The sequence below is a fragment of the Sulfurimonas sp. genome, assembly GCF_018698455.1.
Taxonomy (GTDB): Bacteria; Campylobacterota; Campylobacteria; order Campylobacterales; family Sulfurimonadaceae; genus Sulfurimonas.
Map to the genome: position 1 here is coordinate 1 of NZ_JABIOQ010000041.1, position 45,709 is coordinate 45,709.

Consider the following 45,709-nt stretch of genomic DNA (forward strand, 5'->3'; position numbering starts at 1 on the left):
TCAGCAAGTGCTTTAGCCCAGTACTGAGCTACGAAGAAGTGAGACGCTTTATTGTCTGGTTGACCAACTTTACGACCTGGCTCTTTGTTGTTATCTAGGTAAGCAGCATTAGCAGAATCTAAACCAGCAGTTAAAGCAGTTAGTTTCGCATCAGAATGCTTTTGACCTAGGAAACGTAAAGACTCAGCAAGTGCTAAGATTTCACCAAGTGAATCCCAACGTAAGTGACCTTCTTTAACGAATTGCTCAACGTGTTTAGGAGCAGATCCACCAGCACCAGTCTCATAAAGACCACCACCAGCTAATAATGGAACGATTGAAAGCATCTTTGCAGATGTTCCAAGCTCTAGAATTGGGTACATATCTGTAAGGTGGTCACGAAGAACGTTACCAGTTACAGCGATAGTTACTTTACCTTCACGAACACGTGCATTTGTAAAACGAGTTGCGTCAGTAACATTCATGAATTGAATGTCTAAACCAGTAGTATCAAATTCTTTTAAGAATGCATCAACTTTGATTTTAACTTGAACATCGTGAGCTCTTTTGTTATCTAACCAGAAGATTGTTGGAACGTTTTCAAGCTTAGCTCTTTCAACAGTTAAACGAACCCAGTCTTTGATTGGAATATCTTTAGTACGAGACATTCTCCAAATATCACCAGCTTCACATTCAAAAGACATCATTTCACCGTCAATTGAACCAGTTACTGTAACAGTACCTGCTTCAGCAAGTTCGAATGTAGTTGGGTGAGAACCGTACTCTTCAGCTTTTTGAGCCATAAGACCGATATTTTGCATAGTACCCATAGTAGCTACGTCATACTGACCATTTTTAACACAGTCTGCTACCATTTCAGCATGGAACATACCGTAAGTAGAATCAGGAACAACAGCAACACATTCTACTGCAGCTCCAGTTCTATCCCATTGCTTACCACCTTCACGAACAACAACTGGCATAGAAGCATCAATAATTACATCATTTGATGCATTGAAGTTTGTAGTACCTTTGTCAGAGTCAACCATAGCGATTGCTGGAGAATCAGCTTCAACTACAGATAAGAAAGCAGCTTTAATTTCAGCTTCTTGAGCATGACCAGCGATTTTTTTCTCTAAATCTGACATACCTTGATTAGGATTAACATTTAATTCTGCAAATGTATCTGCATACTTAGCAAATACTTCTGGAAAAAATGCTTTAAAACCGTGACCAAACATAATTGGATCAGAGATTTTCATCATTGTTGCTTTAAGGTGTAAAGACCATAAAACACCATTTTTCTTAGCATCTTCAATAGTTTTCTTATAGAAAGTATTAAGTGCCGCAATTGACATAAAAGTACCATCAAGAATCTCACCATCAATAGCATCAATAGTAGTTAATTCCTTACCATTAAGTGCGATAGTAACTTTTTGAGCTTTTGCTACAGTAACTGATTTCTCGTTAGCAAAAAAGTCACCCTTACCTTCCATGTGAGCAACATATGCTTTAGGATTTTCTGGGAATGCACGTAATTTGTGTGGGTTGTTTTGAGCAAACTTCTTAACAGCTACTGCTGCACGTCTGTCTGAGTTACCTTCACGTAAAACTGGGTTAACAGCTGAACCTAAACAAGTAGAGTATTTAGCTTGTGTAGCTTTTTCAGCATCATTTGCTGGGTTTTCAGGGTACTTAGGAATATCAAAACCTTGACCTTGAAGTTCTGCAATACAGTCTTTAAGTTGGCCAACAGATGCAGAAATATTTGGAAGTTTGATAATGTTACCATCATCTTGTAAAACAACCTTACCTAATTCTGATAGTTCGTCTTTAGCAAGACCCATTGCTGCTAATACACGACCTGAAAGTGAAATATCACTAGTTACTACTTCAACGCCTGCTGCTTGAGTAAACGCATTAACGATTGGTAAAAGAGAGTAAGTTGCTAAAGCTGGAGCTTCATCAATAACTGACCAGATAATTTTTGACATTTTGATTCCTTAGTGAAAAATATTTTATTTCATGATAGCATAAGCTTCATGGAATTTACAAATCAAATAATACCACTAAGATATATAATATTTGATTAGCTTTAATGAATATTTAGCTTATACTTATTATTTGTTTCATTTAGTAGCACGTTTTATATTGCTTAAATGTGTAGAATAGTTACGTGTAAAATCGTGAACATTATTTTTATTCTTCATAAAATAAAGGTAGTCTGTAGATAAAGGAAAGATGGCGGCCTTAATTGCATCAAGACTAACATTACAGACTGCTTGCTTTGGAACACCTCTATGGAGATAGGTATTAAAAGAACTTTTATCCTCACGAATTCTTTTAGCAGTTACTTTTACATGTGAATACTTTCCGTAGTTCAGGGTTCCATCCATTTGAAGCCTCATGCCTTTTTTTATTCTATTATAGATTACAGAACTCACTATGGGCATTTCTTCCTTGTTTGCGGACTCTTTTTGTATCACGGAGGCTATTGAAACATAACGAAACCATTTTAATTCATCATAGACTCCAAAAATCTTAAGAGATAACTCTTTCATTTTAACAAGTGATACTTTTAGTAGCAGTTGAATAAGTTTATGTTCAGTAATGCCAACTGGTATACTGTATGTATCTGGTACAAACATACCTTCCCTAGCATTGACCTGCACTTTAAATTCCCTCTGAAGTAGAGTTCTATCTAGTTTTAAGTTATGAGCTAATTGATTTAAAAATATGTAACTCGTTTCACCTGGGACTAATGTTACATTTTGTAGTGCAGCTTTTTGTCTAGTTAGTTTATATAAAAAGTCTGCTTTTGTATTATCTGTTTCAAACATATCTATCCAGCCACTCTGTGGATAACCAATGAGCCTCAAAACAAAAGAGTCAAGTTTGTTTACATCATACCTTTCATTCTGCATTTGTGTTATAATTGTATTTATAGAACCTTTTTGTATATAAAGTACTCTTGGTGTTTTAATTGGCTTATTTAGGTAGTACATGAACGATAACATTATTATTAATATTATTTCAAAGACATACTTTATAATTATCAGTTTTTTTGTTTTCATTTTTTCTTTAGTCTTTATCTTTTTTATTATTTTACAAAATGGTCTACTAATAGACGAGTTCTCTTCTTCGAATGTTCACATCGAGCAATTATACATTAAATGGAATAAGAAACTAGACTTATCTATCAAAGAACTTAGTGTATCACAGAAAGAAGGTTCCTTTAACCTAAGTCGCAAAACAGTTGAAAATTACTTTACCATACTTTCACAAGTAACAAATTATTTTGACTCTATAATTATTGATAACCTTAATATTGCTAATTCAAATATTGCTTTTAAATATAAACAAGGTGAACTCGGCTTTATTAGAAGTAATTCTAACTCCTTAAATTTTGACTCTATTTTAAATATTACTAACAATGAATTGCACTTAAATATAAAGCAATTTAATTATGATGAAACTAAGATCTTAATAACTGGAAATATCGACTGTAATACTTCATCACTTACACTTTCTACTAATCTAAAAATAAATATTCATGAAGATGTAGAACTAGATTTTTCCTCAATAACTACACCTCTTAATACCACTTATGAAATAAAGAGTAAAAAGGACATAAGAGAACTTAAAAATTTAGTCAAAATGGCAAATGTTCCAAAAGAAGTTTATTATTGGATTTACGAGGCGATAGACATGTCTAGTGTTGAAGTTAAAAAATTATCTGGATTTATATTACATGATGAAATTATGAGTGCCTACAAGAATATTAATTTTTATGGGGTTATAAAAAATCTCAACTATACATATAATAAAAATCTTGATTCAATACATACAACAGAAACAATCTTAGAATTTAAAAATGGAATACTATTCATATACCCACAAAATTCTTATTCTAATAGTGTAGAACTTAAGAAAAGTTGGTTGAAAATAGATTTCACAAAACAAGAGGAACTATTAACTCTTAATCTTCTTTTTGATGGGATGCTTGATAAGGCTATGTTAAATGTTTTACATACCTATAAAATTGATTTACCATTTTTACAAAACAGTGGATCAGTAAAAACTGACTTGAAAATTACAGTTGGATTGAGAAATATTAATGTTAATGCCAATGGGAGTTTTTTTACACAAAAAGCAAATTTTAATTATCTTGGTTTAGATCTTGATTTGTCTAATGCACATATAAACCTTAGTAACTATGATGTAACCATTAATAATATGCAGGCTAAATACAAAGGTATTGCGGATGCTAATGTAAGTGTAATTTATAATGCACATTCATCAAAAGGCAAAATTAAATTTAAGTTAGACAAGCTTCAATTTAAGGATCAATTGTCATTAGATACTCAAAAGAAAAGTCTTTATGCTGTATACAGCATCGCTCCAGATGGTGATACTATTTCTGTTGAAAAATCATCTTGGAAATTTAAAAGTAAACTCATATCTCTAGAAAAAATTCTTGTAAATATTGACTTAGATAAACTTTTATTTGACTTTCCAACAGTATCTTTTTCTTATTCAGATATTGCCTCTGGATTTTTATCAGGGATGCTAAACTTAAAAGATACTAATTTAGACTTAAATATTGATCTTCTAAAGCTATCATATCATGGATTAAAGCTCACTCAGTCAAACACACCCCTTAAAGTGAACTATAAAGATACGCTCTCTATCAGCTCTACTGAAAACATTTACTTTAGCTTAAGTGGCACAGAATGTATAGCCGAAGCCTTCAAGATTAAAGCAGATGACAAAAGTGCTTCATTAAATGCCAAAACACTTCACATTGGAGAATATGCTTCGACTAATATTTTTGCAAAGTACAACTTTGACACAGAAACTTCTCATCTAAGTTTAAATAACTTTCTTCTTACTAATCCAAATACAAAAAAAATATTATATAAAAATAAAAAAATATATTTATCCCTTAAAGAAAACAACAACTCTCTTATAGTGAATTCAGTAGAATTAGACACTAAGTTTATATCAAATAAACTAGGATGGGAACTCTCTTTAAATTCGCTAGAAGATATTAAACATAATTCACCTATTTTACAAAAATTCAATATTTCTGATGGGAGAATAACTCTCTTTAAGCAAGTAAAAGATAAACATGTGAATTTTCTAGCGCACATAATCTATCCATATAAGGTTTTACTTCACAATAAGAAACCAACATCTAAATATACTATTAATGGTACTCTTTATAAAAAAAGACTAAAAGCAAAAATAAATAAGCAGGTAAAAGTAGACATAAATGATGACATAGATATAAAGATATATAATAGTGGCCTTAATATTAGTGAACTTTTGAGAGCTACTAAAGAGTTACACCTAAAAGATTCAAACAGTACAACTAGTATAACTGCTCATGCTGAAAATTCTTTTATTTATCTTAGTGATAACAGAAAGATACTCTCAGACACTATAGATGTCCAATATTATAATAATATTATAACAGCTCAACTAAAACATAAAAAAGCTCTTGCTGGATTTAGATTGGAAGAGAATAAATTTCATCTTTATGGTAAAGATTTTAATGACAATTTTATATCTAAACTCTTCTATCTTTCTAAGTTCAAAGGGGGAAGTTTAGACTTCTCTGCTAGTGGTAATATCGATGAATATCAAGGTACAATGTATCTTAAAGATACAGTAATAATAGACTATAAAATACTCAATAATATACTTGCTTTTATTAATACCGTTCCATCTCTCATTACATTTTCACTACCTGGATACAGTACGAATGGACTTTATACAGACACAGCCTATCTTCGTTTTAATACAAAAAATAATCTTATCCATCTTTCTGATATATATTTAGATTCTAAAGAAATAGACATAGTTGGTAAAGGAATCATTAATATAGAGAAAGAGACTTTAGATGTAGACTTAAATCTTCAAACAGACTTAGGGAGTAAACTTTCTCAGGTTCCTGTCGTAGGATACATTATATTTGATGAAAAAAGTATCTCAACCACATTAAATATAGATGGAAGTTTAAGTAATCCATCAGTAAAATCTCTTATTGCAAAAGAAATTATAGTGGCACCGATAAATATTATAAAAAGGACTTTACTTTTACCCTACAAAATTTTCCAGGATTTAAAGAGGTAATAGTAAATTACTCGTTTCTTAAAACAGTTAATATATCAACTTCACTAGCTTTTTTCGCTGGATAATATGAAGAAGCAAGTACTATTAAAAATGCTCCGGAAACTATTAATATAAAATCAAGAAAGCTTAAATCCAAAGGAAGTGTTGATGTTGGATAGACATCTTTTGGAAGAGATATTATATCAAATGTTCCCAAGATCCATATACCACTTAAACCAAGAGTCACACCACAAAGAATCCCGCCAATACCAATAATAGTTCCAAGATAAAGAAATATTTTTTTAATTTCAAGTGTTGAGGCACCAAGAGATAAGAGAAGTGCTATTTCCCCTCTTCTATTCATAACATTCATCAATAATGATGAAATAATATTTATAGATGCAATAAGAATAATAAGCATTAATACAATAAATAAAGAAGCTTTTTCCATCTCTAAGGCAGCAAAGAAGTTTAAATTGTCTTCCCACCAGCCTTTAACTGAAACACCAGATGGTAAGAACTTACTAATTGCTTCTATATCATTGTGGGGATCTGCAGAGTATATATGTATCCCGTCATACATGTTACTTGGCATATGAAGTAAAGTCTGAAGTGCCTCAAGTGTTGTATAACTATACACTTTATCATAAGTAGACAGACCTGAGTCAAAAACCGATTTTACTTTGAATCGCTTCAGCTTAGGTGTAATAGAAAGTCCGCCCGGTTCTGTACTTGTAAAGATATACATAAGTTTGTCATTTTGTGTAAGATGAAATTCATTCTTTAATGTTTTACCAATAAGTACATCAAATTTATTAAATTTTACATCTTTAATAGCCTTACTTAAAACACTATTTACAAAATACTCATCTTTAAAGTTTACACCAAAAAGATAAGCACCTTCTAGTTTAGAACCACTACGCACCATAACAGATGATTGAACATATGGACTGAATTTTAAGTCTGGAAATTTTTCTTCTAAGTCTATAAGTAAGGATTTGTTTACATTACCATAGAATACAGGCAGTATTGTCAATGGATAATTCATAATAGTTAGTTTCTTTTTAAACTCTTTGTCAAAACCATTCATTAAAGCCATAGCAATGAGTAAAACCATAACACCAAGGGTAATACCCAAGAATGCTAAAAGAGCAGAAAGAAAGATAAATGGCTGTTCTTTGTCAAATCTTAAAAATCTTTTGACTAAATAAGGAACTATTGATTTTTTCAAGAAGCAAAAGCACCTTTTTTAGGACCGCTTTTACCACAGCATTGCTTATACTTTTTACCACTACCACAAGGACAAGGATCATTTCTAGCTATTTTCTTGTCCGAAGTTGCTTCACTTGAAGAATGGTTAAGCTGTATGTTTTTTTCATGCATCTTTTGTTCTTCTGCGAGCTTGTCAGAAATTGCCTGAGCTTCTTCTTCTGCTGAATCCATCTTAAATTGGATAATTTGTAATGTTCTTATAGTATTAAATTTTATATCACTAATTAGCTCTCTAAAAAGATTAAAACTCTCTTTTTTATACTCGACTAGTGGATCTTTTTGATTGTAGGCACGGAGTCTGATACCTGTTTTCATACTATCCATCTCATAAAGATGATCTCTCCATAAATTATCAAGTTCTTTAAGATAAAACTCTTTTTCTATATCTTTACGAACATCATCCTCTAGAACACTCATCTTGTCATCGTATAATGATTTGAGATTAAATACTAGAGTATTTAAAAGCTCGGAGTATTCAAGAGATTCAAGCTCACTGGCCTCTGTTTGAAAATTAATTTTTTCTTGTAGAAGTTCTAGTAATTTTTTAATGTTAAAGTCTTCTCTAGCTCCACCATCATATATATCAGCTTGCTGAAGAATATAGGCGATATACTCTTCTCTAATTTCATCAATCTTAGATGAAATATCAAAGTCTTTACTTAAAAGTTGATTTCTGAATCTGTAAACAATTTTTCTCTGCTCATTTGCTACATCATCATATTCAACAACTTGTTTTCGTCCTTCATAGTGCATATTTTCGACTTTTTTCTGAGCTTTTTCAACTGCCCGAGTAACCATTTTTGACTCTATATATTCGCCATCTTCAACACCAAGTCTTTCCATTATAGACTTAATTTTATCACTTCCAAAAATACGTAAAAGATTGTCTTCTAAAGAGAGATAAAATTGAGTTGATCCTGCATCCCCTTGACGACCTGAACGACCACGGAGCTGATTATCTATACGACGATTTTCATGTCGCTCTGTTCCTACAATGTAAAGACCACCAAGAGAACGAACTTCATCATTCACTTTAATGTCAACACCACGACCTGCCATATTAGTAGCAATTGTCACAGCACCTTTAACACCGGCAGATTTAATGATTTCACCCTCTTGTTCGTGGTTTTTTGCATTAAGAACAGTATGTGCTATCTTTTCTTTTTTAAGTACTTCATGGAGTGCTTCAGACTTCTCTATAGATGCGGTACCAATAAGAACAGGCTGTCCAGTCTTACTTAGTGTCTTGATTGTCTCAATTACTGCATTAAATTTTTCTTCTTCAGTTTTATAGATTAAATCGTTTAAATCTTTTCTTGCTACAGGAATATTCGTAGGAATTGAAACTACATCTAGCTTATATATTTGAGCGAATTCTGTCGCTTCTGTTTCAGCTGTACCCGTCATACCAGCTAATTTACCATACATTCTAAAATAATTTTGAAATGTAATATCAGCAAGAGTTTGTGTTTCTTCTTTTATTGAAACTGACTCTTTAGCTTCTAATGCCTGATGTAAGCCTTCTGAAAAGCGTCTTCCTTCACTGATACGTCCAGTAAATTCATCAACAATCATAACCTCGCCATCACGAACAACATAATCAACATCAACTTCAAAAAGGTAGTTAGACTTAAGTGCTTGATCGAGAATATGTGACAATGAAGAGTTTTCAGCACTATAAAGGTTTTCTACTTCAAATAATTCTTCTGCTCTAGTTATCCCCTCTTCTGTGATAAGTACAACTTTGTCTTTTTCGTCTACTGTAAAATCCACATCTTTGTTTAGAGTTAAAGCAACACTATTTGCTTTTGCATAATCTTGCATGTTTCTATTTGTTGGACCAGAAATAATAAGAGGTGTTCTTGCTTCATCAATCAAAATTGAATCTACTTCATCTACAATAACAAAATGATGATTTTTTTGTGACATATCATCGCTCGAGTAGCTCATATTATCTCTTAAAAAGTCAAATCCAAATTCATTATTTGTTCCATAAGTAATATCTGCTTCATAAGCAGCTTGTTTTTCTTCTTGGGAATTAGAATCCTCAAGGATTGTTCCAACACTAAAACCTAAAAAGTTATACAACGGAGCCATTTCACTTGCATCTCTTGATGCTAGGTAATCATTTACAGTTACAAGATGAACACCTTTGCCTTTCATCGCGTTTAAGACAATAGCCAGTGTTGCGACAAGTGTTTTTCCCTCACCTGTTTTCATTTCAGCTATTCTACCCTCGTGAAGTACTATACCACCAATAAGTTGAACATCGAAATGGCGCATGTTTAAAACACGTTGACTCGCTTCTCTTGTTATTGCAAACGATTCTGCTAAAACATCATCAAGTGTATTAGTATCATCTAAAACACTATTTCTTAAATCATTAAATTCTGACTTTAGTTCATCATCACTGAGAGCTTTATATTTCTCTTCAAGTGCATTTATTTTACTGACTCTTTTTAAATATTTTTTTAATTCACGGTCATTTGATGTGCCAAAGACCTTCCCTATTAATGCTTCTAGCATTCTCAACCTTATATGTTATACTATATAATAAAATATAGTAAAATGAAATTACGATTATTTTATCACATTAAATATAACAAAGAGTATAAATGGTTAATTAGATATAATTTCAAGAACAAAGGATACACTTGAAACACATAATACTACTTCAGATCTTATTTTATATTTCTTATGCACAAGTACTCACTATTAATTCTTTTGAAGCTGACTTCAAACAAGAACTTACTGATGAAAAAGGAAAAGTAATTAGCTATAATGGACATATCAGTGCACTTAAGCCAAACTATGCACTTTGGAAGTATACTGAGCCACTTAACAAAGATATATATGTATCTAGAACAAGGGTCGTAATTATTGAGCCAGAAATTGAACAAGTGATTATACGAAATACTTATTTGGATTTTGATATTTTTGATCTCATTAAAAATGCAACTTTATTAGAAAAAAACATTTATAAAGCTCATTTTGGGGAGACTGATTTTAAAATTGTCTTCAGTAATTCATTTATAGCTTCTATTGCATACAAAGATGAACTAGATAATAGTATAAAAATATTTTTTACAAAACAAATACAAAATAAACAAATTTCTCTAGATCTATTTGTTCCATCTATCCCTGATGCATATGATATCATTAGAGACTAACTGATGGTTCACCTATAAAAAAACCCTGGGAATAGTCTACTCCTAGTTCTTTAACAATATCTAATATTTCTTGACTCTCAACATGCTCTGCAATAGTTTTAATACCGCGCTTCTTAGAGAAGTCAACGATATTTTTTACAATCAACTGATACTCTTTATTTTCATATAATTTTTTTATAAATGTCCCATCTATCTTAATAAACTCCGCTTTTAGGTCAAACATTCTACTATATGCTGCCTTGTCAGTCCCAAAGTCATCTAAAATCACATGATAACCCATATTTTTCAGACCTAGAATTTGCTTATCTAATTTTTGCGACTTACTAATAATAATATCCTCTACTAATTCCAAGTGTACTCTCGATGGTGCTATATTATACTTGTCACACTTATAATTTAAAAATGCAAATAGATAATCTTCATGTAAGTCATGCATGCTAATATTAATTGAGAAATTATAATCATTATCTTTAAATAATTTAAATGTTTTATCAATTACCAGTCTCGTTATCTGTGTTATTAATCCTACCTTTTTTGCACTTTTAATAAATTTATCAGCATCAACAAGTGCACCATTATCATCAATTAAACGGCACAGCACTTCATAGTGCTTCGTTTCTTCTTGTAAATTAGAAATAATAGGTTGGTAATAATTAAGAATTTTGTCTTCATTAAAGGCTTTTTTCAAGATTCCTATCCAGTAGAGACTATCCCTATGCTCTTTCATGTACGAGGAATCTAGGTTATATATTACAATCTGATTACCTCCATAATATCGAGCTTCCATAGATGCTGCTTTAGAATTTATAAAGAGCTTTTTTCCCTTTCCATTGGCTATTCCTATAGAAAAAATTATATTGTGAGAATACTCATCAAAATGAATAGGAGACTCTTTAAAAAATGCTTGAACCTGTTGTCCAAGTAAATTTGGCTGATCTAGTGTTGGCTCATTTAGTAATATAACAAACTCATCTGCTGTTATATGAAAAAGTTGTGCATTTGTTGTTAAAAATCGACTAAGCTGAATTGCAGATTCTTTAAGTAGTTTATTTGCTTTTCCCATACCATAGGTAGTATTTATAAAGTCAAAATGGTCAATATTAAGATACATTGCAGACTGTTCTCTTCCATCAAGCATATCTTGCAGTGCATACCGGCTTGGAAGTTTTGTGAGCTCATAAATATTTTTATTTATATGTATACTATTTTTATAGCTTTCAAGCTCATCTTGAAGTTTCTTTTCTTTAAGCATAGAACTACCTATGCGTTTTCTTTCATATTTTAGGTCTTCGTCTAATTTATCTATACCCTCTTGTAAAAAACTTCTTGTATATTTCAATTTCTTTGAAAGTATAAGTATAGAATCTAAGAAGTTTTCTGTATTAAATGGTTTTGTTAAAACGGAGAAAACCTGGTAATTATATAGACTTAAGAGATGCTCGACTGATGTATCTTTTGTAGTAAGAATAATCTCCTGAAAATTACTATGGAGTCTGATGTTTTTTATAAGATTTTCTACATCCATAATTACAGATGTGGCATCAACAACAACTATATCATAAGAATGAACTTTCAAATAACCTACTCCTAGTGTTGCATTATTTGCATCATCAACTCTTGAAAATACTTTTCTTAAAGCAGTTGTTACACTTGTTAAAAAACCTTGATTTTCATCTATGTATAAAAGGGATAGTTCTTTAGTGATGGGTAATAAATCTTTTAACTCAGCCATAGCTATACATCCTATATAATAAAATATTATAAATTATAACGCTTTATTATTAAATATATTTAATAATAAAGAAAAGATTTCATTCTAAACAACTTAGGATGAACATGAGAGTCCTATATTCTTATCTTCCTCTGGTGTATCACCTGAAAAGTGTTCATATTCTGGAAGTTCAGCATATGGATTTTCAGCGATATGTTTTAATGTTTCAACCATTGAGTAATCACCTGCTTCAGCAAGAACAATGGCTTTTTGAATCATGTAGTTCTTTAAAACATACTTCGGATTTGTACTTAACATCAGCTCTTGGCGTTTTTGTTGAGAGCCACTCTCTTCTAGGAGACGCTTGTCATAAAGCTTAAGCCAGTTATCTAGAACAACAGGATCCATAGCAATATCATACAAAGGTGACCTGTCACCATCATATCTACTAAGTATTCTAAAGAAAAGGGTATGGTCAACATAGGCTTCATGCAGTGCAACAACGATTTTTTCTACTAAATCTGCATCACTATCTAACTCTATATAAAGTCCCATCTTTTCACGCATAACACCTACATAAGCATTTGGAAATATAAAAGCACCATAATCCTCAAGCTTTTTCTCCATTCTATCTTTAGAAACTATCTTAGAAAAAGCGATTGAGAGCATAGTCAAATTCCAGTAAGAAATATTTGGCTGCTCACCATAACTATAACGACCAACACGGTCTGACTGGTTACAGACATAGTTATAGTTAAAATCATCCATCATGGCAAAAGGACCATAATCGATAGTAAGACCCTCAATGGACATATTATCAGTATTCATTACTCCATGGTTAAACCCTACTCCTTGCCACTTTGAAACCGTGGATGCTGTTCGATCAACTATTTCACAAAACATTTTAAAAAATCTATCCTCGTCATCTTTTAAATGTGGATATGATTCAGATATTACATACTCAGCAAGTGCTTCTAGCTTGGCATGTTCACCCATATGGAAAAAATATTCAAATGTACCAAAACGTACCCAACTAGTAGACATACGCATAACGATAGCTGCGTTTTCCATTTTACTACGAATTATTTTGCTCTTTGACCCTATGATTCCCAGTGCCCGTGTTGTAGGAATACCAAGATGGTGCATTGCCTCACTCATCAAGTACTCGCGGATAGATGAACGTACTGCCGCCCTTCCATCTGCAGAAGCAGAGTAATGGGTATCTCCACTCCCCTTGAGCTGTAGGTTCCATCCAGAAGTACTACCCAAATTAAGAGCTCTTCCATCACCCAACCATGGGTTATAATGACCAAACTGATGCCCTGCATAACACATGGCAAAAGGATGAGAACCTTTAGGACTAAAAGTACCATTGAGAAGTTCTACAAAGCGAGGGTCTTGTTCAGTGCTACTATCAAGATCTATTAACTTAGCTGCGTTTTTATTAAAACTAATTAAGTAAGGTTCATCAAGTGGTTGAGGGTCAGTTAATTTATAAAATTCTTCATCTAAAGAAAGGTAAGAGGTTTCAAGTGTCATATTATTTAAATTCATAATGGAATTTTACATGTGGAGTTCTAAATAGCATATGGTATTAGCAGAGTAGTTTATCACCCTTTGCTAATACTAAGAAAATAACTTTAATATTAGCTAATATTACTTAACTATTGCCCGTTAACTGCTCTTTTTTACCATTAAGAATTTGGAAGACAGTGATTTCTGAACCAACTTTTTTAATTGTAGCCTCTCCATAATCAGTTGGTGTGTATAACCTAAGATTTATAGTTCTAGACTCACCTTCTTCAGTATCACTCACTAGCTTAAAACCACTATCTATATAATAGCTAATACAATCATCTATATTAGAAAACTTTTTTATACCATCATCTGTTTCATCTTCTTCATTATCTATATTTATATCTTCAGAAGAAGAAATGGGTTGAACTTCTTCACTTAGCACCTTAATTTTAATAATGCCATAGTTGTCTTCATAAGATATTTTTTGACCTACAGCTGGTTCATTCTCGGTATCTATCCAAAAATGAGTGCCAAACTCTTTTGTTTCACCATCACTAAGCATTATGAGACCCATGCCCTGATCACTATTAAATTGAAAAATCATACCTGTAGAAATCATTTTAACCCTTTTGCTTGTAAATAATTAAGAAATTTTAGCTAATTAAGCTTTATCGGGCACCTGAAGACAGTTCTCTTTGAATTCTATTGTACTCCTTGTACATCTCCCACCAATATGAAAGCTCCCTGGATTCTAATAACTCTTTATTATTCACAATTATTTCAAATGTATCAGTATCTAGGCCTTTAATCTCTTTATAAAGATCCTCAGAGCAGTTTATAACATATTCATAATCATCTATACAATCTTGTATCTCTTGGGGAACTTCTTTGCCTTGTGATGTCAGGACATAAGCATAGAGCTGACAGTTTTTGTGTAGTTGCATTTCTTTGTTCGAGGGATTCATAGTTTATTATCCTTTGTTTGTGCAGGATTATAGCAAATGAATATAACCTATATCACATAATTTATATTTATAAAACTCAATTTTGTTATTTTTAAGTGTTAAAAAAAGTTCTCCATTTTTATAGCTTTATGATAAAATTTCATATTAATAAGAGGACAATGAATGCAAATTTTTGCTTTACAATCACCAACAGGTGGATTTTTGGATGAGGGTATGAAGAACTTCAATCAAATTTTTGATGATTGGTGCATGCAGTTTGAAAGCTTAGAAGACGCGCAACTTATTGCTGATACCTTCGAGAAACGCAGCAAGGTCAACATTGTAGAAATAACACCTCTTAGTTATCCAAAATACTTTTTTCATAAACTCACTGGAATTATCCACACAACTAGAAAATATGAAAACAAAATCATTTGTATTGTTGAACCCGTTATGGGTGCAAACTATAGACTTGCTATATGTGACTTAGAGACTAAAGATGTAAGACTACTTACTACCCGCTATAAAAGTGCTCAGAGTGCAGAGGGAGCTTTTACTCACTTATCTTTTGAAGTATGATGGCTTCAAAAATTTTTAAAACTTAAACTTAATTTTTTTGGTAATTATAATATTTAAATTCTTCCTTTGTCTTTTAAAGTTATAAATCTTATACAAAATACAGGAGTTAAGATGTTAATATCACAAGAGCAGCTACCTATTATAGAAATAGATAGCATGAATGAACTACATAATGAAGAAATAGCACGTATAGCCAAGCTTTATGATGTAGCCAAAGGCAAGGATGCAAAACTTGTATTTGAACTTTTAAATGAGCTTATTGAGCACTACAAGAAACACTTTGCTGATGAAGAAAAATTGATGCAAGAAGTAGAACATCCAGACTATCATGCACATAAGCATGAGCATATTAAGCAAATACTTGACTTAGAAGCTCTCCAGAGTTTTCTTGAAATGACGAATGATATTCAATCAATTCCCTCATATTTAGAGGGTTCATTAACTCCATGGATTATAGAGCATGTTGAAACATGGGATTCTATGATATCAAAGTTTATTGTACTAACTAAAAACTAATATCCTTTCATCTCACCTTCTATATAATTTAAAGCTTCCCTAATTGCTTCTAGGGGAGTAATTTTTCGCTCTTTAAGACGCTCATACGCAAGTTTTTCAAGCTTCTTTAAATAAATTTTTAAATTTTCTTCATCATGCATAGTTTTTCCTTTCTTTTCTTGTGTCATATTGAATAATATTAAATAAGGCTCTGTGCCCATAAAACGAGTTCTGATTGAGAAAGTTGTCTGCTTACACGGCTAATTTCTTCTCCTTTATTAAAAGCGATAATAGTTGGAAGAGCACCAACTCCATACTTTCCGGCTACCTTTTGGTATACATCCGCATTGACTTTAAGAAATTTTACCTTTAAACCAAAACCAAGAGCCGCATCTTCATAATCATCGTACATTGCCATACAGGGACCACAGGTAGTTGAGTAAAAATCAACAAGTATCGGTATCTCATTTTCAACTATGTGCGTTGTACAAGTCTCATCAGTTGCTTCAAGTGGAAAGGGATCATCTAGATCTGTTTTACATTGAGCACAAGGGATTACTTCTCCTTGTCCTTTTATTTTAACTGTGTTGACACTGTTGCACTCTGGACATACGATCCTTAAAGCTTCCATGTTTAACCTTTGTAAAAAATATTTAGGAAGTATACACTTTTCTTTTAGTAGAATAATTAGCTGAGCAAAATCTTAAAATTTTGTAAGCCACCTATAAAGTCGTAGGTATTAATCAAGAAAGATGTAAACTTCTAAAAAAAGGATATTTATGGACATGAGTATGCATATGGAAATGATAAATTTAGTGAAGTCACTCCGAGGTACATATAAACAATCAGACAGAGAGATGGTAGTAAGAGTAGTTAATGAGTACAAGCAAATGAATAACTGTAGTTTCAAACATGCTTATGATAAGACAGTTGAGGGAAATCCATCATATTCAACATACACTTCATGGAGACGCAAAGCGACAACTTAGGTTAGTTTTGTACTTTACTTCTTTTTTGTAAATTCGATTTGAGCACTACTGTAAGTCTTTCCAAAACTTGTTGCTAGGTTGTGAACCTGTTTTAATGCACTCATAAAGTCCTCGTTTGTTAGTGAAGATAAAGGATGAAGATAAGCTGCAAACAGTGTATCCTCAGAAACAGCATAGCGTGCGTCTAGAGCTAAATGAAAGTTTGAATTCATTAGAGAATCTTTGATTTTTGGAGCTAAACTTGAGTAATTCGTAATGGGGGAAATAATTCTCATCCGATTATGATGCTCATCAGAAAGAAGTGCCATCTTTGTGCCTAAGTATTTAAACCGGATATACCCTTTTTCTTCTTCAAGTATATCCGTCTCTACAGAGGTAGTTATAAAGTTTTCTAGCTTTTCTTGAGTCATTTGAGACTCGTTATGTTCAGATGAATGATCTTGCATTAAATTTTTAAGGGTATTTTTTTTCATTTAATTTATTATATCATAAGCTACTCTACTAAATTCAAAACAATAAAGCTTACTGCTAATAATATTCTTATCATATGTTTTTTCCAGTACTCATCATATCTCCAGACTGAGGTGTCATTCCCTGAGTAGCTGTACTTACCATTGAAGCTGATGAAAAAGTTGATAATACATTTACTAATGACGTAGAAATAGATGATGTATCTATTGTAGGCATTACTATTGGAGATGAGCCTCCTCCGCCTCCACTTGTTTGGGCGAAAGGTGCTGGGGTAGAAGAAGAAAGCATAGTTATATTACCTGCATTGGAATCATTTTGCATTGCTATTCCAGTATTTATTCCTGCTGTTGAAGAGAATGCTTTTTGTGCATGAGCAGGTGCAGGACTTTGACTACCTCCTGTTATCCCAAAAGCATCAGTTGCCATTTGTGCAAAACCACCAGCAACGGCTAATCCAGTTCCTAAACCAGGAACCGTAGAGGCTGCTGCAATTCCAGCACTCATTGAAGCTCCTAGATAATCTCCTTGACTTGTTCTATATGCTCCATCTGCTGCTCCGTACGCTAACCCTAATCCTGGAGTAATTCTTGCTCCGAATTTTGCTATCCCTGTAGCAACTGTTCCAATAACAGGTGCTCCTGTTGCCATAGATGCTCCTAGTGTTGTTAAGCCAACTCCCATTTCAGCAGCTCCAGTAATGTTTGAGCCTGCCAATAATGCCTCTTGACCACCAGTTAGTACTGGTTTATCATTAGGCATAGAAGATGCCTCAGCACTTGTTGCACTTAAAGCATATGTTGCTGCTGCTAAAGTTGTAAACGTTCCTAGACGGCTCTTTGCACCATTAGAGCCACCAAAAAAGTCATTTATTTTAGAAAACATACTTTGAGGTGATTTAGGTGATTTAAAAGATTCTATTCTTTTCAAATTAGAATCTTGTATGTTTGCCATATCACTAGCGTATCTTGATGCCATTTCTGGTGTTGCACTACCGTTAAGTCTTACTTGTTCTTTATATTGTGCTGTTTTAGCATCAGCTTCTCTTACATATCCAGCATCATTATTTAGAATACCCATTTTTTTATACTGTGCATCTATCTCGCTAGATATGGATGTCTTTACACTTCCATCATTTTTTGGTATACTAGTTTCAGATTTTACATCAGGAGGTGTACCTTGAGTCACATTATTCTTATTGCCTTGGCTACTTTCGTTGGCATTATTGTTGGTGGTGGTATTATCGCCTACCTTATTGGTGCTGTCAGGGGAACCATTAGAGGTCTTAGAAGGAGATTCTCCTCCAACTAAATCATCGTATTTATTTGTTGCAGTATTTAGAATATCATCCCATTTAGCTTTAACATACCCTTTCTTATAGTTAGGGTTGTCTTTCATTGCTACTTTTCCATCTCTAGTTACTTCACCTTGCCCATTAAGACTGAAGCCATTACCTTTTGAATCTACAAATCCACCTTTGCCGTCTGATTTAGCACCTTGCATATCTTCCATTTTCATAGGAATTTTTTCAGAAGCCATGTGTTTTGAATATTGGTTTGCGGCACCTACAGCTCCTACACCTATTGCCAAACCAACACCAACTGAACCAGCATAGCCTGACACAGAGTAGTCTAAACCTTCTCCTCTTTCCACGTTCTCTTTTGACGTTGCGGTTACTCTAGTCTGTCCATCCACTCCTCTGTCAATATTCATACTTGTGCCGTTAACTTGAACTTGCTTGTCCCTGCCCATGTCGCCTGCACCTAACGTCGCCATTGCGTTTGAAAAGTTTGTGCCAGTTGCTGCTTGAAAACTACCGTCCTTCTGCTTTTCAATTAACCCTACTTTCTCTAATGTGTCTTGAGCTGCTTGCATTTTTTGAGTTTGCTCTTCTCCAACATAGCCTTTACCCGCAGTTTCTATTATTTTATTTGACAGAATATTGTTATTGGCTTGGTTTTTATCTAAATCCATCTTAGCTTTATCAGTGCTTGCTTTTGTACTTGCTGTTTTAACCTGACTTTCTACAAATTCAGAATCATTATCGAATCTAGAAATTGAAGCGGTATCACTCGCAATTTTACCTCTAGCCATAGTTTTAGCTGTTTCTTCCATCACAGAAGCAGCACTCTTACCTATCTTCTCACCTATCTTATCTGCTTCACTCTGTAAACCTTCAACAGCACCTTTTTGGGCTGCTGCTTTTTGTCCTGCTTCGGTTACATCTGTACTAACAGCAGAATCTACTCCACCTTGAGTTGCTATCTTAGCTGCTGTACTTTGTTGTTGAGACATCTCGCCATACATTGCATTTACTGCATAGCTTACAGGGTTTGCTGTACTCATATTTGCTTTTATACCTAATGCTTGACCTTCTGCCGAGTCTAACTTGCTTTTATCTATTGTTTTAAGCACATTAGATAGTGAAAGTCCTTCATTTTCTGCTATTGCCTTTTTAGCAGCTACAGCATTTGCTTTGCTTTTTGTAAGGTCTATTTTTTGTTGTTCCTCTTCTTTAGTTAAAGCTGCTATTTTTTTCTTCTCCGCTAGTGCTTTTAGAGTACTGGTATACAATTCAGTCTATTGCCTATGGTGTTGTATTATCTACACTTTTTATGAAAGTCCCAAGTATTCGTCTTCTGATGAAGAAATTTCGTATATAACGGTGCTTTAATATATTCTTACACCTATTTAGATTTGAATAATTTACTGAAAGTTTTAGAAAGATTTGCTATCATCACCCACTTATAATTAAATGGATACTATCATGCAAAACTGGTACGAAAAAACAAGAGCTAAAACAGAGAAAATATTTCAAGAAATTACTACCCATAACTTCGTAACTGAACTTATGCAAGCCACTCTAGATAAAGACACTTTTGGTTTTTATGTAAACCAAGACTCTCTCTATTTAAGTGAGTATAAAAAAGCATTAGTCGCGGTAGGAAGTAAATGCCATAAGCCGGAAGATACTCAGTTCTTTTATGAGTCTGCTACAGGTATCATACAAGTTGAAGACGCCTTACATGAAGAGTTTTTAGAAAAAAAATACACTAACCCTGTACCCTCTCCTACTTGTGAACTGTATAACTCATACTTGGCGCGAATTGTCAACAGTGAGTCGGTAGAAGTTGGAGTGGCTGCCGTACTTCCTTGTTTTACTATTTACAAAGAAGTCGGTGACTTTATACTAAAAAACCAAAAGAACAAAGATTCAAATCCTTACCAAGCATGGATTGCTACTTATGCTAGTGATGAGTTTGCGTTAGCTGTACAACAGGCTATAGATATTGTAGATACATATGCACAGACAGCTTCTCCACAGAGTCTTGCTAAAATGGAAGAGGTGTTTATTAAAACATCGAAGCTCGAATGGATGTTTTGGGATTCTGCTTACAAACAAGAGGCATGGAAAATATGAGTAACTCATACTGCCCTATTCTTACAATAGCAGGTTCTGACTCTAGTGGTGGTGCTGGTATTCAAGCAGACATCAAAAGTATCTCGGCAAATGGTGGATATGCGGCCTCTGTTATAACAGCGAGTACTGCACAAAACACTCAAAGTGTTACAGACATTCATCCTATACCTGTAGAACACATTATCATGCAAATGAAAGCTGTCTTTGATGACATAAATATTTCGTGTGTTAAAATAGGTATGCTTCACTCACCCGAAGTTATTAAAGCGGTAAAAGAGACTTTAGCAGAGTACAAAATGACAAAAATTGTTTTTGATCCCGTGATGATAGCCACATCAGGGGATAAACTACTTAATGATGATGCAGTACAAAGTCTCAAAGATTTTTTGCCAAACGTTATGCTCATAACACCGAATATTCCAGAAGCTGAGTTACTAATAGGACACACTATAAACCTAAACAATATTCAAACTACTGCTGAAGAATTAGCAGAGATGTACCACACTTCTGTCTTACTAAAAGGTGGGCACCTAGAGCTTACTGACACTATGACTGACATACTGTATAACTATCAAACTAAAAAGGCTACTGTTATAAATAACAAGACAGTAGAAACTATAAACACCCATGGAACAGGATGTAGCTTGTCATCTAGTATTGCTACTTATATAGGACTTGGTTTTAGTTTAGAAGATGCTTGTATCAAAGGGTGTGAATACCTTAATATAGCCATACAAACAGGTAAAGACAAAGTACTGGGACATGGTCATGGACCTGTAAATCATTTTTACAAAATCACTTCTTAATCTCAGAAGGTAAGGTAACATAAATATTTTTTATCTAAGTTATAAGTTTAAGCAAGCAAAGATAATCGCTATGTTAAACTCTGCTCAAATAAAAAGGAAATATTATGGCATATATAAATTTAACTAAAGAAACTTTTAATGAGACTCTTGATAATAACGAAATAGTGATTATTGACTTTTGGGCTGAATGGTGTAGTCCATGTAAACAGTTTGCTCCTATTTTTGAGAAGGTAGCAGAAAACAACCCTGATATTACATTTGGTAAGGTCAACACTGAAGAGCAACAAGCTCTAGCAAGACAGCATAATATTAATTCGATACCAACACTTATGGTTGTTAGGGATGGCATTATCCTTCTTAATCAAGGTGGTATGTTACCTGAAGCAGGTATGGGTGATCTTATAGAGCACATTAAAGGGCTCGATATGGATAAAATACGTAAAGAGATGGCCGAGGATGAAGAGGACTAGTCGTCCCTACATCGTCTCATGAAGAGCTATAATACGAGACAGTTTATTTTCGCTGGCTACAAAATCAGATAATACAGTAACAGTATAATAATTCCCCATAGCCTTTGCTTGGTGCTCGCTGGCACCATTTTTTAGTTCGTAATCAATAGCTATTTGAATATGCTTACCAAAAAGGGTTGCATACTCAATAATTGTTAGTTTTTCTTTACTCTTAAGTTCCTCTAGAAACTCTTCTTGTAATTGTGTCATTCTTTTATCCTTGTTTTTTTAATATATGCTTAGCTCTCGCTATTTCTAATTGTTTCTTCGTATATATTTTTATGAAAATTGCCGCACTTGTTATAATAATAAGCATACTTATCCATAAATAAATAATGGATAAATCAAATACCTTCACCACTAAAGAGAAGAAAATAAGAGGCATAAATATCTGTCTATAAAAACTAATATAAGGTATCATAAATGGATTTTTAATACCTTGAAGTGTAGAGCTTGATATAAACAATGTTATAAATGAGAAAAATATAAAACTCTCAAATATTATATAGATATATGCAATATCTACAACCTCAGTATCTGTATCAAACACCATAATCATGTACTTACCAAACAATGCTATTAACACCACCCCTATTGTGCTCATTATATATCCGTATTTTAACGCTTTATCTATAACTTCATCTATTCTATCAAAGTTTTTAGCGCCAAAGTTGTTAGATACTATAGATATGACGGCTGTATTTAAGCCTAGCATTGGGAGTAAAATAATCTGTTCGACCCTATACCCTATTCCAAACGCAGCAACAGACTTAAATCCATAAGTAGAAACAAAGTACATAGTTATCATGCTTCCTAAAGACCCTAGAAACATATTTGCACTAGTCGGAATAGCCTGTCTGATTAAATGTTTATAGGCTTTTATATTTGGAATGGAGTTGAAAAATTTAGATATGTCAAAAAGCTTAGTTGCATAAAGTTTATAGAGCATGTACATAAGCGTTATGTACTGAATCAAGACTGTTGCCATTGCAACACCACTTATTCCCATAGCAGGGATGAAATAAAAACCATATATAAACAATGGGTCAAAAATTATATTTAAAATAAATCCAATTATCAGAATATTTCTATAACTTTTAGTATCTCCAAGGGCTATTAATACTGCATTTGAGCCTAATCCTATGAGCATGGGAAATATTCCAAGAAGTATTATATATGTGTATTGGAGTGCATATTCTAGTACTTTATCAGCGGCGCCCATGGAGACAAATATAAATTCTAAAAGTGAAAAGCTAACTATAGACAAAATAAAAGCAATAATAATAAAGAGGCTTATACCATTTGATGTATAAATTCGTGTCATATTCTTCTTGTGTTTACCCAAAGCACCACCTACATAGGCAGTAATTGCAGACGATAGTCCAAAACTCACAGATAAAAGCATGAAAAAAATCATAAAACTATAGGTAAGTGCAGAAATTGCTTCTGTAGATATTTTACCGACATAAAATGTATCTACTACATTATACATTGTGTTAAAAAACATCCCTATGCTCGAAGGTATTGCGATTTGAAAGATTAATTTTTTTATATCTTTAGTAATGAGTTCATTTGTGTTTTTCATAAGCGTGACTATACTGTAATACTCTTTATATGGCATTAGTTATTTAAATCAACACTTTATTTGTGATTTCATACTATAATGAATAAAAAAGGAATTCACTTGGCATTAATTTACATAGAGCAGGTAGAAGATATGAACGTCGAGGAGATGCAGAAAACCCATGAAAATGAGATTAAAATTCTTAATGCGATAGATAACCTTGCAATATCATATGATAGACGTGAAGCGACACTAGAGGAACTCGAAAAAAAAATAGATGAATATGTAAAACATGTCCATGTACACTTTGCAAATGAAGAGCGTTTAATGAAAGAGTATGATTTTCCATCGTACGACATGCATAAAACAGCTCATGACATGTTCTTAGAAGAGCTCCAACATGCAATAAAGTACTGGAAAAGATACGAAGACATCACTAAAATCACTAACTTTGTACGTAGAACACCTGAATGGATTGTTCTTCATGTAAATACAGTGGATCTTCCAACTTCAAATTATCTTGCTAAAAAAATGAATCAAAAATAAAGAGTTTATAAAATTCTCTGATCTAAAATATAGTCTACTAAAACATGTAGATAAGTCTGTATGCTTTGAGTAGCATCAATACTAAAGTGTGACAGATCTTTGTATACACCTATACGCTCGTTAAATAAAGCTCTTGCACTAGGTTCATCATTAAATAGAGGGCGTTTATTGCGTTCTTTGGCACTTAAACGGTTTAGAATAACATCAAATTCAGTCTCTACATAAACAATAAGAGACTTCTCTGCAATAGAGCTGTATATAGGGAGTCCACCACCGGTAGAAATAATTTGACCAGTATTTTTGGTTAAGTCGTTAATACATTTTTGCTCAAGAGAACGAAAATACTCTTCGCCCTTACTAAGAAATATTTCAGCAACACTACTTCCCTGCTCTTTTTCAATAATCTGGTCAATATCTTTAAAATTTTTATTTATTTGTCGTGCAAGAATTTTTCCCACACTAGTTTTACCACATCCCATAAAGCCTATGAGTACTATGTTGTCGTATACCAATTTGTATCCCTTTGTTTTTATGAGTGTGACTATACTGTAATACTCTTTATATGGTATTAGGCATTAAAAAAACTTAATATAATCTCTTAATATACTGAGATGAAATCTTAGATATACTTCTAAAAAAGAAGGATATTAATATGGAAATGACACCACAAGAAGAACAAGCAATCAAAGATGCACTAAAAGGTAAGTTAAGTGATAATTATGAAGATTTAGAAAAAGTACTGGTAAACCTTGCTACTAAAAAGGAAAATGCATCTGATCACGGTTCATATAAATTTATAGAAAAAGCGATGAATAAAGTAGCCTCAAAAATGAGAGTGCTTAAAGCATAGTTTTTTTATACTTTCAAAACACTAAAGGAAAATAATGATAGAAGCATATATTTTAGGAGCTATCGCTCAGTTTATTCTTGCGATATCTATACTTCCTTATGCTATAAGTATTTTTAGAGAAACTGTAAAACCAAATCGCACCTCTTGGTTCATATGGAGTATTATTGGGTTTGCATTTTGGCTTATTACACCTCCAACAGCAGATGAAGTAACAAGGATGTTAACCATTATTTTCATGGTAAATCCAGCAATAATTTTTCTCTTAACACTCTTTAAGGGAGAAAATGCAAAACCTGACAATTTAGAAAAATTTTCTTTAACGATAGGTTTATTTTCCATTATAATATGGTATATTTTCAAAAATGACTCTGGAATATTTCCTATAACAATAGCAATACTTGCTGATTTTTGTGCTCTAGTGCCAACATTACGATTTGTCTATAACTCCCCAGATGAAGAAACACCACTTGCTTGGATATTATTCTTTCTAGGATCTTTGATTGCTGTTATAGCCATCGAAGATCATAGTCTTGAGAGTATGTTATTACCAGTTTATATGACTATTGGCTCATTTCTCGTTGTTTTCCCATTAGTACTATATAGAATAAAAATGAAGATTCCCATAAAAAATTGGATAATTTAAATAAGAAAATATCTGAGAGTTTAAAAGAAGTAGCCAAGCAAATACTTCTTCACACATGGGGTGTATTTTTTAAAGTTGACACCCCATACTATTAGTTCCGAAGTAACAACCCTTCTCATTCATACAATTTATTGCCACTTCATACTTTAGTGTATGATTTGAACTACTAGTAAATTCAAATGTTTCGACAAAACCTTTTATTGAATAACCATCTTGTAACTTAACACTATTGATATTAGTTCCATGTTTTACTATAACCCATATGGGTACACCCGATTGTGCCAGAACATCATACTTATCTACTTTCATTTTCCACCTTTTAAATTTATAATATTCACTTTTTGAAATAATTTCCTTAGAAACATTTATAGAGATTATTATAGCTTTATTTCTGTCATATTTTATTTTATACTCAAAAAATGTTCTTTAAGTTATAAGAAATTTAAAGAGTGTGCAATAGCAAGGTTTGAAAGAGGTCGTATACGTCAACTACTGGACGATTGAAATAACGAAGCTGATGCCCCGCTATTTGAATTGTGTGAGGATTAAACCTCACATGGGATAAACAATTAAACTGGTTTAACAGTTACACCATATTTATTTTCAGCAATAGTACGCTCTTCAAGTGCATAGTTGTTGATTTCATTAAAGTTAAGGTATTTGTATATTTTATCTTCTTTACCAGCAATTTTTGCAGGTACAAAGTCCATATACTCTTTAACAGTAGGAATCTGACCAAGTTTAGCACATAGTGCTGCAAGTTCTGCAGAACCAAGGAATACTTGTGTACCTTTACCTAAACGGTTGTTAAAGTTACGAGTTGATGTTGAGAAAACTGTTGAGTCTTTACGAGCAGACGCTTGGTTACCCATACATAAAGAACAACCAGGAACTTCTGTAGTTGCTTCGATAGCATTATAAACATCGTAGTAACCTTCATTGATTAGTTGCTGCTCATCCATCTTAGTTGGTGGGACAATCCAGAATTTCTCAACTTTATGCTTACCTTCACCTCTCATGATTTCACCAGCAGCACGGTAGTGACCAACATTAGTCATACAAGAACCTAAGAATACTTCATCAAGTGGAGTACCAGCAACTTCAGATAAAAGCTTAACATTATCTGGATCATTTGGACAAGCAAGAATTGGTTCAGTGATTTCATTTAAATCAATTTCGATAACCGCAGCATATTCAGCATTAGCATCTGGTTGCATAAGTGTAGGATTAGCTAACCAATCTTTCATCTTACCAATACGACGTGAAATAGTTGTAGCATCAGAGTAACCATCTTTAACCATTGCTTCAAGTAAAGTAACATTTGATTTAAGATACTCAATAACAGGCTCGTTATTTAAAAGAACTGTACATGCAGCAGCAGAACGCTCAGCAGATGCATCAGAAAGCTCAAACGCTTGCTCAGCTTTAAGATCAGGTAAACCTTCAATCTCTAAGATTCTACCAGCGAATACGTTGATTTTTCCTTCTTTAGGTACTGTTAAGTGACCTTGTTGGATAGCAACGTAAGGAATAGCATTTACAAGGTCACGTAAAGTGATACCTGGTTGCATTTCACCTTTGAAACGTACAAGAACAGACTCAGGCATACTTAAAGGCATAGAACCAGTAACACCAGCAAACGCAACAGCACCACTTCCTGCAGGAAAAGAGATACCAATTGGGAAACGTGTATGTGAATCAGCACCAGTACCAACAGTATCTGGAAGAACCATTCTATTTAACCAAGAGTGGATGATTCCATCACCTGGGCGAAGAGCAACACCTGAACGGTTAGAGATAAACGCTGGTAAGTTAGCATGCATATCAGCATCTGACGGCTTAGGATAAGCTGCAGTGTGACAGAAAGTTTGAAGTACAAGGTCAGCATTGAAACCAAGTGCTGCAAGCTCTTTAATCTCATCACGAGTCATCGGGCCTGTAGTATCTTGAGAACCAACAGTATTCATCTCTGGCTCAACATACATACCTGGATGAACACCAGCAAGACCAGAAGCTTTACCAACCATTTTCTGAGCAAGTGTATAACCTTTACCAGTATCAGCAGGTTGCTCAGCAGTTAAAAATGCTTCTGAAGCACCCATACCTAGAACAGCACGAGCCTTAGAAGTAAGACCACGACCAACGATAAGTGGAACACGTCCACCAGCCTGAACTTCGTCAGTAATAGTGTTAGGATTTAACTTAAAAGTTGCAACAACTTTACCATTGATAATAGCCTCACCTTTATAAGGAAGAAGAGTTAAAACATCACCAGTTTCCATACCTGAAACATCAAGCTCGATAGGTAAAGCACCTGAATCTTCACATGTAGCAAAGAAAATAGGAGCGATAGTATTACCAAGAACAACACCACCAGTACGCTTGTTAGGAACACCTGGAATGTCTACACCCATGTGCCATTGAACGGAGTTAACACCAGACTTACGAGAAGAACCAGTACCAACAACATCACCAACATAAGCAACTGGGTGACCTTTAGCTTTAAGTTCTTTAAGAGTGTCTAATGGGTTATCCATTCTGTTTATAAGTAATGAATTTGCATGTAAAGGGATATCAGAACGAGTGAAAGCCTCAGATGCTGGAGATAAATCATCAGTATTTGTTTCACCTGGTACTTTGTAAACAGTAACAGTGATTTCTTCAGCGATAGGTGCTTTAGCAGTAAACCACTCAGCGTTTGCCCATGAAGTCATAACTTTAGTTGCTGCAGCATTACCTTCATTATGAAGTTTTTCAACATCATTGAATGCATCGTAAACTAAAAGTGTTTTACTTAGTGCTTCAACAGCTGCAGTAACAACATCAGCATTAGCTGAAGCTAAACAATGAACTAAAGGAAGAACATTAAATCCACCTAGCATCATACCAAGCATCTCTACTGCTTTTTTTGCAGAGATTGCAGCAACAGTAATATTCTCTGCAGCTATTTCGTTTAAAAATGCAGCTTTAACTTGTGCTGAATCATCAACACCAGGTGCTACGCGATTTGTAAGTAAGTCAAGTAACTCATCTGTACAGTTTGCTTTAACTAATTCTATTAAGTCAGCAGTTTGAGTAGTTGATAGTGCCAAAGCTGGTACACCAAGAGCCTCACGTTCAGCAACATGTGCTTTATATTCTTCTAAAAATGCCATAGTAATTCCTATATATAATAATTTGTGTGATTATATCTAAAACTTTAGTAATGATTTTAGGTGTGTTACGATTGTAAACACTTTTCTTTATTTTAATGAAATAGATGTAGATAAAGGTAACACTAATTAGAGTATTTCTCTTATACCCTTAGTGTTTGGAGTAGATAATATATGCTCATTCTCAAGTTGTTCAATTATACGAGCAGAACGGTTATACCCTACTTGTAACCTTCTTTGAAGATAAGAAATAGATGTCTTTCTATCGGTTAGAACAATATTTTTTGCTTCTTCATAAAGTTCATCAAGCTCCTGATAAGTATCTTTTGAAGCTAATGATGCAGATTCACTTTCCTCAACAAGAAAACTTTTATCATAGTTTGGCTCACGCTGAGACTTAATAAACTCAACAATATTTTCTATTTCATCTTCTGTTGCCCATGGAGCATGAAGACGGACGAGAGCCGTAGAACCTGGAGGTGTAAAAAGCATATCTCCACGACCAAGAAGAGATTCTGCTCCCATTTGATCTAATATGATCTTCGAGTCTATCTTTTGCCCTACTCTATATGAAATACGAGATGGAAGGTTTGCTTTGATTAGACCCGTTACTACATCAACAGAAGGCCTTTGTGTAGCAACAACTAAGTGAATACCACAAGCACGAGATTTCTGAGCAAGTCTTGCTATAGATATTTCTACATCTTTTCCGCTAGTCATCATCAAGTCAGCTAATTCATCTATTATTACCACTATATAAGGAAAGTGTTCCCCACCCTCTTTTTTAACTTTTTCATTGTAGTTTTCAATATTTTTAGTTCTACTGTCTGCCATTATTTCATAACGACGCTCCATCTCTGCAACCATATTATTAAGAGCGGCTATTGCTTGCTTTGGTTTTGTTATAACTGGTGTTAAAAGGTGAGGTATATCATTGTAAACAGAGAATTCAAGCATTTTAGGATCTATCATTAACAAACGCAACTGATCTGGAGAATTTTTATACAGAAGTGAAAGTATCATGGAGTTTATTCCAACACTTTTACCACTGCCAGTTGTTCCTGCTATAAGTAAGTGAGGAAGCTTTTTAAGATCAGTAATAAATGGTTTTCCGACAATGTCTTTACCTAAAACTATAGTCAAAGGAGAAGCAGAGTCTTTAAAGAGCTTATCATCAAGTATCTCACGTAGGTAAATCATATCTACCGTTTCGTTTGGAATTTCTATACCTACAACATCTTTACCAGGTATTGGAGCTTGTATGCGAATAGTTTCAGCTGAGAGAGCCATGGCTAAATCATCTTGCAAGTTGAGTATTTTACTTACTTTTACATTTGCCGCTGGTTTAAACTCAAAAGTTGAGACGACGGGACCGGCATATGTACGAACTACATCTCCATCAATCTTAAAGTGTGCTAGTTTTTCTATAAGATATCGGATTTTATCATCCAGCTCATTTTCATCTATACTTTTCACTATTTTTTGTGGTTTCTGCAAAAACTCAACGGAAGGAAGTTTAAAGTTCTTTGGTTTTTCAACATTTCCTTTTTCTATTCCTGCTAAAAGCTTTGCATTCTCTTCTAGTTCTTCTACTATGACTGCACTTCGTTGTTCTTTAACTTCATCAGCAATATCTAAAAGATTTTTTACAGGGGCAATATCTTCTATCTTATCTTCTTTTGGCTTAATCTCTGTGGATACTGATTTATCTTCTACAATACTTTGAACATCACTTAATATTGTCTCTTTTCTCATATATGTAGGTATATCTATCTCGAGTTCTGGCATGTCATTTAAGGACTCTTCCGTATGAGTTAAAGTTTCTTTTTCAGAGATAAACTCAGTTTTTTTAAGAGGTATATTTTTACTCGTTGTTTCTTTTTCAAAAGCTTTTATACTAACTATCTTATTTTTGTTTTTTATAAAACTGTAAAATACATCTAAAATTTCAGCAGTAGTTTTTTCAAGAATAATAATTGCAGATACGAGGGTAATCATGCATAAAAAAACCCATAGACCGAATAAACCAATATATGGGCTTAAAAAGTCTACAAAGTCACTTCCAATCTTTCCTCTTAGCTCATTTTGTACAAGTAGGCCCTGTGCGATAAGCGAAGCAAACAAAAGGAGTATAGAAGATACAAATAGCTCTGCTTTTCTAAAGCTTAACTTTACATTTTTATACATAAAGTAAAGTGGCACAAGAATAGTAAAAAGATATATAAATGATATATAACCAAAATAAAGCTGGTTATAATGTGAAAACATCACACCAAAACTTCCCATAAGTTCGTTGCTACCTAAAAGAGTAGAAAAACCCAAATAAATTAATACACCAACAATAAAAATAAAAAATGTATCTTTCAAATCATAATATCCATAATAGTAAATTTAAAGGTAGTATAGCCAAAAACATTCCACAAAGGATTTATTTGGCTATTTGTAATAAAAAAAGAATTATAAATAGTTAACTAGGCTAAGCTTTGAAACTTTACCTACAGTTGAAAGCATAGCTTGTTGGTTTAGAGTAAGTTGCTGTAAATGTAGTGCTGCTTTAGCTAAATCGGTATCTATAACTTCAGATCGAAGAACTACTGCACTAAGCTCCAAAAGCTCTGTATTTTCTATTGAACTGGTCAATCTGTTAGACTGTGCACCCGAGATCGACTGTATTTTAAATAAATGCTTTTGTAAATCACCTATAGTAGCTATAGAGTTCTCCACACCTAGATTTCTTATCGTTCCACTAGATGTATCAGGGTAAGTCTTGTACTCTTCTACAGATTTAATCGCTTCAGATATAGTAGCGAAAAAATCTGTTTTTGGATCACGAACAGTAAGTGAATTATTAGAATTAAAGGTCATAACAGAAGCATCACCACCAACGGTAAAGTTTCCGCTATTTGAGTCATAAAGTGAAATACTTGCTTTTGTTGTCCCCGATGTTTTGTCAAAAATATTTAATTTTCCATTTTCAAGATATGTATTAGAAATATTATTCGAATTTTTCACAGCTGTATCATAGGCATTTGGATCACCGGTAATACTTGGGATAGTCCCTGAAATGACCATGTTTACGACATCCATCAACTGTTGATAAGTCATGTCATCTGCATTCACAGCAGCCCTTGGTGTACTCATATCATAAATTTCATAATTAGTTAGACCGCCATCAATTGAAAAAGTAGAACCGACATTACTGAAATCTATCTCAACAGCGATAGGTGTATTACTAGTATTCGTTCCATTAACGATTAGTTTGGTTCCATCAAGTGTTCCTGGTATACCCTGAGATAAATCAGCCACTTCTGAAATCTTAGTCGAAGGAGTAGCAAATGCGTTTGTTGTTCTGTCAATCTGTGCAATACTAGAAGCAAGGGTTGCCCCTGCTTTAGTAAACTCAGTTCTATCATAAATACGACCAGAAAGCGATGTCAACACTGTATCAGCAATTTCATATGGAGACTGATTAAATTCTCTTATATATAGTCCAGGTGTAGTGCTTGCCAAACTGTAGTCTGTAACTCCACCATTAACAACTAAGTCGTCGATCGATGTAACATTTGCTTGATCACCTCCAGCACTAAAGTCCGATGCTCCAACCATATGAAATTCCATCTTACTCGAACCACTACTCTTATCAGCAACTATAATCTGACCCGTATTATTCATCGAGACATTTACTACATCTACAGTGCCAGTATTACCATATGACTTGCCAATTTCATCCATTAAGTCGTCTATAGTTGAAGTGTTATCTAGTGGTATTCGTGTGTTAAATGCCGTACCATCACTTCTCGAACCTCTGAGATAAAAGTTATGCTCATTTCCCACAGGAATATTACCCATATAATCTGCCATAGTAGTTGTACCTGTCAGTGTAGTTCCAGTATTTGTTGTTTGCATTACATTACTAGTAACTTCTCTACGTGTCAAGCTCTCTTCTCCAAGAAAAAGATCTGCACCAGAGATATTAAATGGTTGTTTATTATTAGAGCCAAGAAGTGCTGTCATAGAAATATCGTTACCATTATATTTCCCATTATCATCTATTGGCTTTACATTAACTGATGAACCAGAAAATAGAAACTTTCCATTTATTGAAGCATTTGAAAGACTTTTCAGTGTTCCTTCCATAGCCCTTAACTCTCCCGCTATAGCATCTAATGATGATTCATCATTAGTATCATTGGATGCTTGGATAAGAAGGACTTTCATTCTATCTAGTTCATCTGTAAATTCATTGAGAGTAACATCAGTTTGATTAGAGACTTTATAACCACTATCGGCACTTTTTTTAACCTGTCCAAGTGTTGCTAGCTCATTATCCAAACGCATTGTCTCAACAAATGTTGAAACATTATCACTTGCATATTGAATTTTAAGCCCTGAAGCTATCTGCTTATTTACATCAAATAAATTTTGATTTATTTTACTATGGTTCGTACTAAGATTGTTATAATACATACTGTTCATAATTCTCACTACACACCTCCATCAAACTATTTTATATATTTTATCACTTACTTTATAATAAGCAAATTAAATACCATATATTTAATATCGGCCAAATAGGTAAATCCTACAAGATTTAGGCTCAAAAATTGTTTAAATTGATGTAAAAGTCAAATATAATGAACCCCTAAAACTTAACCAGTAAAATCTATTTTCTTATTTCTAAAATGATAGAATAGAAATAGAAAAAACGGGTGCATAACATACATTTTAAACTATGCTATATTAGGAATAAACAAAGGTTAATTTATAAGCACCAAGTAGACCCCATCTTAACAATTTAAAAACTTTTTACTTTATAGAGTTTTAAGTTATTCTTTGTAAAAAGGCTTCTTATTTTTTCTAGCCCATCTTGCAAAAAATCTTACAGGGCTTAGTCTCTCACTTATTTCTTTACCACTAAGCATATGCTCTTTTAGTAGTTTAGCCAAATACGGTGCAAGAACAAAACCATAACCTGCACTCCCATTTATCATATAAAGGTTTGGATAGTACGTATACTTGTTATAGTCTACTTTTTTCATCTCAAAGTTTATACTTGTATTATTTAAAGTTTCACGGGATAAAACTAAAGAGCCAATTAGAGGCATATAATCAGTTGAACCAGATCGTAAGCCTACATAATCTGTAATCACCTCAACATTCTCTAAGTCCATAGTCCGAGAAGCTTTTTCAAGTAACTCTTCCCTACCACTCTCTATATTATAAGGTTCTTTTGCACTCTCTGGATGATAATGTACATTATGAGTGGCTCCTATTGCTAATTGTCCATTACAACTAGGAGAGATGGAAACAAACTGGTGTATCGAGTAAGGGTTTTTTGTTGTAGTCTTCACATCTATGCGATGTCCCCAAATACCACGGAGTTTTATATATGGCTCTTTAATGAGTTGTTTATATGCCCCAGTGGCTAAAACAACTTCTTTTGCGTAGTATGTTTCATTTATAACCCAAACGCCATCATCATAAACTAAAGAGTCCACCGTTTGTCTCACTAGTTTTGCGCTCTTTGCCATAGCTTCACAAACACTTTTAGCATCTACTATGCCAGCATCTATACTTATACTCTCATTTAACTCACTACTATACTCTAAAAGCTTATGAGTTGTGTCTTTTTTATAACTTAGCAATGCTTGGGCATCTTTATCGTCTTTGGCTATATGTAAGAGGGGAGATTTAGTTAGAAGCTCAGGAAAGTTTTTCTCATAAAAATCAAGGGAATAAGTAAACGCAGTATCAAGAAGTTCTTTGAGTTCTCCAGTCTTAGAAAACTTTGGAGATATAAAAGCACCTGCTGCACCACTTCCCCCACCAGCAATCCCTTCTTTATCAAACAAGATGACTTTTTTATTTTCATTGCTTAATTCATAGGCGATACTACAACCATTTATACCGGCACCTATAATGCACATGTCATACATCTACTTTTGATTACTATTAGTGTTTATACTGTAGCGTTTAAGTATTTGCTTCTCTATACCTTTAGCTTTATCATTATCTATAGCTATTTTAACACCATCTTTATTTTTCAAAAGTAAATATTTCTTTTTAGAATTAGCCACAAGTTTTTTAAACTCTTCAAAATTTTTAAATTCTGTATCGTTTACTGTCTTTATAAGCCAGTATGTAATGTTATGGTTCCCTCTATTTGTATTATCAGCAAGAACTTTAAGCAGAACTACTTCTTCATCTTTCTCTACTGTCGCCCATTTACTAGCAGCTTCACTTAACTCTAACCGGTTACTACCTTTCTTTGATAGAAGGTTACGACTTAAAGGTGTAAATACATAACCACCATATATAGTGTACCTTGGCATTACATCATGTTCTATTGTATCTACTAGTAGATCATCATTAGCAACATTTTGTAGTCTTACCTCTACTTCTACTCTTTTAAAATCTCTAAGGAGTTCAAACTCGATACTGTCACCTATCTGCTTTTTATCAGCATAGTACATAAAAGAAGTATACTGCTGTGGCATAAACTCTACTGTACCATCATTATAAATCCTATGTCCATCTATACTTAGGAGGATATCTCCACTTTCGAGCACTTCGTAAGCTGAGGAGAGAGTAGAGACTTTCATAACCATTACCCCACTTACATCTTTATTCATTCCATAAACATCACGAAGAGTTTTACTCTCCATCTTCTGTGTTCCTATTCCAAGGTTTGCAAAACCATCATAGAGTCCATCTTTTACATCTTCTAAAAAATGTTTCACTACAACACAAGGAACTATGTAACCAATATTTTGAGACTTTGTAATCTGTTGCATCACTACACCGGTGATTTTTCCATTACTTATAGCTGGACCACCACTATTACCAGGATTAACCGCAGCGTCTATTTGTATACTTAAAAAGTTTTCTCTCGAGTGTGCATATGTATGATGTTCTAAACGCGAGACTATACCAGTGCTCACACTTAAACTGTTTCCACCTAGGGGAAATCCATAAACACTTATCTTTTGTTGTATCTGGGGAAGTTGAGCAAATTCTAAAGGAATTGTATTATCAAAGAAAGATTCATCTTTGACACGAAGGAGTGCTAAGTCGGACTGATGAGAGATAAACTCTACCTCAGCTTGGTAGCGTTTTATTTGACCATGGCGTTTAACCTCGATAAAGGTTTCGTTAGCCACTACATGAGCATTAGTTAAGATTCTATTGCCCAGGATTATACTACCTGAACCATGAGAGCGTCTTATACTTGAGTTCCATGGTATAGCGTAGTTAGGGATTTTAGAAACGGTGTATATCTTGACTATTGAGTCTTGTACATCTTTGTTCGCGTTTGCTTGTACATTGACAACGAAGAGAAGTATACTTACAACTAGACCCAATATCTTCATTACTATCCTTTAGTTATATACTTACTTCTTTTATATCTGCGATGTTTAGAATGCTTTTGTATACAGAGGCTACTAAAGACTTTCTATTGTTTTTAAGTGCTGCGTCTTCCGCGTTTACCATTACGTTTTCAAAGAAACTATCAAGCTCTGGCTTTAGCCCTAGTAGTGCATCTAACTCTTCTTCATATGAGTTAAAGCTCACTGCACTTACATCGCTATATCTTTTAAAAAGCTCTTTTTCTGCAGCTTCACTTAAAAGGCTTGTCTCTACTGCGTGATCTTTGCTGAGGTCTATATCTTTAGTTATATTTGCAACACGTTTAAATGTAGAGCTCACTTCATCAAAACCTTCTGCATTTACAAGGTTGTTGAGTGCTTTTATTTTCTGAGCTAAACGAAGAAAGTCTCTCTCTCCTGATGCTAAAACTGCTTCAATAATAGAAGGGTTTACATCATAGTAGCGTTTAACACGTTCAAGTATAAATGCTTCTAACTTAACTAAGTCAATCTCAGAGTAGTTTTGTGAGAGTTCTTTCATAGTTTCTACTATGTCAAATGAAAACTCAAACTCGTTAATGATTCTAACAAGGCCATTTACAGCACGACGAAGAGCAAAAGGATCACGAGACCCTGTTGGAATCTGGTTTACTGAAAAAAGACCTAAGAGTGTGTCTATCTTTATACTCATAGCAACAACACCACTTAATGGAGTTGATGGTAAAGTGCTATCTTCTCCATCTGGTAAGTACTGTTCACTTATTGCAGTCGCTACAGCTTTGGTCTCACCCTGCTCCGCAGCATAGTATCCACCCATAAGACCTTGAAGTTCTGTAAACTCATATACCATCTCACTCATAAGATCAGCTTTTGCAATTTCTACAGCTCTTGTGAGATCTGCTTTATCCGCGTCAACTTCAAACTTATCAAAAAGAGTTGAAGCTATTTTACCCTCACGTTCTATCTTGTCCGCAACTGTTCCAAGACCTTTAAAGAAAGTTACTTTCTCAAGTCCCTTAGTACTAAGTCCATTTTTTAAGTCATTGTCCCAAAAGAAGAGTCCATCTTCTAAACGCGGCCGTAAAACTGTTTCATTTCCAGCTATAACCTTAGAAAAATCATCTGTAAGTGCATTTGAAACTACTACAAATTTATTTATAAGCTTGCCATCTTTGAAAACTGGGAAGTAACGCTGATGCTCTTTCATAGATGTAATGATAACCTCAGGAGGCAATCTTAAAAATGCTTCATCAAAAGAACCTAAAAGAGCTGTAGGGTTTTCATTAATAGCCACCACTTCATCAAAAAGTTCTGAGTCTATCTCTATAGTGACATCATTCTCTTTTTCTATAAGTTTAAAGTCTGCAGATATTTTTTCTGCTCGTTTACTTGGAAAAAGCGTAACACCACCTTTCTCTAAAACTTCAAAGTACTCTTTAGCACCACTAATAGCTGTAGCACCAAACTTAGATATACGATGTACATATGTCTCTTTAGATGACTGTACTCCAAAAAGTGTCATAGGTACCAGTTCATCACCTAAAAGAGTATTTACCCATCTTACAGGACGAATAAAACTTTCAGCTGAGCTTCCCCAACGCATAGTTTTTCCAAACTCTAGAGACTTTATCCAAGACTCTACTATCTCAGGTAAGAGATCAGTAGAAGGTTTTCCCTTGACATCTTTTTTATAGTAAAGTACTTCTTTACCACCCTTATCTGTAGAACTAAGTTCTTCAAGTGTAACACCACACTTCTTTGCAAAGCCATTTGCAGCAGGAGTAGCTACTCCGTCTTTATATGCAACGGCTAAAGGAGCACCAAAGAACTCTTCCACAGAATCTTCTTGAGACACTTTAAACTCTCTATGCCAGATAACTAAACGTCTAGGAGTATAGTAAAATTCAAACTCACCTAAAAGTGAGTGTTTCTCTAAAATATCTGCATATTTTTTTTCAATATTTTTTAACTCTTTTAAAAGGGGAACAGCAGGAAGCTCTTCCACCCCAATCTCTATCAGTAGTGTTTTTAACATAGTTGTACTCTTTGTATTATAATTATGGTGATTTTATCCTCTTTTTGGTTAAGCAGTGATAAAATCCATATTAAAGGATTTTAAATGAAAAAAATACTGTTGTCACTCCTGTTAAGTATGGGACTTTATGCTTCAGCTTCTTGTACAGGTATAGTTTTAGAGACACTCTCTAGTGGTGGTTATACTTACATGAAAGTAGAAGAATCAAAAAAAACATACTGGATTGCAATGACTCAGCGTGATGTAAAAGTTGGTGATGCCATAAGTTACTCTGAACAAGGTTGGATGAAGGACTTTCATTCAAAAACACTTGACCGCACTTTTGAGTCTATTTTATTTGCTAGTGATGCTCCTACAAATACTCATATAAAAGCTCCATCTAAAAAAGCAAGCATAATGGAATCTTCGCACACATCTTCTAGCAGTATTTCTATTGCTGATCTCTTTAAAAATCGTGATAAGTATGTAGGTAAAATAGTAACTGTAAAAGGTAAAGTAACAAAAACTTCAGCACAAATTATGAAGCTAAACTGGATACACATTCAAGATGGCAGTAATTTTCACGATATGAACGACCTTGTCTTTACATCTACACAAAATGCACCACAAGTGGGTGAAATTGTTTATGCCAAAGGTCTTGTAGTTAAAGACAAAGATTTCGGTTATGGTTATTTTTACCCTCTCATCATTCAAGAAGCAAGTTTCTCAAAATAAAACGAAAACTTTTTTAAATTAATAACATTAACTAGAGTTTTCATATAAAATTAATATTATTCTATTATACTTAGCATTTTTAAGGATGTTTATGGAATATAGTCTACTTATTATTTTTTACTACGGTATTCTACATGCTCTAGGGGCTGACCATCTCTCAGCTATTGCCTTATTTTCTATAGGTAAGAAAAAACTGCAAACACTTCTACTTAGTCTACTCTTTGCAGTTGGACATGGATTTACTCTCTATATCATCGCTCTTTTTATCCAGTACATTGCAAATGATGCTATTTTAGAATACGGAGATACAATATCTTCTGCAGTTATCATGCTCATGGGATTATATATCCTTTATCTTGCATTTAGTGATAAAATACAAATAAACCAACATAAGCATGAAGGAGAAAAGCATCTTCACATATATTACAAAGACAAACATTTACATGACAAAGGTATGCTTTTATCTCTTGGTCTTCTTATGGGTGTTGGTGGTGTACGTGGTATGTTAATCACACTCAGTGTGATATCACATCAAGCTGTAAGTATTGATATGATATTTGCTTTTATCGCAGGTGTTAGTCTCGTTTTTATCGCTTTTGGCTACTTGATATATCTTGTAAACACATCTTTTATTAACTCTAAAAACACTTTAAGGTATGCTCTTGTTTCTATTGGTCTCATTTCTATAAGCATAGGTAGTTATAACTTAATAGGAGAGCAATTAACAACGCTTCTGTAGTACAAATTTAGACTATATTTATTTATAGTTTAAGTTGGCACTATAGCCATCAAAATAAAAAGGAAGAAATATGTTCAAATTAGACGAAGTAAAAGCACACTGTGATGTACCTTGTGGTATATACGATACAAATAGAGCTATTGTTGCAGCATTAAGTGTTGTTAGAATGGTAGATTTAATCAATGCTAGAATGGAAACAGAAGACGCTGCTTCAGCTCAAGGTCAAAATGATATCGCAAGATACATCAACACTAAAGAAGAAGAAGCTGCTGTATGTAAAGAAGAAATCAGAATTATCTGGGGTGACTTTATTAAGCCAGTACATGTTTTAGATAATCCAGACATTCACACTATGGTTCATAATATCATGATGCTTGGTGGTGCTGCTAAGCAACACGTTTCTCGTGAAAAAGCAATGGATCTACTTGCTGCTGTAAATGACTTTTCAGAACTTTTCTGGAAACTTAAAGGTATGGAATCCAAAAGAGTTACTGCTCCTTACGCTCCTGGCGAAGAAATGGTTTTACCAGTTATCTAATGCTCAAACTCTTTAAAGTTTCAGGCAATTCTCTTTTCCCATTTTATAAAGATGGGCAAAGAATTCTTTGCTTGAAAGTTTTTAAATTTAATCCTGTAAAAAAAGATGATACGGTTGTCTTTTCAAAAGACAGTTATGGACTTATGGTCAAAAAAGTTATTTCTATTAACAATGGACAATACTTTGTTCAAGGCACTGATCCATTAAGTATAGATAGTAGAAATTTCGGGACTATCAGCTTAAATGAAATTCACTATAAAGTTCTATTTTAAGACTTAATTAAAAAAACGAGTATACTCACCCAGATGATTTCGATCACTTCATCGAATCAGTCACTCTTTCCAATGGTGAAACTAAATTAACAATGGCTTCTTTTGTTCCAGGTACTCTTGGAAATGAGAAATCTTATACTGAAGTAACTTTCACTATCAGTCCAATAGGTAAGAAACTTAACTTAGTTGCAGTAACTGTAGAAGTAGCTGAGTAGTTTTTAAATCTTATTTATAGGACTTAACTACACCTTTGAATAAGCTCATTAATCCAATTTAACATCACTCCAAATAATTTTCATACAACTTTTACTAATTGTGTAGAATTGTATTAAATGGTTTGTTTTTTTTGAGTTTATCTTATGAAGAGAGACTTAAAAATATGGAATAGTATTTTATACATTCATATTTTTTATTAACTAAAACTATAATATTATTTGTGTTATTAAATATAATTTATAAGGATATATCTTTGATAAATAAACAACTCCTTTCGGGAAATCTTTTTGGTGGTGTAACGGCTGCTATTGTTGCTTTGCCTCTTGCTCTTGCCTTTGGCGTCCAATCAGGCATGGGGGCAATAGCTGGTTTGTATGGAGCTATTGCCTTAGGTATTTTAGCCGCTCTTTTTGGAGGAACTCCAACACAGATCAGTGGTCCTACAGGTCCTATGGCTGTTGTTGCCTCGGCTATTATTGCAGGTGAAATAGCTATTTATGGCTCTTTAGATGCAGCTCTAGGGACTATTATCGCGACTTTTGTTCTAGCCGGTATCATCCAAATCATTATGGGAATTTCACGTATTGGTCAATACATACGCTATATGCCCTACCCAGTTGTATCTGGCTTTATGAGTGGTATTGGTCTTATTATCATCATTATGCAAATGTTTCCTTTCTTTGGACTAAGTTCTCCTAAAACTATTATAGATGTAGTCAGTTCACTAGGTGATATATTTTCTAGTATGAACTTCCAAGCTGTTGGTTTATCTATGGCTACTATTGTCATTATCTACCTTTTTCCCTATATTACAAAAGCTATTCCTTCAACACTAATGGCATTAGTGGTACTCTCAATTTTATCAACACTGCTTGGACTTCATGTCCCTATTATTGGAGATATTCCGCAAGGCTTACCAGATGTACATTTAGACACACTCTTTGCTATGGATTGGCATCACCCCATGGTTATGATCATTCCTGCTGTAACCCTAGCAGCACTAGGAGCTATCGATTCACTACTAACCTCAGTAGTTGCTGATAATATGACTAAAACTCAACATAACTCTAATAAAGAACTTATTGGTCAAGGTATCGGTAATACCATTTCAGGACTCATTGGTGGATTACCAGGGGCAGGAGCTACCATGAGAACGGTTGTAAACATCAATGCAGGTGGTAAAAGTAAGCTTTCTGGAGTTGTTCATGGTCTTATACTTTTGTTTGTGCTTTTAGGAGCAGGTGCTTATGCGAAGCTCATTCCTTTGCCTGTATTAGCAGGTATTCTTATTACCGTAGGTGTTGGTATCATTGATTATAAAGGTCTTAAACATATCATTCATATTCCTCGTGCTGATGCAGTCACTATGCTTATCGTGTTACTGTTAACAGTATTTGTAGATCTTTTACAGGCGGTAGCAGTAGGTATGGTACTAGCTTCCGTGTTGTTTATGAAACAAATGGGTGATATATCTGAATCAAAATCATCCAGTCAAACTTTTGCTGATTTTCACAATATAGACTTGCTGGATGATGAAAAAGGTATTATGGATGTTATTAAAGATCAAATATACATTCAACACTTTGATGGACCAATATTTTTTGGTTTTACCTCTCACTTTAAAAAAATGATGCGAGAGCTTCCCGAGGTAACTGTTGTTATCTTTCGTATGCACGATGTCCCGAGTATAGATCAGAGTGGTATGTATGCCATAGAAAATGCCGTTTTAGAGTTAGAAAGAAAAGGGATTAATGTTCTATTAATAGGTATTCAAAAACAACCTGAACATATGCTGCGTAACATTAAACTTATTCCTAACCTTATTCAAGAGGAACATCTTTTTAAAGATTTCAACTTAGCTATTACTGCTTTAAAAAATAATCAATGTTCTCTAGAGTCAAAACCTAGAGAAACCAAATCAACAATTCTTTGGAAATACTAATTTAGTATCTTCAATTATATTGATAATCATAAGGATTTACAATGAAAACCATAGAAAACTTTTTAAAATACAACAAAGAGTGGGCAGCACAAATAAGTAAAGATAATCCCGAATATTTTGAAAATTTGGCAAAAGGTCAAATGCCAGATCTTCTTTGGATTGGTTGTTCTGACAGTCGTGTACCCGCTGAAATTATTACGGGAGCACAGCCTGGTGAGATGTTTATTCATCGCAACATTGCAAATCAAGTTATCGCTACAGATTTTAACTGCCAAAGTGTTTTACAATATGCTGTTAATGTTCTCAAAGTAAAACATATTGTAGTTTGTGGTCATTACGGTTGTGGTGGTGTCAATGCGGCTCTTAACAAACAAAGTACAGACCTTGTTATCACCAATAAATGGCTTATCCATATTAAAAATACCTATCGACTGCATCAAGAAAAGATCGATAGTTTCCAAACCAAAGAAGAGCGAATTGATAGACTTATCGAATTTAATGTCATCGAACAAGTTCATGCTCTCTCACATACTTCTATCATTCAAAAAGCATGGGATACGCAAAATGGTCCTGAAATTCATGGTTGGGTCTATGGGATTGATGATGGTTTAATAAATGGGCTTATCACCATTAAACCAGGTGATGCTATCGAGCCAATCTATGAATACGAACCTAAAGGCTAATAGTCTTCTTCAATAGGGCTAACAATATACTAACTAAAAACAATCGTTTGAGTATTCACTATACTGAGGCCTTGTTTGCCAGAGTTTAACTACTTATTCACATCAATATCTCTAAATACCTCGTTATTCCTATCTTTTTAGTGTTGTAAACTTGTTATACCAAGTGGGGTGGTGCTTAAGCACCCCTTTATGTAATTCAGTTTATCTTCCTACTTGTACCCTATAAAGCTTCTGGTTCACTAGAAGTTGGTAAAAAATAAGCAATTGTTGTAAATATTACAGCAATTACTAAAGCAGTTGCTAAAGCTGGGACACCTGAAACAATAGCTACTTCATTTGATGGTGTCATATCCGCTAAAATCGCTTTTCCACCAAGTAATGGATCAAGTAAAAATGTTCCAGATATATAGTCAAAAATCAACATATACAGTAAAGCACCACCTAATCCACCTAAAACAAAGAATATAGCATCTTTTCGACCTTCGCCTAATGCACAGATTGAAGTGCACGGACAGTAGCCTCCGATGCCCCATCCTATTCCAAGAACCATTCCTCCAACAATCACACCCCATGTCATACTTTTAACACTCAACTGTGAAGCATCCATTATGCCAAGTGTCATAGCTAAAAAGATGAGAGTACTAGATACTGCTATAGCTAAAAAGATGACACGCATTAAATGCATATCTTTTAAACGTAACATATTTATAATACCAGAAGGGTTAGAAGCCCCTACACGATGAATGCCAAAGCCAAAAGCTGTACCTAAAAGTATTGCTAATAAAACAGTCATATTATTTTCCTTTCTTTGCATAAAATAGTAGTGCAATAGGAATGCCTGTTACAAAAACACCAAAAGCAAAGAGATATCCACTCACTGATGTTTGCATCATACCGCTCATCATATGTCCACTAGTACAGCCACTTGCTAACCTAGCACCAAATATAACAAAGAAACCGCCTATAAAAGTGACAATATAGCGCTTGAATGTACTGGTATTCCCAAACTTATTCAACCAAACAGTAGGTGCATTCCCTTCATCTCTTGATCGACTTGGTCCTTTCGTTATTTGAGAAATGAAGCCTCCAATAAAAATACTTAACACAAAAACAAGTCCATAGCTCATAGGATTTGCAACTGCTTTTGCATACGAACCATTATTTTTTGCTAAGTAACTATTATCGCTTGTGTAACCTGAAGTTGTTGAATTCGTTTCTGAAACAATTGAAACTACACTATCCCAAATAATACCATTGACAATAGAAAATTGTGTCGATCCACCAACAGGTTTTACTATAAAAATAGCAAGAGCTAAAATTATTCCTACCAGTACTCCTCCATAAAGCCAATTTAATCTTTTTCCTTGCATACACTTCCTTTAAAAATATAATATTTATTTAGTCTATTGTCTTATGCCTTATATATATCTTAAGGAACTTCCCGTATAAATCCATACAAAAGATAAAAACTCTCAAACTATAAACAAATTTACTTTTGTAATCGTTATTTTAAAATAACTTGGGCAAGTTTTGTACTTTTTTACAACTCATTGTAGGTTGAAACTTTTTTTACCATTACTATATCATCCTTTGAAGTACTTTTTAGTTGGCTATTTTCCTATATCTTTTAAGTACTGCTTATACCCTACTTTGTTCAACTTTTCTACTTTTACTTCTACTTCTAATTTTATTTTTAACTTGTAAGCTGCTATTTTTTCTCTAATGTCAGCATCAGAAGAACCGATGATTTGAGCCGCTAAGATTCCTGCGTTTTTAGCACCGTTTATAGCTACTGTTGCTACGGGAACACCACCTGGCATTTGTACTATAGAAAGTAATGAATCCATGCCTTCTAATGAAGAGCCTTTAACCGGTACACCTATAACTGGTAAAACAGTTTCTGATGCCACCATACCTGGTAAGTGAGCCGCACCCCCTGCTCCCGCTATAATAACCTTTAGACCTCTTTTCTCAGCACTACTAGAGTACTCTATTAATCGTTCAGGTGTTCTATGAGCAGATACTATGTCAACTTCATACTCTATTCCAAACTCTTCACACATTAGAGCCGCAGCACTCATAACTGGTAAGTCTGAGTCACTCCCCATAATAATTCCAACTTGTACTTTACTCATATTTGTTTGCTTCCTTTGATTTTTAAAATATTTTTTGCTTTCATCGCTTTTTCTAATGCTATATCTATGTCATCATCGAGTACCGTGATATGTCCCATTTTTCTAAATGGTTTAGTGAAAGTTTTTCCATAAAAGTGAAAAGACAATTCTGGAATTTCTAGTGCATCATGAATCCCATCAATAAATGGCTCACCAGCATAACCCTCTTCTCCAAGTATGTTAACCATAACAGCGGGAGAGATAAGTTTAGTAGAACCAAGTGGTAAGTTTGTCACGGCTCTTATCATCTGCTCAAACTGTGAAGTGGCACATGCTTCAACTGTATAGTGTCCTGA

42 protein-coding genes and 2 pseudogenes are annotated in these 45,709 nt (G+C 33.9%); 18 read left to right on the plus strand and 26 right to left on the minus strand.

Annotated features, from left to right (window positions below):
- Nucleotides 1-1,973 (minus strand): NADP-dependent isocitrate dehydrogenase (locus HOG88_RS05535; protein ID WP_295004051.1); only part of this gene is annotated, 1,973 nt, incomplete at its 3' end.
- Between the two features lie 135 nt (nucleotides 1,974-2,108).
- Nucleotides 2,109-2,984 (minus strand): endolytic transglycosylase MltG, encoded by an 876-nt coding sequence (gene mltG / locus HOG88_RS05540; protein ID WP_295004053.1) that lies wholly within the window; start codon nucleotides 2,982-2,984, stop codon nucleotides 2,109-2,111.
- Between mltG and HOG88_RS05545 the strand changes: the two genes are divergently transcribed.
- A complete protein-coding gene (locus tag HOG88_RS05545) occupies nucleotides 2,983-6,117 on the plus strand; it encodes an AsmA-like C-terminal domain-containing protein (protein ID WP_295004055.1) in 3,135 nt (1,044 codons plus the stop codon). The two genes, mltG and HOG88_RS05545, sit on opposite strands and share 2 nt — an antisense overlap.
- A 7-nt stretch (nucleotides 6,118-6,124) precedes the next feature.
- On the opposite strand, the gene HOG88_RS05550 is transcribed toward HOG88_RS05545, so the two are convergent.
- Together HOG88_RS05550 and secA are read right to left on the minus strand one after the other, a co-directional pair.
- A complete protein-coding gene (locus HOG88_RS05550; protein ID WP_295004057.1) occupies nucleotides 6,125-7,327 on the minus strand; it encodes an ABC transporter permease in 1,203 nt (400 codons plus the stop codon).
- Entirely contained in the window at nucleotides 7,324-9,894 is a 2,571-nt protein-coding gene (gene secA / locus HOG88_RS05555; protein WP_295004059.1) for a preprotein translocase subunit SecA, read from the minus strand. Before secA ends, HOG88_RS05550 begins: the two co-directional genes overlap by 4 nt.
- A gap of 128 nt (nucleotides 9,895-10,022) precedes the next feature.
- Between secA and lolA the strand changes: the two genes are divergently transcribed.
- Nucleotides 10,023-10,538 carry a LolA-like outer membrane lipoprotein chaperone gene (lolA, locus tag HOG88_RS05560; RefSeq protein ID WP_295004061.1) on the plus strand — a complete coding sequence of 172 codons (516 nt, stop codon included), beginning with the start codon at nucleotides 10,023-10,025 and terminating at the stop codon, nucleotides 10,536-10,538.
- Here the strand turns inward: lolA and HOG88_RS05565 are convergent.
- From HOG88_RS05565 to HOG88_RS05580, 4 genes are all read right to left on the minus strand, one after another.
- Nucleotides 10,528-12,270, minus strand: coding sequence for a GGDEF domain-containing response regulator (locus HOG88_RS05565; RefSeq protein WP_295004063.1), 1,743 nt, complete (start codon nucleotides 12,268-12,270; stop codon nucleotides 10,528-10,530). The two genes, lolA and HOG88_RS05565, sit on opposite strands and share 11 nt — an antisense overlap.
- Before the next feature lie 93 nt (nucleotides 12,271-12,363).
- Nucleotides 12,364-13,803 (minus strand): YdiU family protein, encoded by a 1,440-nt coding sequence (locus HOG88_RS05570; protein WP_295004065.1) that lies wholly within the window; start codon nucleotides 13,801-13,803, stop codon nucleotides 12,364-12,366.
- Nucleotides 13,804-13,909: 106 nt separating this feature from the next.
- Nucleotides 13,910-14,386, minus strand: a complete 477-nt coding sequence (locus HOG88_RS05575; protein ID WP_295004067.1) for a hypothetical protein — start codon at nucleotides 14,384-14,386, stop codon at nucleotides 13,910-13,912.
- 49 nt (nucleotides 14,387-14,435) lie between these two features.
- Entirely contained in the window at nucleotides 14,436-14,732 is a 297-nt protein-coding gene (locus HOG88_RS05580; RefSeq protein ID WP_295004069.1) for a hypothetical protein, read from the minus strand.
- Nucleotides 14,733-14,894: 162 nt separating this feature from the next.
- On the opposite strand from HOG88_RS05580, the gene HOG88_RS05585 reads away from it, so the two are divergent.
- Together HOG88_RS05585 and HOG88_RS05590 are read left to right on the plus strand one after the other, a co-directional pair.
- The gene (locus tag HOG88_RS05585; protein WP_295004071.1) at nucleotides 14,895-15,290 is read left to right on the plus strand and encodes a hypothetical protein; all 396 of its coding nucleotides are present in this window, start codon (nucleotides 14,895-14,897) and stop codon (nucleotides 15,288-15,290) included.
- 111 nt (nucleotides 15,291-15,401) lie between these two features.
- Nucleotides 15,402-15,806 carry a hemerythrin family protein gene (locus tag HOG88_RS05590; protein ID WP_295004073.1) on the plus strand — a complete coding sequence of 135 codons (405 nt, stop codon included), beginning with the start codon at nucleotides 15,402-15,404 and terminating at the stop codon, nucleotides 15,804-15,806.
- Here HOG88_RS05590 and HOG88_RS05595 read toward each other — a convergent pair.
- Together HOG88_RS05595 and HOG88_RS05600 are read right to left on the minus strand one after the other, a co-directional pair.
- Nucleotides 15,803-15,946 (minus strand): hypothetical protein, encoded by a 144-nt coding sequence (locus HOG88_RS05595; protein ID WP_295004075.1) that lies wholly within the window; start codon nucleotides 15,944-15,946, stop codon nucleotides 15,803-15,805. The genes HOG88_RS05590 and HOG88_RS05595 overlap by 4 nt on opposite strands.
- 38 nt (nucleotides 15,947-15,984) lie before the next feature.
- The gene (locus tag HOG88_RS05600; RefSeq protein ID WP_295004077.1) at nucleotides 15,985-16,416 is read right to left on the minus strand and encodes a thioredoxin domain-containing protein; all 432 of its coding nucleotides are present in this window, start codon (nucleotides 16,414-16,416) and stop codon (nucleotides 15,985-15,987) included.
- 148 nt (nucleotides 16,417-16,564) lie between these two features.
- Here HOG88_RS05600 and HOG88_RS05605 point away from each other — a divergent pair, with 148 nt between their 5' ends.
- Nucleotides 16,565-16,774, plus strand: a complete 210-nt coding sequence (locus HOG88_RS05605) for a hypothetical protein (protein ID WP_295004079.1) — start codon at nucleotides 16,565-16,567, stop codon at nucleotides 16,772-16,774.
- 14 nt (nucleotides 16,775-16,788) lie between these two features.
- Here the strand turns inward: HOG88_RS05605 and HOG88_RS05610 are convergent, their stop codons facing one another.
- Together HOG88_RS05610 and HOG88_RS05615 are read right to left on the minus strand one after the other, a co-directional pair.
- Nucleotides 16,789-17,247: a hypothetical protein gene (locus HOG88_RS05610; protein WP_295004081.1), complete on the minus strand. Its 459-nt coding sequence runs from the start codon at nucleotides 17,245-17,247 to the stop codon at nucleotides 16,789-16,791.
- Nucleotides 17,248-17,317: 70 nt separating this feature from the next.
- The gene (locus tag HOG88_RS05615) at nucleotides 17,318-19,816 is read right to left on the minus strand and encodes a hypothetical protein (RefSeq protein WP_295004083.1); all 2,499 of its coding nucleotides are present in this window, start codon (nucleotides 19,814-19,816) and stop codon (nucleotides 17,318-17,320) included.
- Nucleotides 19,817-20,009: 193 nt separating this feature from the next.
- Between HOG88_RS05615 and tenA the strand changes: the two genes are divergently transcribed.
- The 3 genes from tenA (at nucleotide 20,010) to trxA (ending at nucleotide 21,939) form a co-directional block, all read left to right on the plus strand.
- Entirely contained in the window at nucleotides 20,010-20,663 is a 654-nt protein-coding gene (tenA, locus tag HOG88_RS05620) for a thiaminase II (RefSeq protein WP_295004085.1), read from the plus strand.
- On the plus strand, nucleotides 20,660-21,469 hold the full coding sequence (gene thiD / locus HOG88_RS05625) for a bifunctional hydroxymethylpyrimidine kinase/phosphomethylpyrimidine kinase (protein ID WP_295004087.1): 810 nt from the start codon (nucleotides 20,660-20,662) through the stop codon (nucleotides 21,467-21,469). The genes tenA and thiD overlap by 4 nt, the downstream gene beginning before the upstream one ends.
- Before the next feature lie 104 nt (nucleotides 21,470-21,573).
- Nucleotides 21,574-21,939: a thioredoxin gene (trxA, locus tag HOG88_RS05630; protein WP_295004089.1), complete on the plus strand. Its 366-nt coding sequence runs from the start codon at nucleotides 21,574-21,576 to the stop codon at nucleotides 21,937-21,939.
- Between the two features lie 6 nt (nucleotides 21,940-21,945).
- Here trxA and HOG88_RS05635 read toward each other — a convergent pair whose 3' ends face one another.
- Complete coding sequence (locus tag HOG88_RS05635; protein WP_295004091.1) at nucleotides 21,946-22,188, minus strand: hypothetical protein; 243 nt, start codon at nucleotides 22,186-22,188, stop codon at nucleotides 21,946-21,948.
- A gap of 4 nt (nucleotides 22,189-22,192) precedes the next feature.
- Nucleotides 22,193-23,563, minus strand: a complete 1,371-nt coding sequence (locus tag HOG88_RS05640; protein ID WP_295004093.1) for an MATE family efflux transporter — start codon at nucleotides 23,561-23,563, stop codon at nucleotides 22,193-22,195.
- A 99-nt stretch (nucleotides 23,564-23,662) separates the two neighbouring features.
- On the opposite strand from HOG88_RS05640, the gene HOG88_RS05645 reads away from it, so the two are divergent.
- Nucleotides 23,663-24,088, plus strand: coding sequence for a hemerythrin family protein (locus tag HOG88_RS05645; RefSeq protein WP_295004095.1), 426 nt, complete (start codon nucleotides 23,663-23,665; stop codon nucleotides 24,086-24,088).
- Between the two features lie 5 nt (nucleotides 24,089-24,093).
- Here the strand turns inward: HOG88_RS05645 and HOG88_RS05650 are convergent, their stop codons facing one another.
- Complete coding sequence (locus HOG88_RS05650; protein ID WP_295004097.1) at nucleotides 24,094-24,600, minus strand: shikimate kinase; 507 nt, start codon at nucleotides 24,598-24,600, stop codon at nucleotides 24,094-24,096.
- A 140-nt stretch (nucleotides 24,601-24,740) separates the two neighbouring features.
- On the opposite strand from HOG88_RS05650, the gene HOG88_RS05655 reads away from it, so the two are divergent.
- Both HOG88_RS05655 and HOG88_RS05660 read left to right on the plus strand, forming a co-directional pair.
- Entirely contained in the window at nucleotides 24,741-24,938 is a 198-nt protein-coding gene (locus HOG88_RS05655) for a hypothetical protein (RefSeq protein ID WP_295004099.1), read from the plus strand.
- Between the two features lie 34 nt (nucleotides 24,939-24,972).
- Nucleotides 24,973-25,581: a hypothetical protein gene (locus HOG88_RS05660; RefSeq protein ID WP_295004101.1), complete on the plus strand. Its 609-nt coding sequence runs from the start codon at nucleotides 24,973-24,975 to the stop codon at nucleotides 25,579-25,581.
- A 69-nt stretch (nucleotides 25,582-25,650) separates the two neighbouring features.
- Here HOG88_RS05660 and HOG88_RS05665 read toward each other — a convergent pair whose 3' ends face one another.
- The 7 genes from HOG88_RS05665 to glyS form a co-directional block, all read right to left on the minus strand.
- The gene (locus HOG88_RS05665) at nucleotides 25,651-25,890 is read right to left on the minus strand and encodes a hypothetical protein (protein WP_295004103.1); all 240 of its coding nucleotides are present in this window, start codon (nucleotides 25,888-25,890) and stop codon (nucleotides 25,651-25,653) included.
- Nucleotides 25,891-26,150: 260 nt separating this feature from the next.
- The gene (gene acnB / locus HOG88_RS05670; RefSeq protein ID WP_295004104.1) at nucleotides 26,151-28,736 is read right to left on the minus strand and encodes a bifunctional aconitate hydratase 2/2-methylisocitrate dehydratase; all 2,586 of its coding nucleotides are present in this window, start codon (nucleotides 28,734-28,736) and stop codon (nucleotides 26,151-26,153) included.
- A 126-nt stretch (nucleotides 28,737-28,862) separates the two neighbouring features.
- Nucleotides 28,863-31,100, minus strand: coding sequence for a DNA translocase FtsK (locus HOG88_RS05675; RefSeq protein ID WP_295004106.1), 2,238 nt, complete (start codon nucleotides 31,098-31,100; stop codon nucleotides 28,863-28,865).
- A 90-nt stretch (nucleotides 31,101-31,190) separates the two neighbouring features.
- On the minus strand, nucleotides 31,191-33,209 hold the full coding sequence (locus tag HOG88_RS05680) for a flagellar biosynthesis protein FlgL (protein ID WP_295004108.1): 2,019 nt from the start codon (nucleotides 33,207-33,209) through the stop codon (nucleotides 31,191-31,193).
- A gap of 350 nt (nucleotides 33,210-33,559) precedes the next feature.
- The gene (locus HOG88_RS05685; RefSeq protein WP_295004110.1) at nucleotides 33,560-34,660 is read right to left on the minus strand and encodes an FAD-binding oxidoreductase; all 1,101 of its coding nucleotides are present in this window, start codon (nucleotides 34,658-34,660) and stop codon (nucleotides 33,560-33,562) included.
- A gap of 9 nt (nucleotides 34,661-34,669) precedes the next feature.
- The gene (locus tag HOG88_RS05690) at nucleotides 34,670-36,103 is read right to left on the minus strand and encodes a S1C family serine protease (protein WP_295004112.1); all 1,434 of its coding nucleotides are present in this window, start codon (nucleotides 36,101-36,103) and stop codon (nucleotides 34,670-34,672) included.
- A gap of 13 nt (nucleotides 36,104-36,116) precedes the next feature.
- A complete protein-coding gene (gene glyS, locus HOG88_RS05695; protein WP_295004114.1) occupies nucleotides 36,117-38,135 on the minus strand; it encodes a glycine--tRNA ligase subunit beta in 2,019 nt (672 codons plus the stop codon).
- A gap of 84 nt (nucleotides 38,136-38,219) precedes the next feature.
- On the opposite strand from glyS, the gene HOG88_RS05700 reads away from it, so the two are divergent.
- From HOG88_RS05700 to HOG88_RS05730, 7 genes and pseudogenes are all read left to right on the plus strand, one after another.
- Entirely contained in the window at nucleotides 38,220-38,849 is a 630-nt protein-coding gene (locus tag HOG88_RS05700; RefSeq protein ID WP_295004116.1) for a GW dipeptide domain-containing protein, read from the plus strand.
- A gap of 91 nt (nucleotides 38,850-38,940) precedes the next feature.
- The gene (locus HOG88_RS05705; protein ID WP_295004118.1) at nucleotides 38,941-39,588 is read left to right on the plus strand and encodes a hypothetical protein; all 648 of its coding nucleotides are present in this window, start codon (nucleotides 38,941-38,943) and stop codon (nucleotides 39,586-39,588) included.
- A gap of 70 nt (nucleotides 39,589-39,658) precedes the next feature.
- On the plus strand, nucleotides 39,659-40,126 hold the full coding sequence (gene sodN / locus HOG88_RS05710) for a superoxide dismutase, Ni (protein ID WP_295004120.1): 468 nt from the start codon (nucleotides 39,659-39,661) through the stop codon (nucleotides 40,124-40,126).
- Nucleotides 40,126-40,398, plus strand: coding sequence for a S24/S26 family peptidase (locus HOG88_RS05715; RefSeq protein WP_295004122.1), 273 nt, complete (start codon nucleotides 40,126-40,128; stop codon nucleotides 40,396-40,398). The genes sodN and HOG88_RS05715 overlap by 1 nt, the downstream gene beginning before the upstream one ends.
- Nucleotides 40,395-40,589: pseudogene (locus HOG88_RS05720) on the plus strand (dethiobiotin synthase); the annotation flags it as partial. The gene HOG88_RS05715 and the pseudogene HOG88_RS05720, both read left to right, overlap by 4 nt.
- A 278-nt stretch (nucleotides 40,590-40,867) precedes the next feature.
- Nucleotides 40,868-42,556, plus strand: a complete 1,689-nt coding sequence (locus HOG88_RS05725) for a SulP family inorganic anion transporter (protein ID WP_295004124.1) — start codon at nucleotides 40,868-40,870, stop codon at nucleotides 42,554-42,556.
- Between the two features lie 41 nt (nucleotides 42,557-42,597).
- Nucleotides 42,598-43,239 carry a carbonic anhydrase gene (locus HOG88_RS05730; RefSeq protein WP_295004126.1) on the plus strand — a complete coding sequence of 214 codons (642 nt, stop codon included), beginning with the start codon at nucleotides 42,598-42,600 and terminating at the stop codon, nucleotides 43,237-43,239.
- Between the two features lie 220 nt (nucleotides 43,240-43,459).
- Here the strand turns inward: HOG88_RS05730 and HOG88_RS05735 are convergent, their stop codons facing one another.
- The 4 genes and pseudogenes from HOG88_RS05735 to HOG88_RS05750 form a co-directional block, all read right to left on the minus strand.
- Nucleotides 43,460-44,032 (minus strand): DUF6691 family protein, encoded by a 573-nt coding sequence (locus HOG88_RS05735; protein WP_295004128.1) that lies wholly within the window; start codon nucleotides 44,030-44,032, stop codon nucleotides 43,460-43,462.
- 1 nt (nucleotide 44,033) lies between these two features.
- Nucleotides 44,034-44,609 carry a YeeE/YedE thiosulfate transporter family protein gene (locus HOG88_RS05740; protein ID WP_295004130.1) on the minus strand — a complete coding sequence of 192 codons (576 nt, stop codon included), beginning with the start codon at nucleotides 44,607-44,609 and terminating at the stop codon, nucleotides 44,034-44,036.
- A gap of 240 nt (nucleotides 44,610-44,849) precedes the next feature.
- Complete coding sequence (gene purE / locus HOG88_RS05745; protein ID WP_295004132.1) at nucleotides 44,850-45,374, minus strand: 5-(carboxyamino)imidazole ribonucleotide mutase; 525 nt, start codon at nucleotides 45,372-45,374, stop codon at nucleotides 44,850-44,852.
- Nucleotides 45,371-45,709: pseudogene (locus HOG88_RS05750) on the minus strand (5-(carboxyamino)imidazole ribonucleotide synthase); the annotation flags it as partial. The pseudogene HOG88_RS05750 and the gene purE, both read right to left, overlap by 4 nt.

What these genes read in the sequence shown, in the direction of transcription:
- HOG88_RS05545 (WP_295004055.1), top strand. Translation starts at nt 2,983, where the DNA reads ATGAACGATAACATTATTATTAATATTATTTCAAAGACATACTTTATA.
- mltG (WP_295004053.1), bottom strand. Translation starts at nt 2,984, where the DNA reads ATGTACTACCTAAATAAGCCAATTAAAACACCAAGAGTACTTTATATA.
- secA (WP_295004059.1), bottom strand. Translation starts at nt 9,894, where the DNA reads ATGCTAGAAGCATTAATAGGGAAGGTCTTTGGCACATCAAATGACCGT.
- HOG88_RS05565 (WP_295004063.1), bottom strand. Translation starts at nt 12,270, where the DNA reads ATGGCTGAGTTAAAAGATTTATTACCCATCACTAAAGAACTATCCCTT.
- HOG88_RS05570 (WP_295004065.1), bottom strand. Translation starts at nt 13,803, where the DNA reads ATGAATTTAAATAATATGACACTTGAAACCTCTTACCTTTCTTTAGAT.
- HOG88_RS05575 (WP_295004067.1), bottom strand. Translation starts at nt 14,386, where the DNA reads ATGATTTCTACAGGTATGATTTTTCAATTTAATAGTGATCAGGGCATG.
- HOG88_RS05580 (WP_295004069.1), bottom strand. Translation starts at nt 14,732, where the DNA reads ATGAATCCCTCGAACAAAGAAATGCAACTACACAAAAACTGTCAGCTC.
- HOG88_RS05585 (WP_295004071.1), top strand. Translation starts at nt 14,895, where the DNA reads ATGCAAATTTTTGCTTTACAATCACCAACAGGTGGATTTTTGGATGAG.
- HOG88_RS05590 (WP_295004073.1), top strand. Translation starts at nt 15,402, where the DNA reads ATGTTAATATCACAAGAGCAGCTACCTATTATAGAAATAGATAGCATG.
- HOG88_RS05595 (WP_295004075.1), bottom strand. Translation starts at nt 15,946, where the DNA reads ATGCATGATGAAGAAAATTTAAAAATTTATTTAAAGAAGCTTGAAAAA.
- HOG88_RS05600 (WP_295004077.1), bottom strand. Translation starts at nt 16,416, where the DNA reads ATGGAAGCTTTAAGGATCGTATGTCCAGAGTGCAACAGTGTCAACACA.
- HOG88_RS05605 (WP_295004079.1), top strand. Translation starts at nt 16,565, where the DNA reads ATGGACATGAGTATGCATATGGAAATGATAAATTTAGTGAAGTCACTC.
- HOG88_RS05610 (WP_295004081.1), bottom strand. Translation starts at nt 17,247, where the DNA reads ATGAAAAAAAATACCCTTAAAAATTTAATGCAAGATCATTCATCTGAA.
- tenA (WP_295004085.1), top strand. Translation starts at nt 20,010, where the DNA reads ATGCAAAACTGGTACGAAAAAACAAGAGCTAAAACAGAGAAAATATTT.
- thiD (WP_295004087.1), top strand. Translation starts at nt 20,660, where the DNA reads ATGAGTAACTCATACTGCCCTATTCTTACAATAGCAGGTTCTGACTCT.
- trxA (WP_295004089.1), top strand. Translation starts at nt 21,574, where the DNA reads ATGGCATATATAAATTTAACTAAAGAAACTTTTAATGAGACTCTTGAT.
- HOG88_RS05635 (WP_295004091.1), bottom strand. Translation starts at nt 22,188, where the DNA reads ATGACACAATTACAAGAAGAGTTTCTAGAGGAACTTAAGAGTAAAGAA.
- HOG88_RS05640 (WP_295004093.1), bottom strand. Translation starts at nt 23,563, where the DNA reads ATGAAAAACACAAATGAACTCATTACTAAAGATATAAAAAAATTAATC.
- HOG88_RS05655 (WP_295004099.1), top strand. Translation starts at nt 24,741, where the DNA reads ATGGAAATGACACCACAAGAAGAACAAGCAATCAAAGATGCACTAAAA.
- HOG88_RS05660 (WP_295004101.1), top strand. Translation starts at nt 24,973, where the DNA reads ATGATAGAAGCATATATTTTAGGAGCTATCGCTCAGTTTATTCTTGCG.
- HOG88_RS05665 (WP_295004103.1), bottom strand. Translation starts at nt 25,890, where the DNA reads ATGAAAGTAGATAAGTATGATGTTCTGGCACAATCGGGTGTACCCATA.
- acnB (WP_295004104.1), bottom strand. Translation starts at nt 28,736, where the DNA reads ATGGCATTTTTAGAAGAATATAAAGCACATGTTGCTGAACGTGAGGCT.
- HOG88_RS05680 (WP_295004108.1), bottom strand. Translation starts at nt 33,209, where the DNA reads ATGAACAGTATGTATTATAACAATCTTAGTACGAACCATAGTAAAATA.
- HOG88_RS05685 (WP_295004110.1), bottom strand. Translation starts at nt 34,660, where the DNA reads ATGTGCATTATAGGTGCCGGTATAAATGGTTGTAGTATCGCCTATGAA.
- HOG88_RS05690 (WP_295004112.1), bottom strand. Translation starts at nt 36,103, where the DNA reads ATGAAGATATTGGGTCTAGTTGTAAGTATACTTCTCTTCGTTGTCAAT.
- glyS (WP_295004114.1), bottom strand. Translation starts at nt 38,135, where the DNA reads ATGTTAAAAACACTACTGATAGAGATTGGGGTGGAAGAGCTTCCTGCT.
- HOG88_RS05700 (WP_295004116.1), top strand. Translation starts at nt 38,220, where the DNA reads ATGAAAAAAATACTGTTGTCACTCCTGTTAAGTATGGGACTTTATGCT.
- HOG88_RS05705 (WP_295004118.1), top strand. Translation starts at nt 38,941, where the DNA reads ATGGAATATAGTCTACTTATTATTTTTTACTACGGTATTCTACATGCT.
- sodN (WP_295004120.1), top strand. Translation starts at nt 39,659, where the DNA reads ATGTTCAAATTAGACGAAGTAAAAGCACACTGTGATGTACCTTGTGGT.
- HOG88_RS05715 (WP_295004122.1), top strand. Translation starts at nt 40,126, where the DNA reads ATGCTCAAACTCTTTAAAGTTTCAGGCAATTCTCTTTTCCCATTTTAT.
- HOG88_RS05730 (WP_295004126.1), top strand. Translation starts at nt 42,598, where the DNA reads ATGAAAACCATAGAAAACTTTTTAAAATACAACAAAGAGTGGGCAGCA.
- HOG88_RS05735 (WP_295004128.1), bottom strand. Translation starts at nt 44,032, where the DNA reads ATGACTGTTTTATTAGCAATACTTTTAGGTACAGCTTTTGGCTTTGGC.
- HOG88_RS05740 (WP_295004130.1), bottom strand. Translation starts at nt 44,609, where the DNA reads ATGCAAGGAAAAAGATTAAATTGGCTTTATGGAGGAGTACTGGTAGGA.
- purE (WP_295004132.1), bottom strand. Translation starts at nt 45,374, where the DNA reads ATGAGTAAAGTACAAGTTGGAATTATTATGGGGAGTGACTCAGACTTA.